Here is a 52,921-nt window from a genome sequence, read left to right on the forward strand (position 1 = left end):
CGCCGCTCCCCGGGGAGCGGCGCTTCTGCTTTTTGGAGGTAACAAAAAGGCCGGAACCGTGTTATGGATTGACTATAAAATGTATCAAAAACAGTACTTAATTATCTACAAACGATGCTGACAAGTCCCCGATTTGTGCTATGGTTTGTGACGATTTATCTGCTGGTCTGTCTATACAGTAGGAGCGTCGGCTGGAATGCCGTCTGCGGTGGTCACACTTATGTTTCTGCTTTTGCCGTTTCTGGTGCTGTTGCAAGTCCAATTCGGTGCTTAGGTACAGAGGACCCTCCGGCCGCACCTTTGATGAGTACTTCTACTACGACGCTGACCTCCAGGCCGACAAGCTGCGGGAGTAGAGGGTGTCTATTTTAACTACAATTCAAAAAGATTAGTAAGTTTTTGATTGATGATTTCTTGAAAAGAAACGGGAAGAGTACCTAGCTGTTTTTGGATTAACCTGATGGGAATAGTTACAAGATGGTGAAGCCGTATAGCTGAGTCAACTTTCAAGCCTGTTTCAGAGAAACCATCATCTGTCCGCAGTACCGGTGTTTCACTGCTTTCAGTAGCTTTACTGACTTGTGATAAAAGCAATTATTATAACGTGCTCATAGGTACCTATTCTCTCAGTAAGGGACAGAGCAGGACGAACTTTTGCCGACGAAAGATCATTAAAAGGGAAAGGAACTAAAACAATTTTATTCTTCATCGGTAAGCTTCCTGCCGTCCTCTATTGAATAAATGTCTTCGGCTTCTTCGTGAAAAAAATCAAAAGCTGAATTACCTGACAGGGCTTTCAGCCACTCAGTATCTTCATTCTCCTCTTCAAGTAATGCCAGTACGCGTACCTTCTGATTGCGAAGGGCAATGGGTTGTTTACTACTCACAAAGCCTTCGCTATCCACCTCACCTTTTATTTCGAATGCAATCATGTTTAATGCCTTTTTAACAAATTCACCTACTACCAACTTCTTAATCAATACTTTTGGTAACGATACTGTCGGGCCGATAAATTGCGCAGGTAGTAAGTACCAACCTGATTTGGTTGCAAATTAGTTATTCAACCCTTATCACGACCCGGCGAAAGGAAGTCAGGGCCGGTACGCCCGTGTCGGTTACTTCTAAAATAACGTGCAGCGTGGTTCCCTGAGCATCCGCGGGAATAGCCAGCGTAGCGTTTTGGCTTTCAGAATTTAGTAAAAAGATCCGGCCGGGGTAGGTACCGGCTTCCCAGTAGTTCCACCACCGATAATTTAATGCATTTCCGTCGGGGTCCGACGAGCCCTCCGCCGAAAGTGCTACTTTGTCACCCGCTTTGGCCTTTATTTCCAGTACGTCCAGTCCTTTTTGTTTATTCACAACTGCCTTTGGAGCATGATTAGCTTCCGAAACTTCTTTTACGCACCAGTCCATACGGGCGGCGAAGTCATTCTGAAAGTAAGGGCGCCACCTCGATACGCTCAGCCTTTCGTTCCACACTCCTTCCCGGAAGTCAGCAGCATCGGTGTAGAGGTGTTGTCGCAGCAGCCGGAATCGTCCCCCAAAGCCACCCCACTCGGGACGCTCGGGTACGTTGAGTCCATTGGCTGTCAGGCCCAGAAAAGCTGGGGAATCACCTTCCTTCATACCGGGCACTCCGCCACCGCCGGGCGGATACAAAGCGCCCAAAGGCCCGTTATTTTCAATAATATGGTCACGCACCCACTCCCGCGAGGTCAGGCTTTCGTCACCGGTCATGTACATACCCCGATAGGCAGAGGTCTCCCGCACTTTTGGGACGTACGGATAGCCGTAGTTAACGAACCCGCTGCTCACAAAGAACAACTGAGGGAAGTTTTCCATAATCCACCGCTGGTGCCCGTCCTGATTTCCGATAGCGTGCACGCGAAGTTTGCGGACGAATGTTTCCGTATCGGCTTTGGAGCGGGTTTGTTGGACTTTCCAGAGTGCCTGCGCCAGTTCTCGCTGCCCACCCCAGACTGTCACCCACACGGGCCGGGCATCAGTCTTGTCCACTACCTCTATGAGCCGTTCGGATGATGGTGTGTTATGGCCTTCACCCAAAGCCTGCTGGTCACCGCTTCCGGCCCGTACCAGCGAGCGCAGGTAGTCAGGAGCAGGAAAATGGCGCGCGTGTTTACGTAGATTTTCAAACACCAGCGCGTAGGCATCTATCTGCTGGTGTATCAGCTCAGGCCGGGTGTCCTGTCCGTGTTCCAGGCGGCTGGATGTCAGCAGGCCTTCCAGCTCAAACTGGTCGGCATGGATCAGCAGCCGGACCAGGCTCTGCTGGTCGTCGGGGTCACCGCCAATGTCGGTCATTACGACGAGCCTTACCGGCTGCGAATAAGAAAGGTGGGAAGTACCTGCGAGCAGCAGGCAGCCTATCAGGAGGCAGAGGCAATAGTTGTTCATGGGGCGCTTCCGGCGGTAATGTTCCGGGTTACCAGAATAAGCACAGCGGTGATGGACTATACCGTTTTCAGGTACCTTATTTTTACTTTTTCAATCTCCTCCAAAGCCGGTACTACCTGGTTGAGCGCGGTTTTGCGTACAAGTACCAATAGTCGGCAATCCATCTCAAACAGCTGCTCCGTTACTTCCAGATTATTGCTTTTTACAACCCGCATCACGTCGTTCATGGCCTCGTACGGAAACAGGATTTCGTACTCATCGCATATATACTTTGTGACAACTACCGCCTGCGCGAGAGCCTCTTCGGTGGCCGACTTGTACGCATTAATCAGCCCCGGTACGCCCAGCAGGGTACCCCCGAAGTACCTGACAACTACCACCAATATATTAGTGAGGTCTTGCGAGTACAGGGTGTTCAGAATAGGCCGACCCGCCGAGCCCGACGGCTCGCCGTCTTCGTTGGCGCGGTAGTGGTTGCGGCTACCAGCTGGGTCCAGCCCCAGGCGGTAGGCGTAGCAGTGGTGGTTGGCTTTGGGGTGCAGGTCGCGTAGCTGGGCCAGGTAGTCCTTAGCCTCCTGCTCCGACCGGATAGGGTACACAAAGGCCAGAAACTTGCTGCCTCGGTCTTTGAATAAACCTTCGGTAGCTTCCTGAATAGTACGGTACGAATCATCGAATAACATGGGTCGAAGATTTTTTCAGATAAAAAAGAACAACCGAATAGATAAGAGCCGCCCCTGCCAGTGCCGCCGACAGCAGGAAGGCGGTCGTCAGATTTTCGTAGCGGTTGGCAAAGATTTCGGCCGATATATAGGCTCCTATTCCAATGCCCGCTTCCATAGAAATATACATGGTACCAAAGGCCCGCCCCCGGTTTTGGTCGTGGCTGAGGTCGGCCGTCCAGGCTGATAATATAGGGGAAAGAATACCCGTAGCGATTCCGAAAAAAACCGCTCCGCCCAGAAAGATAAATGAACTACTGGCGTAGGCGGTAAGTACCAGCGCCACAATAAGATTGACACAACCCACAATGACGACGGGTACCCGCCCGTGCCGGTCGGATACCTTACCGGCCGCCAGCCGGATAAGCAGTGACGTAAGGGTATAAACCAGGAAGTAGAGGCCGTGGTTGCTCAGGCCCAGGTAGTCGCTGTAATCAGGTACCAGGGTTAGTACCGCGCCATAGCTGAAATAGGTCAGAAATATAACCAGCGACGGACTGAATACTACAGGATCGAATACATCGCGGGTGGTAATCCGGAAGGCCTCCGTCGATAATTGCGAACGTTCCGGCAGCGTCTCTTTCATATTGAACAGGATACCGATGGAGAGCAGCGCAAACAGCGAAGACGTATAGAACAGAGCATCAATAGAGAACAACTGGGCAATGTAACTACCCAGCGCCGGCCCCAGGGCGGTGCCCAGGCTGGCGCACATCCCATGAATGCCCAGGGCTTCGCCTCGCCGGGTAGCCGGTATAATATCAGCAATGTAGGCGGCCGTGCCCGTAGGCTTGAAGCCCGTAGAGAAGCCATGTACGAGCCGAAGCAGCAGGAAAGGCATGACGGACGTAAATATCGGATACAGAAATCCGCATATAAAACAGACAATGGAGCCGAACGCCATCACAGGTACCCGGCCAATGCGGTCGGTGAGGCGGCCGCTGAACGGGCGCGACAGCCCGGCAGTAAGGGTAAACAGACTGATGATAAACCCTTTGTACTCGGCTCCGCCCAGGCTGGTGAGGTAGCTGGGCAGCTCAGGGATGAGCATATTGAAGCTGGCAAAAAACAAGAACGAACTCAGACTCAATAACCAGAACTGAAGCGTAAAAATGCTGGGCGATGCGGTGGTTTGCATCGCGCAAAGGTAAGCAGTTTCGGAGGAGAAAAAGTAGTACTTTGCGGACGGAATATCAGGTTACTTACTACCTCACTGCCGCACCTCCGGCTTTACCACAAAAGTAAACTGCCGGCTACCCGCAGTACCGGACACAGTCAGCCCCTGCACTACTACCTGGTAGGTACCGGTCTGGTCGGAGGTGAAGAAGTCAAGTACCTGTTTTCCCTGGGCGTCGGTGGTGAGCGTGGGTGCCCAGTGCAGCAGGTTCCGGAAATCGGGCAGGCGGCTCTCCCGGCTGGTGGCGCTGTCGTAGCGGGGGACGTAAAATTCTCTTTGAGACTGGGCAAAGGAGTAGGAGAGTACCAACGCGCGCGGGTCGAGCTGAAAACCGGCCATATCGCCTTTGTAAGTCGTATAGCTGACAATGCCGGGGAAAGACAGCGTCCCCAGGTAGTACTGCCCGTTCATTACTTCCAGTTTTTTTATCTGCAAAGGGTCTATTGCCATCATTTTGTCCGTGTCGAACACCGGCACACCATCCAGCAGAATAAGCGGGTCTTCGTTGAAAGTACCTCCCTGCGGGAGCAATTTGTTTACCACGTAAAAATGGAATTTTCCCCGTTGTTTCCTTACAAATACCCCTGGTACGTACTCCCGCATGACTTCTTCCAGGGTAGGAAAGCGGGTGAAGGCATCCAGAAAATACTTCTCGTTGGGCTTACCGTAAAAAGCCAGACTATCGGTTCCTTCGGTTGCGGACCGGGCAGCCGGTGCCGGGTAGTAAGCGTTCTGGGTTTGCATGTTAATACTGCGCGTCAGCAGTTGCGGGGTTTTATTATCCAAAAAGTGAGGCAAGCGCCGAGAAGAAATCTGGTCGGAATAGGGGCTGAATAGTTCAATGCGATAGGTACTGTCGCGGCGGGTGTTGGTCTGTACAATCACGTCCTGAGTATCGTAAAGCTTTTTTACCTCAAAACGGATAGTACCCTGCGGGTCGCTCAGGCCCACAAACAGCCGGGGCTGCGGAGCGGGAGCAGCCAGGTAGGTCCTGACCAGTTCGGCCGGTTGTCCGGTAAGGGTACTATATACTTTTCCCTCCATAAAATGACCTCCGTGCTCGGGCAGGTACTTGTAAATAGGTGGGGTGTCGGCAAGTACTTTGTCCCAGCTAAACCGGCTCCAGCCGTGGGTCAGCATCAGGTTGTCCAGCGCCTGATCTACCTCCGGGCCCGATTCCTGAAAATAGTACGCAGGCGACTCTACCGTTCCTTTCAGGTCCGAGGTAAGCAACAGGTAGCTGTCCAGGGTGGGGAGGTCGGGATGCGGAAGGGAATCCAGCAAATAAACCGACACCGAAAGTTGAGCAGGCTCTATGAGTGGCGCATCCGTACGGGCCGACAGGTTCAGGTACACCCGCTCGCGGGTGGTAAACTCAGCCTTATTCAGACTCTCCCGGATAACCAGCGACTGGGCCGGGCGTGTGAAGTACAGGCGTTCGCACACGGGCCGGGTACTCTGGTCAAAAAGGGTGATGTGGGTAATTCCGCCCTTCGACGAGGCATCGCCCATAGTATTTTTATTCAGTACAAACACCACCTTTCCGTTCTTCAAAGTACCCGTCTGGGACTGCACGGCGCCCTGCCGGGTATGCACCAGCAGGTACACCTCGGGTGATGGTACCTCCCGGGCCAGCACCGTAACCCGTAGCAGTCCATCCGTCGAATCCCTCACCTGCATCACATACCCTCGCGGCTGTACCTCCGGTAGCGGGTAAGTAAGGGTATTCCCCTGGGTATCCTGTACAATGGCGCGGTACTTAGTATCAGTACCAGGGGTAAAGGTGAACTGGCCCATGCCAAAGCGGAGCGGCTGAAAGCGCAGCAGCGTGTCGTTGTTTTGGTTGACAATGACGCCCCGGCAGGCTATGCCTTTCCCATCTTTACCAACAGCCCGAAAAGCGACCTTACTTTCCTGCTGACCGACCAGATGCCCGCCCTCCGGGAAAAACTGCACATCGTAGGCCGGTACCTCCCGACCCGCCAGGGGCTCAGCTTCCGGCCGCTCAAAAGGATTCAGGATGGTAATGGCAGTTTCGAAGAAAAAATCCGGACTAAAATTTTTCATCCAGTTGGTATAGCTGCGTACGGTATAGGTACCGGCAGAAAGGGTGGCGGGTATCCGTACGGAGCCTTCTCCCTGTCCCTTGTCCAGCGCTATTTTGATTTGTACTACCGGATTGGATTCCTTATCAAGTACTTCCAGATAAGCGATTTTGCTTACATCCAGCGGGCGGTGGGAGCTTCCGTCAACGCAGTAGGTTTTGAACCACAGGGTTTCGCCCACGACGTACAACGGCCGGTCCAGGTGGACAAAGAGTTTTTCCTGTAAAGTTTTGCTGGTATACCTGGCAAGCTGGCTCTGTGGTTGCCCCGACTGCCCGCTTGCCAGCGCAGGTAACAGCAGGAGTAGTATCCACAGGAGAATTCCGGGCTTGTACGTAACAGTAAGTTGCATGCTTCCTATATCAGATCAGGGTAGTAAGGTACTTTTCTTTTTATGGGGGAGAGCGGTGCCACGGTTTTGAACCGTGGAACCGCTGGTTTAACTCCATTTACCGCCAGAAATCCGGCCTTTTATTAGTACCTCCCAGCAGGCGGCAATCCGTACAGTCGGCGGTGCCGATAACGTAAAGAGGATTGGAGGCACCGGGCGGAGCGTATTCGTTCAGAATCAAATCATTCGTCTGTAGTGCTTCCCCCAGGGCCAACGTATCAATTGGTTCGCAGGGACTGATAAACCTACCGAGTCTTTCGGTAATAAACAGGCGTTTTTCCTGCTGCGAAGAAGCACCGAAAAACCCAAAAACCAGTTCGCGCGGGTCGCTGACGCAGGTAATGTTACCCGTTACCTGCGCCGGCTGCGGGTCAAAAAGGCTGCCGGTCCCTTCGGTGGTTTTGGACAGGCTGGTCCAGTACTCGTATTCTTCCTGCGACAGCCCATACTGCTTCACCAGAATACTGTACTTCATCCGTAACTTACCGCTGCCCGCCGGTATAAAAGTGACCAGCGCATCCTGAATAATGTCTTTGCTGAGCTTAATAGAAGAGCCTACTATAATCCGGGACGCTTTCGCGCTGGTCCAGCAGGTACCAATGTCTTCGGTACGATATACCATTTCTTTATTGACTACTTCAAAAGCCGAGTACAGTGGCATCTGGTACTGCCAGGTTTCATCAAAACTCCAGCGGTAAAAGCGGGTTTTGTCCAGCGGATCGTGGGTACTGACGTAAATCTGTACCCCACTTTCGTCCGGCCCTACCTGGTAGGTGACACTGTCGATGGGGGGCGTTTTGATGGCCGGTACATAGGCCGAAAGATACTCCTTCCCATCGCTGGTCCGGATACGCAGCCGGTACTTTTCTCCTTCGCGGTACGTGGCAGCGTTCAGCTGGTAGGTACCCGGCTGGGTTTCGGTAAAGGCAAATCGGCTGCCCTTGTCGCCCTCTACGCTGATTTTGGCGCGCTGCTCCACGCGCGGCTTGCTGGTTTCGGATATATTCTGAGTACGGCTTAGCCGGATCTGACTACTGGTCGAAGGAGTTGTATTTAAAAAACCATCTACCACCAGGTAGCTGCTGGCCGAGGTGATTTCCGGCGGAGAGAACGATTCAATGCAGCCATGCAGCAGGAGCGACATCAACAGCAGGCCCGGTACGTATAGGAGTTTTGGTAGTTTTTTCACGGCTTTTTACAATCTGAAATTGTAGGTAATGGTAGGAATGGGCTGACCAAATATCGACAGCTTATAGCCACTGACTACGCCGTTCTGGGTCTGGAAATAAACCGACGACGGATTTTTACGGCCCAGCAGGTTATACACCGCCAGCGTCCACGAGCTATGGGCCAGCTTCCTGATTTTATGATTCCCTTCAATATTCATGGACAGGTCTACGCGGTAGTAGTCAGGAATACGGTACTGGTTGCGGGAAGCGTAGTATACCCGTTGCGCTCCGTCCAGTATGTACTTGCCAATGGGAGGCGTGTAGGGGCGGCCTGTGCTGTAAGTAAAGTTAAAAGAAACACTGAACCGGTGGCTCAGCCGGTAGTTGCTGATGGCGATGAAGTCGTGCGGCTTGTCGTAGTTGCTGGGATAGTAGTCGCCCCCATTGGGAGCATCGGGCGAGTCGCGGTCAATGGCCCGTAGCAGCGAGCGGGAGTAAGTGTAGCCTACCCAGCCGTTGAGCTTGCCCGCCCCCTTTTTAATCATCAACTCAACTCCGTAGGCTTTGCCGGTAGTCGTAATCACCGCCGTTTCGATCTGGTGATTCATAATGAGCGAGTCGCCGCCTTTGTAGTCCAAAAAGTTCCGGATGTTTTTGTAGTACCCTTCCACCGACAGCTCAATCTGGTTGCCGCGCAGGTTCCGGTACAGCCCAATGGCCAGCTGATCGCCCAGTTGCGGCTTTATGTAGGTATCACTTAGTTTCCAGATGTCGGTGGGTGAAGCCACCATGGTATTGGAAAGCAGGTGAATGTACTGCCGCAGGGTATTGTAGCCCACTTTCAGCGACAGGTCGCCGGTGAGCATGTAACGGGCCGAAAGGCGGTACTCGGGGCCACCGTAGTTTTTGATCCTTTTTCCGGGGGCGTAGGTGTCGGTACCGAGGGTGTAAATGCTTTCAATGGGCAGGCCCGGTACGTACGTATAGACTGTTTTGGGGCCTAAGTAGTTGAATACCGAAAAGCGGAGGCCGGCCGTAACGAGCAGTTTGGGATTCACCTCAAACCGGTCTTCGATGTACAGGGCGCTTTCCAGTCCCTGCTCCGGCTCCAAGGCGTCCGGGAGAATAAGTGACTCGCTGCTGCGGGGCTGAAAGGTACCCGGCGAGAGGGTGTAGTAAATGGAGCTGAGGCCAAAATCGAGGGTATGCCTGGGGTGAATCTGGTAGTTAAATTCGGCCTTGAAGCTGGACTGCCGAACCCCAAAACGCAGGTCGAATGAATGTATAGGTACCCGCTCGCTGGCTACCGCGTAGTTGTAGCTGCTGTGCGCGGCGGTAAAGGTACTGTATAGTTTGGCATTGAAGGTGTGTTTCCATTTCAGCGAAGCAAACTGGTTCTGGTAGGCGTAGGTGGTGTCGGCCAGAAGCCGGAAATAGTCGTTGCTCAGGTACCCGGTCGCGTAGACACTGTTTTTTTCGTTGATTTCGTGGCTGATGTGGGCGTTGACGTCGTAAAAGGAAGCGGTACTGTTGTTATAGGTTTCGTTTTTCAGGCTTTTCAGGAGCCAGTTGGAATAAGTAGAGCGGCCGCCAATCAGGAACGAAGACTTGTCTTTGACAATTGGGCCTTCCAGAGTCAGGCGGCCCGTAATAAGACCAATCCCCCCGGAAGCAACCAGCTTTTTCTTGTTGCCATCGCGGCTGCTGATATCCAGCACCGACGACAGCCGACCGCCAAACCGCGCCGGAATGGTACTTTTGTACAGCTCCACGTCTTTCAGCATATCCGGATTGAAAGCCGAGAAAAAGCCAAAGAGGTGGGAAGGGTTGTAGATGGTGGCATCGTTAAAAAGAATCAGGTTCTGGTCAGCCGAGCCGCCGCGTACATTTAGTCCCACGCTACTTTCCCCCACCGACTTGATACCCGGCAGCGTAAGTACCGTCCGTAGCAAATCGGTTTCGCCCATGACCGTAGGTATTTGTTTCAGGGTTTTGATGGACAGCTTTATCTGCCCCATCTTCGTCTCGCTGACGTTGGCGTCCTGACCCGCTTTGATATTGATTTCTTTGAGAGCCGTCACACTTTCCAGTACTTCTACGTCCAGCTTACCGTCCGCGTACAGCATAATCTGCCGGTAGGTTTCCCGCATACCGATACTCTTGATCCGGACGCGCTGGCGGCCCCGTGGGAGCGTGAGGGTGTAGTACCCGAGGGCATCGGTAGTAGTACCTATCGGCGGAGATTCAATGTACACCGCCGCCCCAATCACCGGCTCACCCGTGACGGCATTGCGTACATAGCCTGACATAGTAGAGTTGCCGGGCGTAATGCGGAGCCTTTTGGGACCTACCTCGTGTAGTTTACTCTCGGTGGTGGAGAGTAGTTTTTCCTGTTCGTCGGTACCGGGGGGCGCGTACACCACCCGCTCCTGCGTGGGGGCGTCGGAGGGAAGTTCGGTAATGATGGGCGTTCCTTTGGTAATATACACCCGCCTTCGCTGATCAATAGCGTAGGTAAATTCCGTGTCTTTGAACACCTGCCCCAGCACTACCCGCAGGGGTTCGTCTCTGACCTGTAGGTTTACAGGCAGGCTGTCCAGCCGGGAAGCGTCGTAGTAGAAGTAGTAGTCGGACTGGGCTTCAATTAATCGTACAAATTCCTGAAACCGAATGTCGTTAAAGGAGCCGCTGATCCGTTTTTCGGTGGTTGTCTGAGCCCATAGCCCGTGCGCAGTCAGCATACTTACGACGGCCAGTAAAATTCCCCGGTAGGCTCTCATGGATTGGTTAGTTGATCGTAGTAGGTAGCCAGGGTTATAATGGCCGCTTCCCGGTTTTCTTTGAAGCTGATGTTATGCTGCTTCAGGTACTGCTTTACCGGTTTTTTCTGATCCTGCATCAGGGCCAGTACCGACTTTTTTGAATGTACTGGTTGGTACTTACCATTTTTTTTGAGGTAAAATATATCCTTATAGGGAAATTCAACAGTCACCTTGCTGGTACCTACCTGTTCCAGCCGCTCTTTTATTCGTCGGGCCAGTACTGTTGATGTACCGTTGTAGAGCACGTCATAAAAGCCGGTGCGAAGACCGTGCCCCGCGCGGGCTTCGCACCGGATAAAGTGATGGGGAGCGCCGCCCGGAAAAATTTGGAAATAATGGACTTTCTCACTTTGCAGAATCACGTTTCCGACGCCTTTTACGTACTTAATTACTACCTGATCTCTGACAATGTCGTACAGTAGGGGTACCTGGTTGAATAGTTGCCCGTCGTAATATACAGAACCGGTTTGCCATTCTTCTGAAGAATAAAACTGATGTTCCGGAGCCTGACTATCGTAGATAAAGTACTGCGGTCCGTTGTATAGATGCTGCGATTCGGTAGTAGCCGAATCATAGAGGGCGAGCGCGTACTGAGCACCAGGCACAGCATGTACACTCGTGTCGGGTACCTGGCCCGGGGATGCCGTAACCAGACCAAAAGTGGCGCAAAAAACGGCAAGTAAAGTTTTCAGCATAAGGACAGGTTAATAGATAAAGGCAGCTATTCCAGGAAAAGGGGAAAACAAAACATATATACGGGTACTTCTTCTATTTAATTTTTGTGGCAGGTCAGAGACAATTAATCAGACGAAACCAGGGGAAGCCATCCGACATTTTCGGGAAGTAAAGTTTCTCCCTATCTTTGAAACCATGGTACGCATTTTTTATAAAGAAGGCCGGGCGTTAAAGCGTGAAAACGATGTACGTGAGCTGGGAAACCTGTCTAATCTGCTTTGGGTAGACCTGCAGTCGCCCTCGCAGGAGGAGGAAGAGTGGATAGAAACCAAATGTGAGGTAAGTTTTCAGACGCCCCAGGAGATAGTGGAGATTGAAAGCAGCTCGCGTTTTTTCGAGCAGAACAATACCATCAACGCCAACTCCAATTTCCTCCGGATTCATAAAGAAGGCTACGAAACCTACCCCGTATCCTTTATTCTGCACCAGGATATCCTATTTACCTACCGGCAGGGCGACTCCAAAACCTTTGCCGATACGGTCAAGAAAATGAAGGTAAGTCAGGATACCTTTCAGTCGGGCGTGGATATCATGCTGCTGATTCTGGAAACCCGCATTGAAACCGACGCTGATTCGCTGGAAAATATCTCGCGTGATATTTCGGCCATCAGTAAAGACCTGAGCCAACAGCAGAATGCCCGGCAGGAAGTACTGATCCGCATAAGTGAATTGCAGGAGGTGACCATGATGCTGCGCGAAACCAGTATCGATAAGCAGCGGGTACTTTCGGGTATCCTGCGCAGCCAGAACTTTCCCGAAGACCGCAAAGAGCACCTGCGCATTATCCTGAAAGACATCAATTCGCTGCTTGAATATACCACCTTTAATTTTGAGCGGCTCGAGTACCTGCAGAACACCTTCATGGGTTTGATTAACCTTGAGCAGAGCCAGGTCATCAAGATCTTCACCGTCGTGACCATCATTTTCATGCCGCCGACGCTGATTGCCGGTATCTTCGGGATGAACTTTGTATCGCTGCCTACGTCGGGCTGGTCGTGGGGATTCTGGGCATCGCTGGTGCTGATGCTCCTTTCTTCCCTGATTGTACTATGGTTTTTCCGAAGAAAGCGGTGGATATAGCTCCCCACTTCACCCACGCCCATACCGACCAGGACCTGCGTCAGATCCTGGACTTGCAGCGGCGCAACCTGAAAACCCAGATCTCAGAACAGACCAAACGGGAGCAGGGATTCGTGACGGTCAGCCACGAGTGGGCGCAGCTGCAGCTTATGCAGTCGCTGACGCCGCAAATTGTGGCAAAGGCCGGGGGTAGGGTAGTTGCCTACGCACTGGCGATGCTGCCCCCGATGGGCGGGCTCATTCCGGACCTGCAGCCTATGTTTGAGATTATTGACGAGGTAGAGTGGAACGGAAAGTACCTCCGGGACTACCGCTACTACGTAATGGGGCAGATATGCGTGGACGAAAAGTACCGGGGGCAGGGTATTTTTGACGGACTGTACCAGAAGCATAAGGAACTGTATAGCGCCGGTTATGAATTACTCGTTACCGAAATCTCCACCTCCAATCCCCGTTCCCAGCGGGCGCACGAGCGGGTAGGCTTTTGCACTATTCATACCCACCTCGACCACGTGGATGAGTGGAACATTGTAGCCTGGGAGCTGTGATAGATAATCTTGGTTAGTTGGACCGGAGGAGGGATTCCAAACGGCGGAATAGGTTTTTCAGTTGAATGCTGGCGGGTATAGGTACTTGTTCTAAAACACCATCAAAATTATTACCCTGGCGTAAATAATACCTGGATAGTGTACTGGATGTCATACGCCATTTGCGTATGAAGGTATAGTACCCTTTATTTCTCTTTACTCGCTTTAGGGACACAGAGCCAAAATGGTAGGCGCGGCTTCGGCTAACTCCTTTAAAAAGCCGTACCCCAGCCAGCCAAAGCTTCATTGAAAAGTCGGGATCTGAGTACATACCTGGCGAGAACTCTATGCTGTATCCTCCAACCAGATGCCACAAATCTTTGTGGACAACGTTGGGAGGCCAGGTAGCCCCCTGCCAGTCCTGCATAGGAAGGGTTGAATACTCCTTTAAAAGCCGTTCTTCATCGAACTCGTCGGGGCTGCTTCCATAGTCACCGTAGAGGGAGCAGACACTTTGGGGCGTACGCTCAATAGCGGTCGCAGAAAGGAAAAAGTAAGGATGGCCGATCTTCTGAATTTCCTGAAGTAGAGCCTCATCCCAGCCCGGGCAAACGTACATATCGTCGTTGATATAGACAATATAGCTAGTGGTAGCCAGTAAGGCGCTACTATTGAGTGCATAGCACACGCCTACGTTCATGGAGCTGTGGGTGTAGCTAAGATCGTGCTGCTGCTGTACCCAGTCCAGGGTGCCATCTTTACCTTCATTAATGTGGATGATGAGCTGGTGTTGAAACGTGGAGTTCCGGCGGATGCTTTCAACGCAAAGTTTAAGATAGGGTAAATTATTCCAGGTAGGTATTAGGATAGAGAACTTAGCCTCTGCAACTTCGCGTTGTTTTTGAATTTTAGTGATCATTTATCATTGCTGCCAATTTTGTACAAAGGAGACTCCAGGCTCTTTGGTTTTAATCTGGCTTTGTTGGGTGAATAAGCTCAATAAATAAGATATAATAGCCGACAAATTTCAGGATATTTTTTAAAAAATGAAGTTTACGTCAGAAAGAAGTAAAGTTTCACTCGTAGTAGCCTACTACAAGAACATCCCGGTTCTGGATTTGATCTTTAAGGCTTTGACAACTCAGAGCTGTGGCGATTTTGAAGTGATCGTAGCTGAGGATGACTGCTCTCCCGAAACTAAGGAATTTATTCAGGAAAAAATTAGTCAGGTTCCTTTTTCCATCAAACATCTCTATCAGGTGAAGGATGACGGGTTCAGAAAGAATCAAATGCTCAACCGGGCTATCTCTGTGGCCGAGGCTGATCTGATGGTTTTTCTGGATGGTGATTGCATACCTCACCAACACTTCATAAAACAGTACCTGAAAAATGCCGGGGAAGGGGTAGCTTTATTTGGGCGCCGGGTCATGCTTAGCCAGCCCTTGACACAAAAGCTTATCCAATCCCGGGATCTTCGCTTCCTGTCGATGTCGAACCTGCTGTTCAGTAATACGGGCCGTCTCAGAGATGCCCTTTATCTTCCGTTCATTAACCGTGAGAAGAAGGAGGGAATCTGGGGATGTAACTGGGGCATTTTACGGCAACATCTAATGGAAGTTAATGGCTTTGACGAGGATTATATACGTGCCGGAGTAGGCGAAGACGTGGATATAGAGTGGAGGTTGCTGAGCAAAGGATTGAAATGTAAGTCAATGAAGCACAAAGCCATTGTATACCATACCTACCATAAGCCCAACTATTCTCAGGATGAGGTGAACATCAACTACCGGCTTATGGCGGAAAAGCAACTTGCCGGAAACCTGTTCTGCCTGAACGGCTTGCAGAAGCAGTAATGGTTTGGAATAGAGTTGTCGTGGACTAGCTCTTTTGGCTATGCGCCTGCGCCCACGGCGGGCCGCACAGACCGGACAGCCTCTACAATCGGGTAGTCGTTTAGAAGGGCATTTCGCATGATGGTAAATCCGGCTATTTTTACGTAATGGTCAGGTACTTAGCCCTCTGGAAGCGAAAGTATACGCAGCTTTTCACTTTCAGAAGTTTTTATTTTATGAATAGGTTGACTGCGACAAAGTTATAGTTTCTGAAATAGAATTATTCTACATAACTAAAAGAAGTGCTCAGGAGCGTAGTTGAATTTCCCGACATTCCGACGTAGATTTGTTAGCTATAACGGTACCGCTGACTCATCTGGCCAGCACTCCCGTATTCATTTACACAGTCTTTTAAAACCAATAGTAAATCTTTATGTCACAGGTAGATACCCAACAAGAACCCCTGCTGGTTGAGGACCCGCTACGTTTTGTATTGTTTCCTATTAAGCATTCGGATATATGGGCGATGTATAAACAGCACGAAGCGTCTTTTTGGACGGCGGAAGAGATAGATTTGTCGCAGGATCAGAAAGATTGGGAGAACCTTAATGATGGTGAGCGTCACTTTGTATCCCATATCCTGGCTTTCTTTGCGGCATCAGATGGTATCGTCAACGAGAACCTGGCTATCAACTTCCTGAGTGAAGTACAGTACGCGGAGGCCAAGTGCTTCTACGGTTTTCAGATTGCGATGGAAAACATCCACTCTGAAACCTACTCGCTCCTGATTGATACCTACATCAAGGACCCTAACGAAAAAGACCGCCTGCTGCGCGCTATTGACACGGTACCCTGCGTCCAGAAGAAAGCCGAGTGGGCTCTTAAATGGATTAACAGCGCCAACTTTACTGAGCGGATCATTGCCTTCGCGGCCGTAGAAGGTATCTTTTTCTCCGGGTCATTCTGTTCTATATTCTGGCTGAAGAAGCGGGGCCTAATGCCCGGTCTGTCGTTCTCCAACGAGCTTATCTCGCGCGACGAAGGACTACACTGTGAGTTTGCCTGCCTGCTGTACACGCAGCACATCAAGAACAAACTCTCCGAAGCGCGGGTAAAGGAAATTATCCTGGATGCCGTTGAAATTGAAAAAGAGTTTATCTCGGAAGCCCTGCCGGTATCGCTGATTGGCATGAACGCCGACCTGATGAAGCAATACATTGAGTTTGTAGCCGACTTCTGGCTGGAGCGCCTGGGTTGCTCCAAGCACTTTGGCTCGGCCAATCCGTTTGACTTCATGGAGCTGATTTCACTGCCGGGGAAGACCAACTTCTTCGAAAAGCGCGTAGGCGAGTACCAGAAAGCCGGTGTAATGTCCGGTATGAACGACAAGGAATCGGGCCATAAAATCGCTTTCGACGAAGATTTTTAAGGAGCTTTAGGCTCCTCTGTCCTTACAGGCTAGCCCTATAAATTAGAAAAGTAGCCCCGCCAGCGTCGGGGCTACTTTTGTTTTTCGAGGAGCTTCTCTATGGTTCGCCACACCAGTTCACTTTCGTAGCCCTTGCCCAACGCAAACCGTATCAGTTTCTGTTTTAGCTTCAGCGGATCGGTCTCGGTGCGTTTTAGGGCGGTGAGTTTTTTGGTAAGTAGCTCTTTGAGGGTAGCTTCGTAGGTACTATCCTTGATTTCGGCCATACCCTGCCGGATGTTGTAGTCGGTCAGGCCGCGGCGGCTGAGTTCCTGCTTTATTTTTAACCTACCCCAGTTCTTAACCCTGAACTTACCGCCCGCATAGGTACGGGCAAAGCGCTCCTCGCTGAGGTAGTTCATGGAAATCAGCTCCGCAATGATCTCGTCGGCTTCCTCGCTCCATACGCCCCATTTCTGCAGGCGCTTGCGCACTTCGTCCTGGGTACGTTCCTGGTAAGCGCAGTAGCTGGCTGCTTTTTGTAAAATCAGTCGGTCCATACCGTAGCGCTGGTAGTAACCCCCTGGGTTATTTCACGAAGCGGTTGCCGAAGGTATAGGATATACCCAGGTGTATCGTCGGAAAGCGGGAGGTATTTTCCAGATAAAACTGGGTACTTCCGGCCAGGTTTTTGGCGAAGCTCACGTTATAAAGCACTTCGGCCGTGAGGGCCAGTCCCTGGGTAATATCATAGCCAATCCCCATTTTGGGAGCGAATCCGAAGCCATTATCAACTAACGTTTCGTCAAATATTTTTCGTTCGTTGTAAAGAATCTGTGCATTAACCACCGTCCGGATCAACCCCGCTTCCAGCCCCAGGTAAGGGTGCAGGTCCCAGTCGGTAGGGTGGTACTGGACAGAGGCCATGATCGGGACGGTAGAAGCCGTAAGCTTGCTGCTACCCAATGCGGCTGACTCCCGGATCGTTTCGGTGTAAGCGCGAACACGGCCACCCACGGCCCATTTGGGTGAAAGGTAATGTTTGATGCCCAGGCCTCCACCCCACACTCCTCCACTTCCCGACTCCGTCGGAATTCCATACCCTGCGGTGGCATCAATACTGAGCTGGGCCTGAGCCGGTAGCTGAGCAGCTATCCCTAACAAAAGTCCCAGAAGTAAGGTATGCAGTGTTTGTTTCATGCGTGTATAAGTACAGTTTATATAAATACGATTTATGTTCTTATACGGCCCAATAAAGAAATAATTGCTTCCTAAAGCAAAAAGTAAGCGTAGCATTTAGTATTAGGCCAAATAAGGTTAGGACGAATTTTACAGAAATCCAGGCTTTATTAAAAGGCGGGGTAGAGTATAAAACAAGAGATTACGTAATTTTGATTAAAAGTATATTTCATTTCTGCAGACCAACCACCTGCTTTACCAGATACCCCTCTATGCGATTTGCCCGACGTGATATTCTGAAACTTTTTCCGGTGCTGTCCCTCTTCTCCCTGACCGCCCAAAAACCGCTGGCTCCAAGGATGACCCTGCGGTTTGCGGTAGCCTCGGATGGCCATTACGGACAGCCCGACACCAACTTTGAAGGCGCGCATAACGATATAATTCGCTGGCTCAATCAGGAGAAACTGCAGAAGGGACTTGATTTTGTCATTTTTAACGGGGACCTCATCCACAACGAGCCCACGCTGCTCTACGACCTGAAGACTACTTTGAAACGCCTCACCTTTCCTTTCTTCGTGACGCGCGGCAACCACGACCGCGTCGGCAACGATGTATGGCGCGACACCTGGGGGTACCCTACCAACCACAGCTTCGCCCGCGGCGAGTACGTGTTCCTGCTGGGCGACACCTCCAACGAAAAAGGCGAGTACCTGTGCCCCGATGTAGCCTGGTTACGTGGTGAACTGGCAAAGTACAGCGCCAAGAAAGGTATTTTTGTATTCCTGCACATTACACCTGCCCAATGGACTGCCCACGGGGTCGACTGCCCCGAAGTACGCCAGCTACTCGAAAAAACCCCCAATGTACTGGCTATTTTCCACGGACACGACCACGACCAGGACGGACATAAAACCAGCGGCGGAAAGCCTTACTTCTTTGACGGCCACTTTGGCGGAAGCTGGGGAACCACCTACAAAGGGTATCGCATCGTAGAGGTATACGACGATGGTACCTGGCAGTCGTACCAGTACAATCCGACGGCGGCTCCGGTACTTAATTCATACTCGGGTAAGGGAGCCTCCTGAAGGGAAAGATCCGTGGCACGGTTTCAAACCGTGCCACGGTTAGGGTAGTAGGCTTAGCCCTGAACACCTGTGGCACCGTTTGAAACGGTGCCACAGGTTAGCTTAGGAACACTGGCGATGGTTAGTTGACCCTCAGCAGGTGATTTTTCTTACCCTTGGACACCAGCACAAAACGCTCCTGCAAAAGCCCAAAGTCGGTCAGCGGTTGCTCCGGACCTGTAACTTTTACCTTATTAATGCTGACCGCATTTTGCTGGATGGCCCGGCGGGTTTCGCCTTTGGAAGCATATACTTCACCGCGGGTAGCGGTAGCCAGTAGTTCGGTTACATTGGGGCAGCCATCCCACTCCTCCCGGCTAATCTCCGTCTGGGGTACTCCTTCAAATACGGTTTCAAACTCATCAGCGGCAATACTGCGCAGGGTATCCAACGTAGCTTTTCCGTACAGTACCTCCGAGGCCTTCACGGCCAGGTTGTAGTCGCGGGCCGAGTGAACCCGTGTGGTGACGTCCTGGGCCAGGGCCTTCTGCATGCTGCGCAGGTGCGGCGCTTCGGCCTGTTGGCGCTCCAGTTCTTCAATCTCCTCCCTGGACAGCAGCGAGAACACCCGCAACAGCCTGTGACAATCTTCGTCGGACTGGTTGATCCAGAACTGGTAGAACTGGTAAGGGGTGGTGCGGGTAGGGTCCAGCCATATATTGCCGCCTTCACTTTTACCAAACTTGGTACCGTCTGCCTTCGTCACCAGCGGTGTGGTCAGGGCAAAAGCCTTGAAGAAATTTTCCTCGTCCCCTTCTTTCCGCCGGATTAGCTCCGTACCCGTTGTAATATTACCCCACTGATCGGAGCCACCCATCTGCAGCCGGATGTTGTGGTGCTTATAGAGGTAGTAAAAGTCATAGCCTTGTAGCAACTGGTAGGAAAACTCGGTAAAGGAAATACCCGTTTCCAGCCGCTTCTTTACCGAATCCTTGGCCATCATATAGTTAACGCTGATGAACTTACCGGCTTCGCGCAGGAACTGTAGAAAGCCGATTTCCCTGAACCAGTCGTAGTTGTTAACGATCTGGGCGGAATTGCCACCACTATTAAAATCCAGAAATTTTTCCAACTGACTCCTGATCCCTTCCTGATTAGCCCGCAGCGCTTCTTCCGACAGAAACTCCCGCTCAGCCGCTTTACCCGAAGGATCACCGATCATACCGGTAGCGCCACCCACCAGCGCGAACGGCTTGTGGCCCGCCCGCTGGAAGTGCACCAGCAGCATGATGGTGGCGAGGTTACCAATATGCAGCGAGGGGGCAGTAGGGTCAAAGCCGATATAGCCGGCCGTCATTTCTTTATTGAGTTGTTCTTCGGTACCAGGCATCATGTCGTGCAACATGCCCCGCCAGCGCAATTCTTCTATAAAGTTGGGTTTCATTCGTTAATCCGGTCTTTGTCAAAAAAATAGTGCGCAAAGTTACAGTGATTTTTTGGAAGTACCTGCCCTGAACGCAGGCAAGCCATCAGGTCTCTGGCGATAGAAGCAGGAACTTTTTATAGAATTTTAAAATAATTAAAATTTTTCTTTACAAGAATAGTACTATATAATTCCGAGAATTAGGAGGTATTTATTATTAAAGTACAAAAAAATGATTCGGGGAGATACAGGTTGTACCATAAATTTCAGGTTTAGCTGATCTGTAGTTGGAGCAAGTGCGTAGGTTTTATTCAGAAACCTCCCGACGTACGGGAGCCTACAAAACCTTTACTACTATGAACAGAATGAAAGACACATCAAACAATCAAGGGTATCCGGATAATCAGATGATTTCCCGGGTGGGCAGACGCTTTTTCTTACGATCAGCAGGTTTAACAGCAGTGACCGGGGCCTTTATACTTGGTGCTTGCCAAGATCATGACATGGAGCCCGATGCAACAGTAGACTTAGGATCTGGTGATATAGGAATATTGAACTTTGCTTATGCTTTGGAGCAGCTAGAAGCGGCTTTTTATACCCAGGCTCTTGAAATGCCATATTCAGGTATGACTGATGTAGAAAGAAGATATCTGACAGATGTCCGCGACCATGAAATTGTACACCGTGAGTTTTTCAAGGCGGCTCTGGGTAATAATGCTATTCCCGGACTTCAAGTGAATTTTTCTAAAATCAATTTCAACGACCGGGCTAGCGTACTGGGTACCGCCCGCGTACTGGAAGATACCGGTGTTGCTGCCTATAATGGCGCCGGAAAGTATTTGGAAAATGTAGATTTCTTGGTAGTAGCTGGTAAAATTGTATCGGTAGAGGCTCGCCATGCGGCTGCGATTCGTGATCTTTTGCAGCCCAGAACGAGATTTTTTGCTGGTGATGATGTAGTAAACGAGAATGGTCTTGACATCGTAATGGAGCCTGGAATGGTTCTGGCGGCTGCTCAACCTTTCATTGAGACCCGCATCACTGCCAATAACTTGCCGAAATAATTTTTTAAACTTTTAATATCTCGAAAGACATGAATTTATTTAAAATTATAGATGACATTCAGCAATTTGACGGTGAATATGTTGACCGTCTAGAATATGCTTCAAGACGTAGCTTTATGAGCAGCTTTAGCAGCAAGGTAGCTGCCGCTGCTACACCATTAGCCGTAGCTTCTATTTTAAATAAGGCTACTGCTCAGGCCACTCTGCCCCAACAGATAGTTGATGTTCTCAACTTTGCTCTTACTCTTGAGTATCTGGAAGCTGAATATTATATAAGGGGTTTGAACACTCCTGGACTGATTCCTGCCAATACGCGGGATGTGTTTGATCAGATCAGAAAACATGAGGTGGCTCACGTTGAATTCCTGAAATCAGCTCTTGGAAACAAAGCCGTTATGAAGCCAAATTTTGACTTTACGGCCAAAGGTATGTTTCCTAATGTATTCAGTGATTATCCTACATTTGTAACGGTAGCGAAGGCTTTTGAAGATACGGGTGTACGGGCCTATAAAGGGCAGGCTCCTAATCTGATGAGTGTTGATGCTATTCTGGAAGCTGCTCTTCGTATACACTCGGTTGAGGCACGCCATGCCGCTGAGGTACGCATAATCCTGAGCATTCTCACAAACAATCCAAGAATAGAGCCTTGGATCACTCTGAATGAAGGAGTACCTGCACCAGTCTATGCGGGTGAGGATAATACTACGCATGCAGGAGTAGACATCACGGGTATCGCCGGTAAGTCCAAGGAGATAATTACTGAGGCATTTGATGAGCCTCTGTCTAAGGAGGCGGTTCTTGCTATTGTTAGCCCTTTCATTATGATGTAGAAAAGTGGGGTTTTGGAATAGGTAGTGTTTAGAGCGGGCTTGCGGTAGCAAGTCCGCTCTTTTCTTTTGTACCCAGAGGCTTCTGCTGAGTAGTATGGGTAGCCGGGACGTTACTTTAGCAAGCAAATCAATTCTTAGTTTTTTCTGCTTGCTATACTACTATGAAGTCTGTTATAATTAAAGTAGTACTGCTTCTAACAGCGGTGTTCTTCAAAGCTCTTTTGGTTCAGGGGCAGTTGCCCGGGCAGCGTACCTACTGCAACCCCATGGACATTGACTACAAGTATAACTTTGAGCAGCTCAACGAGCGCATCTCCTACCGCTCCGCCGCCGACCCGGTCATAGTCAACCATCAGGGAGAGTATTACCTTTTTGCTACTATTTCGGGTGGATACTGGCACTCGATGGATATGGTCAGCTGGAAGTACATAGTACCCAGCCGCTGGCCCTTTGAAGATATGTGTGCGCCGGCGGCGCTGTCGGTGCGGGATACGTTGTTTCTGTTTCAGTCTACCTTTGAGCAGCGGCCTATTCTTTATTCGGTAGAGCCGGAAAAAGGACAGTTGGATTTCTATAACCGCTGGTTGCCCCGGCTGCCCAAAGACATCGGCCCCTGGGACCCGGCCATCTTCCACGATCCCGACACCGACCGCTGGTTTATGTACTGGGGTTCGTCTAACGTGTACCCCATCTTCGGGGCCGAACTGGACTATAGCAAGCGCCTGGCCTACAAAGGTGAGTATAAGCCCCTATTCTGGCTGGACCAGTATCAGCACGGCTGGGAGCGCTTCGGACCCAACCATTCGGACCCCATCAAACCCTTTATGGAGGGTGCCTGGATGACCAAGTATAACGGCAGGTACTACCTGCAGTACGGTGCCCCCGGTACCGAGTACAACGTCTACGCCAATGGTACCTACGTGGGCAAAGACCCACTCGGGCCTTTCGAGTACGCACCTTATAATCCTTTTTCGTACAAGCCCGGAGGATTCGTGCAGGGTACCGGCCACGGCAACACCTTTCAGGACAACTTTGGCAACTACTGGAATACCGGTACCCCCTGGATCGCCGTCAACTGGAACTTCGAGCGACGCATTGCCATGTTTCCGGCTGGTTTCGACAAGGACGACCAGCTCTACGCCACTACCCGTTTTGGGGATTTGCCGCACTACCTCCCCACCCGCAAGTGGCAGGACCCCAACGAGCCTTTTACGGGCTGGATGCTGCTGTCGTACCGCAAGCCCGTGACAGCCTCGTCGGTGCAGGATACGATGCGGGCCGGGAAGGTGACCGACGAAAACCCCCGGACTTTTTGGGTAGCCAAACACAATAAAGCCGGCGAAACCCTGACGCTGGACCTGCAGGCTGAGCAGGAGGTGCGGGCAGTACAGGTCAACTACACCGACTACAAATCTGATATTTTTGATAATAATCCGGAGAAAGTCTACACACAGTTTAAGCTCCATACCTCACGCGATGGCAAAAAGTGGGACCTCCTAGCTGACCTGACGCGGGAGCCCCGGCGCGACCGCGCCTGTGCCTACGTGGAGCTGCCCGAGGCGGTACGGGCCCGCTACGTCCGGTACCAACACGTTTATGTGGGAGCGCCGCAGCTGGCCATCAGCGATTTCAGGGTATTCGGTAAGGGTACCGGCCAAGCCCCGGCCACGCCCGGTGGGTTGCAGGTAGTCCGGCAAAAGGACCAGCGCAACGCGGACATCAGCTGGGAACGGGTACCGGGCGCGGTCGGGTACAATATACTGTGGGGAATAGGGCCGGATAAGCTGTACCAGGCGTACCAGATCTGGGACGACCAGCCCAACAAACTCGAGCTGCGGGCGCTGAATGCGGGGGTACCTTATTACTTCGCCATAGAAGCATTTAACGAAAATGGGGTCTCAAAAGTAAGTGAGGTAACAGGGAAAAGGTAACAGTGATAGCAGATGGCACGTTATTTTAATACTACCTGCATGCCGCTTTTCCGGTAGCTACCGGATAGGAAAAGTCGGCAAAGGAGTAGGGAGTAACCACGACACAACCGCTATATGATTGTAACCGAAGAGCAAAGAGAAGAAGCTCATGCCTTTTACCGCGAGGCCTTAACCATGCTGAATGAGTGCAGCACCCGGTATATGCTGGGGGGCGCCTTCGCCATGTTTCACTACACCGGTATTTACCGCGACACCAAGGATCTGGATATATTCTGTAAGCCCAGCGAGTACCCGGCTATCTTGAAGTATTTTGCTGAAAAAGGCTACGAAACCCAGCTTACTGATGTGCGCTGGCTGGCCAAGGTATTCAGCGGTGAGTACTTCATTGACATAATTTTTGATACCGTCAATAACATCTGTACTGTAGATGATACCTGGTACGAACATGCTCACAAAGCCCAGTTTGCAGGAGTGGACGTACTTTTTCTACCCCCCGAAGAGCTGATCTGGTGTAAAATATATGTTCAGAACCGCGAGCGTTTTGACGGAGCTGACGTTAACCATATTATACTTAAGTACGGAAAAAACCTGGATTGGAAACGAATCCTGTTCCGGCTGGACCCCCACTGGCACCTGTTGCTGGCCCAGCTCCTGTTGTTTCAGTTTGTGTACCCCTCCGATTTTCACGACATCATACCCCGGTGGCTCTTTGAAGAATTGATGGCCCGTGCCCACGAGCAGTATGATTTGCCTCCGTCCCTGGAGAAAGTATGCCGTGGCCCCGTCATTGACCAGACCCAGTACATGATTGACATTAAAGAATGGAATTACAAAGTGTCCACCATTAAAACTACCTGATTATGGCAAAAACTCAGAAAGTACGAATAGCCGCCGTGGCTGATATACACATCCGCGAAACGGATAAAGGCAAATGGGCGGATTGTTTCAAAGAAATATCCGAAAAAGCTGATGTACTTCTCCTCTGCGGCGACCTGACCGACACCGGTGATGAAATGGAGGCCGAAGTACTTGCCGAGGAACTGAAGCATTGTAAGATACCGGTGGTGGCCGTACTGGGCAATCACGACTACGAAAAAAATCGTCATAAGCTCATCCGGCAGGTGGTACAAAGCGAGAATGTACACGTGCTGGATGGAGAAGCGGTAGTAATAAAAGGAGTAGGCTTTGCCGGTGTAAAAGGTTTTGGGGGCGGGTTCGACAACCACATGCTTTCTATGTTCGGCGAAGGAGCCATGAAAGCTTTTGTGCAGGAGGCCGTGGACGAAGCCCTGCGCCTGGATCGTGCCCTCGCCCGCCTGGATGCCGACCACGAGGATATTAAGAAAATCGCCGTGTTGCACTACGCTCCCATCAAAGAAACCATTGTGGGCGAACCCGAAGCTATTTTTCCCTTTTTGGGATCATCGCGTCTGGCCGATCCGCTCCGACGGCGCAATGTACTGGCTGCTTTTCACGGGCATGCCCACGTAGGTACCCTCGAAGGGGAGACTTCCGGTGGGGTGAAAGTATTTAACGTAGCGAAGCCTATTCTTACAAAGGCAGGCTTTACACCCCCTGTTTTTATATTGGAAGTGTGATAGGCCCTAGGTCTGGTATTGCCCGGCTCCTTTAAAGAGGTATCCTATGCCTTTCAGCGTGACTATCTCCACCGTAGGGTCTTCGCGGAAGTAGTCGCGGAGGCGGGTAATGTACACGTCCAGATTTCGTGAATTAAAGAACGAATCATCCCCCCACACCCGCATCAGGATGTCGCGGCGCTGTACTTTAAAGTTACGGTTTTCGACCAGGATGTGGAGTAGTTCGGCTTCGCGGTGCGACAGCTTACGTATCTGCCCGTCCAGATGGAGCTCGTACTTTTGAGGAAAAAAAGTGTAACGGCCCAGGCGGATGAAATCTGACGGAGCCGGAGCATTGGCTCCTGGTTGAGCCCTCTCCGGCCCGGCCAAACGATACAGATTTTGTATCCTGACAATCAGCTCTTCCATACTGAACGGCTTCCGGATGTACTCGTTTCCCCCCGACTGAAATCCTTTCAATACATCGTCGGTCTGCGTTTTGGCGGTCAGGAACAGGATGGGCATTCTTGGATTCAGGTTCCGGATTTCCCGCGCCAGCTCGTAGCCATCGCGCTGCGGCAGCATCACGTCCAGCACGCACAGGTCCGGCCCGAAGGCCAGGTACTGCGCCATTACTTCACCCCCATCCGCCACCATACATACCTCAAAGTCGCGGCTTTCGAGACTTTCCTTCACAATTTTGCCCAGAAATGGCTCGTCTTCAACGTACAGCAGTTTGATGCGTGTCATGGGTACTTAATAAAGTTGTGGAGGTACTTGATGGGCCTGAATTGCGGGGCAGAAGTACCGTAAAGGAGCTGCCCTTACCGGGCGCACTTTCTACCTCAATACGACCCTGATGACTCCTGACCACGCTGGCTACGTAGCTCAGCCCCAGGCCGTAGCCTTTTACATTATGTATGTCTCCCGAAGGTACCCGGAAGAATTTTTCAAATATTTTGCGGCGGTACTGCTCGGGTATCCCTATGCCTTTATCAAGTACCTCCAGGCGTAGGTACTCCTGGTCAGTTTCCAGTTTTATGGTTATGTCGGGGGTACCTCCGCTGTACTTCAGGGCGTTGTCGAGTAGGTTGTACAGTACATTGGTCAGGTGTACGCGGTCGGCTAGCAGGGTAAAGTCCCTTCCCTCACGCAGCAGGGTACTGGTAGCGCCGCATTTTTCAAACTGGGGTCTCATAGTACCCAATACCTGCTGTACCAGCTCGTCGGCATTCAGCCGTTCGGGGGTGAGCGACAGGCTTTGCTGCTCAAAGAGCGCCATTTTAAGTACCTTGTCAACCAGCAGGGCGAGGCGGTCCAGCTCTTTACGAGAAATGTCGAGGTACTCGCGGGTTTTCTCCGGATTATGGGCTACGCCAAAACTCTGCAGGGCTTCCAGCGCTACGCCTACGGTGGCAATGGGCGTCTTGAGCTCGTGGGTGACGTTGCTGATAAAGTCGTTTTTGATCTGGATCAGCCGCTGCTGCCGCTGCAGGTTCAGCTGAATTACGGCAAAAGCCAACCCGGTCATGGCCAGCAGGAACACCGAAAACAGGAGCTGAGGAATGATTTTCCGGAAAAGAAAAGACTGGTGCCCGGTAAAAATCGCAGAGTACCTGGTATCCATAGGCATACTACTAGGTATCGGCAACGTACGCAGGGCCGAGGTAAAGACCGCAGAGTACCTTGAAATAATGGACCTACTGTCGTGTACCGGCAAAGCGGGCGGAGGCCCGGGAGCCTTGTTGTCGCGGGCCTCTGGAGTACGTCTGACGGTAAAGGACAGGTTGATACCTGCTTTCTGAAGGCGTTGTGCAAAGGCTGCTTCCAGATTCTTAATAGGTAAGGTATCGTTACCCAGACGGATAAGAAACCGGTCATGCTGGAGCGGTGGGGGGCCGGGGACACCACCATTAACATCTGGATCCTTTTTGTGAAGATTAATTCGACGTTGCACCGGCCTGAGTACGCGACTGATCATCTGTTTCAGGGAATCGCCTTCGGCCGATGTACCCATGATCCGGATTTCTATGTTGGATACCTGACCGGAATCCCGTACTGGGTTTCCTTCCACGTCCTGACCTGATCCGGTCTGCCTCTGGATGAACACCAGTGTATCGGTCTGCAAGGTACCTTGCTTAGTAGGCCTCTTCCATACAACCTTTTCTGTTTTTTGACCTCGCAAAGATACCGTTACTTTTTCCTGAATTACGGAGTCTTCCAGCGCCTGTACAGTATTTGCAAACAGCAGGTTTGCTTCCCTCAGCAGCAAGTCTCTTTGTTCAGCGTACTCCTGGCGCAGCCAGAACGCCTGAAAAGCCGCCAGCAGTAGTAAGCTGGCGACCATCAGTGTGGCGGGTAGTATATTTCGATTCAAGCGTTGCATGAGCTGCCTGCTGTCAGGCTATTTCTGTCTATCAATTCTAAAATCTGATGTGTTCGTTTCTGCCCTTTTTGCACTGATGCGGGTACTTAGGTACATAAACCCAAAAGCTTGCAGCATATTGCCTACAGCCTAAAGCTCAGCCTACTACCCACCAATACGCATTACGCCACCTCTTTCTTTCATAAAGTCATCGCGGATTTTGTTAAACCCGGCCTCGGTGGTTTTCTTTCCACCCGAAGGTACTCTCAGATCGGCATTGGTTAGTTTTTTAAAATCCAGTTTGGTAGCCGTATAAACCCTTTCTCCATCGTTCACGTCCAGTTCCAGAATCAGCCCCGGCAGACCACCGTACCCGGCCGGCCCAGTGGGTACGGGAATGGCCTCTGTAAACCAGGCTACCACCGGCTGGTTGCGCTCAGGCTGGGTATAGGTAGCCTGCATGCAGTCATAGCCGTTGATCTTCTTCGTTTCGCCCGTTAGTTTCCAGGGCGTCTGCCGCAGCTCGTCCCGGATCAGGAATTTTTGTCCCGCCAGCTCGCGCAGCTCCACGCCCTTTTTCTCCTCAAAGTTACGATAGATTTCGTTCTGCGGTACCCGCCTTACCATCCGCATGGCGTTGCCATTCTGATCGGTTGTTTCCTCATCGGTGTCATTGACCTCCACATTCTTGTACAAAGACTCCACCCCCCGCACAGCCAGTTGCATTTTATCGGTATGGAACTCCGGCATCACTGCTTTCATGGACTCGTCGGGCAGGTGGCGGTGCATGTTAATCTTCTCGTCGTAGAGGACAATGCCTTCGTTGGTCTGTGCGGTGGCGTTCCAGCCGTAGCACAAGGCTATTAGTACTCCTAAAATCTTTTTTTTCATGGATGTAGTAAATTAAGTAGTGAATGAATACGATGAATTAAAACTGCCACATCATCCGCCGAACCCTCTCATTTGAGGTCTGGGCTTGATCCCCAGCGAGTAGGTAAAGCTGAGCAGGAAGTACCGCTGCAGGGAGCGGATCTGCTCGTCCTGCACGAAGTTGGCCTGGGCTACGCGGTTAATGACCACGTTGCGGTTGAGCAGGTCCACGGCCGATAGCTTCAGCTCGCCCCGCTTGTTTTTGAGGAAGGAGTGGGCCACCGACGCATTCCAGATAGGTACCCGCTGACTAAAATCCGAATCGGGGAAATTATAAATAGCATAGTCGAGGGTAGAGCTCAGGTTAAGTACCTTGCCTACGCGCCAGTTGGCTTCCAAATCGTAGTTCTGGTTGGAGAAGCGCTGGTTCAGCGACGTATTCAACGAGTAGGCGGTCTGGTTGTAGGTCAGGCGGGCGCTGGCCGAAAGGTCAAACACCTCCTTGTAGCGGTACTCCAGGCGCAGGGAGTTGCGGCTCACCAGGCGGCGGGTCTGGTTGTCGATGTTATTGACGGGTGTAATAGCCCGGTTGTACAGCAGATTGGTACTTATGCTCACGCGGGTATTGATGGGCTTTATGCGGAAACCTTTTGAAATATCCCCCGTAAAAGTATAGTCGTTGCGAACGTTGACGGGGCGGTAAGTACGTACCAGTTGCGCGTCAATCTGCTGGCTTTCGGTAATGCGATTGGCCGTGTAAATAAAGTTTAGGAAGCCAAACAAATTACTGAAGCGCAACGCGTTGAAGTTGAAGTACTGCAGCGTAAGGCGGTGGTTGTACTCGGGCCGCAGGCTAGGGTTACCCTCGTAGATGTTGAGCGGGTCGGTATTGTCCACCACGGGCGACAGCTGCTGAATATTTGGCTCGCGTACGTCGGTGTCGTAGGTCAGGTTGAGGTGGCGGGTGTCGGTAAAGAGGTACTGGAAGCGGGCGTTGGGCAGAGCGTTCACAAAGCTGCGGTTGATTTCCACATCCCGCAGCAGCAATTCCCCCCGCAGCGACGACTGCTGCACACTTAGCCCTATGGACCCATTGTACATTTTTTGGTTGGTACGTAGGTTAAAGCCGCCGCGCTGGTACGTAAACCTATTGTGGAACTGGTTGCTGAGCTGCGTGTTCAGGCGCCGGCCGGGCCCTTCGCCGCCGAGGTCGTACACGCGGCGGTCCACGTCGTTCAAGGTTGTCTGCCAGGCGTAGTTCAGCTCGAGGTACTTGCGTTTGGCAATGGGTTCGGTGTAAGAGAGCGTCAGGCCATAGTTATGGCGGTCGTTGGTTTGCTCGTTCACCTGGCGCAGGGTATCAACCCTTGTCGGTATAGTACTTCCGGCTGTAAAGAAACGGTTGGTGGCGTTGAGGGTACCATCGCGGTCGTTCTGGTCGAGGCCAAAGGTCAGGGTGCTGCTCAGGGTACGTCCCTTCTTGCGGAAGCGGTGGCGGAACAGCAGTTCGGAGTTCAGTCGGGTACCATCGCCCTGCGAAGATGTACTACGGATGCCCTCATTTTCGAGCTGCCCATCAGCGCCGAAGGCGCGGCTTTCTCCAGTAACAGCTGCGCTGTTCTGGCGGTAGTCGAAGCGGTTGGTCCAGCGGAAGGAGTTGGACGAATCTATTTTCTGGTCCAGTACCAGATTACCCCGGTGGGTAGTGTTGCCGGTATGTTGGGCGGTATTCTGAGTACTGGTAAAGGTACGATTGGGCAGGAAGGTCTGGCGGTTAACCAGCTGGTCAATATCCTGCCCGAGCTGGTTATAGAAGTAGCTGCCGTTGACCTCGGTTTTGGGTGTAATCTGGTTGTTGAAGTTTACGCCCCCGGCCCAGTTGGTCAGGTAGCCGTTGGTACGGCCACCAAAGTTGAGCGGGATTTCGGTTTCCTCGTCGCCATTGATCTGGATAAGCACCCTCTGTCCTGACATCATCCGTTGCGAAGCACCGGTGAAGTTGAGGTAGTCATCCATCGAAAACCCCTGCTGATTCACATTATTCCCCATCCCCAGAAAGGAGAGCTGCTTCGTCTTGGAAAATCGGTTGATATTCCCCTTTAATGCGTAGCGGCTGTCGGGTCCGGCACCACCCGTGAAGTTGCCAAAGGTCATGTTCTTTTTCTCCTCTTTCAGCGTAAGGTTAATGGTCTTCTCGCGCTGCCCGTCGTCAATGCCCGTAAACTGCGCCTGGTCCGACTTCCGGTCCAGTACCTGTACCTTATCAATGGCGTCGGCGGGCAGGTTTCGGGTCGCTATCTTGGGGTCACGACCGAAGAACTCCTTGCCGTCTACCGTCACCCGCTGTACCTGCTGCCCCTGCGCCCGCACGGTCCCGTCGCGCTCCACCTCCACGCCCGGCAGGCGTTTGAGCAGGTCTTCGACCACGGCATTGGGTTGTACCTTAAAAGAACCGGCGTTGTACTCAATGGTATCCTGCTTCATCTGCACCGGCGCCCGCTCGCCCCGGATGAGTACCTCACTCAGGTCTTTCGGAACGGGCAGCAGGTGCAGGGTACCCAGGTCCAGCGTCGCTGTAGGCTGCACGTCCAGTGGTTGGGTGTACTGCTGCAGGCCCACGTAGGTAATCTGGAGCAGGTACTTCTCGTTGGCAATATTCTTGAATTCAAAACTACCGTTGCTTTGCGAGCGGCCAAAAGAAACCAGCGACGAGTCGCGGCCGCTCAGGAGCATGACGGTACCTCCTTCGAGCGGATGGCTGGCGGAGTCTACTACCACGCCCCGGATGCTGACCTTGGTGGGCGTCTGAGCCAGGACCGGAGCACACAGCCAGTACAGGAGCAGAGGTAAGAGAAAGGAAATTTTTTTCATGGCTAACAGGTACTTTAGTTAAATCAAATTTCTGATGCAACAAAAGTACCTCAGCCCCCGGAGGAACCAGGTTAATTGACCTTGCAATAAGGTTAAATAAGGTTAATGGGGAGGAGAGGGGGAAAGGAATAAAGGAGGAAGGGAGGAAAGGGCTGAATATCGACTGCGGATTAGATCAATAAATGTTAATCCGCAATCGATATTGCTAAATTCATTCTATTACCGTAGCGGCGGCCGCTAATTCACTCAACCACCGCGCGGCGTCCGCTCATTCACCATTCACTCAATGACCCTCTCGCCACAGCAGCGAGGAGTCGCCGTAGCTCAGGAAGCGGTAGCCTTTGTCGAAGGCTTCGCGGTAGATTTTTTTCCAATCGTCACCCACAAAGGCGGCTACTAATAATATAAGCGTCGAGCCGGGCTGGTGGTAGTTGGTGATAAGGCCCCGGCAAAGTTGAAAATTGTAGCCGGGGAATATAAAGATTTCCGTTTCGCCCACGAGTTGAGTAAGCTTTTTTTCGTCCATATAATCCAGAATGGCCCCTAAGGCTTCCTGCGCCGAAGGAAGGTCGGCGGGGGCGAAAGGATAGGGGTAAAGCTTTTCAATCCAGAAATCCGTCGTTTCCCGGCGCAGTAGTTTGACCCCATACCAGTATAGGCTTTCCAGCGAGCGTAGTGACGTAGTACCTACGGCTACAATGGTACTTGTGCGTTGGAGCAGCTGCTCAATCAGCTCGCGCGTGTAGACTACCTGTTCGGCGTGCATGTGGTGCTCCACTACGGTACCGGCTTTAATGGGCTGGAAAGTACCCGCACCCACGTGTAGCGTCAGAAAGCTGCGCCGGATACCCTTGGCATCCAGTTGTTCAAATACCTTTTCGGTAAAATGCAAACCGGCGGTAGGAGCGGCTACGGCTCCTTCCTGCCTGGCGTATACTGTCTGGTAGGTTTGCTTGTCGCTTTCTTCGGTGTCGCGCTTGAGGTAAGGGGGCAGGGGTATTTCGCCCAGCGCCTGCACTACCTCCAGAAACGTCAGGTCGGCGTTCCATTGCAACCGTACCCGGTTTTGCTCGTAGTCGGCGTAGGAGGCTTTTAGTAGTACTTCCTGTCCGGCTATGGTAAGGGTAGTGGTCAGGGTTTCGCCCCATTTCCACCTTTTCTTGTTGCCAATCATGCACTCCCACACGCATTCGTGCCGTACCAGCATAGACTCATTGATAATGCGGGTAGGCTCTTCGGGGTGCAGCAGGAGTACCTCAATGGTAGCGCCGGTCAGCTTCTGAAAATACGCCCGCGCGGGTATCACCCGGGTATCGTTAAATACCAGAAGCGCGTCGGCGGGCAGGTATTCGGGAAGATTGTAAAAATGGTGGTGTGCTAAGTTACCCTGCCGGTACACCAGCAGCCGGGAGCTATCCCGCGGGCTCAGTGGGTAGCGGGCGATGGAGGCGTCGGGTAGTTGGTACTCGTAGTCTTCGAGCCGGATGCTTTCGGCCCATTGCAGCCATTCGTTATTCATCGTCCTATACTTCTTCTTCCTCGGGAACGGGAGGCCGCATCAGGCGAAGCGGCAGGGATAGCAGTACAATCATTAGCATACCAATGCCCAGGTAAAACAGCCAGGCAAAATCAAAAACATCCCACTTGAACTCGCTGCTGTTGACAGTCGACAGCGAGAAAAAACTCAGTGCCATAATGGTATTGATAGCCGCCACCAGGCAGTAGAGCCAGTTAGTCAGGTGTTCGTTCAACTCCTCGCGGTGCAGGTGCCATTGGTCGCGTTTCGGAATGGGAAGCAGCTGGGAAGGTACTTTGGGAATCTGACGGACTATGGCCATAATCACCACATTATTGAACAGAATAAGGCCCATGGCAATATAAAAAACGGCTTCCTTGCCGAGGTAGTTTTTGGGCAGACCCGACTTGTCGAAATCAACCGCTACTTCGTCGGGAAACGTGGAGTAAGTCCATATCAGCGCTCCCACGACCAGTAGTACGGAAAAAACGCGCCAGACCTTAATCCCGAATGTTGTTACTTTCATGTATACTAAAATAGAAAAGGGGTAAACAGTAGGTAGTAAATAATGCCGCAAAATTAGGTCGGGCGCTTTCCAAAACCTAATCCTGATAAAGAAGGTTGAATAGTACCGCAGTATAGGCCGTTATTACTTACCTTTCGGCGTCTGATTCCCCTTTTTTCCTATGAAGATATACACCAAAACCGGAGACAATGGTACCACCTCGCTGGTGGGAGGTACCCGCCTGAGCAAAGCCCACATCCGCATCGAAGCCTACGGTACCGTCGACGAGCTGAACGCCTCTATCGGCCTGCTGCGCGACCAGCCCGTCAACGCGGCCCGCCGCGAGCTGCTGAAGGAGGTTCAGGACCGGCTTTTTACCATCGGCTCCCACCTGGCCTCCGAACCCGACCAGACCCGCAAACGCCTGCCCGACCTGCACGAGGAAGATATTCAACTGCTGGAAAAAGAAATGGACGCGCTCGACGCGCAGCTTCCACCCCTGCGGGCCTTTGTACTACCGGGCGGGCATCCCTCTGTATCGTTCGGGCACGTGGCGCGGACCGTGTGCCGGCGGGCCGAGCGGGCGGTCATTCACCTGCACGAGCACGAACCGGTCGAGGACATCATCATCAGGTACCTTAACCGGCTGTCGGACTACCTCTTCATGCTCTGCCGCATCATGACCCAGGAACTGGGCGCCGAGGAAGTAACCTGGAAGCCGCGGGTGTAGGGGAGTAGTGAGCAAAAGCGGAATCTGCCTGGTAAACAAATAGGAAAAAGAACATCCCCTAAACCCTAGGCTGGTGTCTCCACAGCCCTGGCACCAAACCTACCCGTGCCACGGTTTGAAACCGTGGCACGGGTACCACAACTGTCAACAAAAGGCCAGGGTGAAAAGCTAAAACCCAATCGTCAGCCTCACCCCCGGACTCAGGTTTTTAAAGGCTCCATTGAAGTATACTTCGGGTTCTATTTTGAAGAGGGGAGTGAGGTTAATACCGCCGGAAACGCGCCAGGTGTTGGGTTCGTAGTAGTTGCCGGTGCGGTGAACCAGGTACCCTACCATGAGTTGCCCCGTTTGCTTTACTTCCTTGTTTCCAACCCGGACGGGTCCCCTTTTTTCGAAGAAGGAAAGCCCGGCCATGACAAAGCCATTTTGATAAATGCGGGTCTGCCCCTCCGGACTTTGGTCAAAGAAATACTGCTGATGGTACCCCACGCGAGGTTTCAGGGGTGATTTTTCCATAAAAAGCGTCACCTCGGCGTTGAGCGAGGTCATCCAGTTGCCACGGATGTACCCCAGGCTGGCGGCGGGCGAAAAAATGAGCATATCGGAGCCGAAGTTAGCCACCTGTACCTGCCGGTCGCCCAGGTACCGGCCGTATACTTCGGGCGAGCGTTCGAGTATAATCGGGTCCGTTTTCTTTTCCAGGCTCTGGATCAGGTACCCGGTTTTCTCGCGTATCTCGTCAAACATCTGCGGCAGTTCGCGCAGGTCATTGACCAGCAGGTACAGGTCGGCCTGCTGGTTGTTTGGTTTATTTACCGAAATATGCAGCGTATCCTGAACCGACTTCACCTGTACCAGCTCATTGTTCATAACCGAAAACTCGGAGGTACTTTGCGGGTACTTTTTCCACCGGAGCTGCGGCGCCTCCCCGTCCCGGAGTACATAGTGTACCGAGGTACCCTCTGTGTCGTCGGGTAGTTGGGTAATGAAGCGGCTGTACTCGTTCCAGAACCTGCGCAGTAGTGAGTCGGGGCGCTGCACGAGCCGCGAGCCGGAGTACTTCTTACTCATCAGCAGCAACCGGTTTCCCTTCGAAAGCTGTACTTCAAAAGCGGTGGGTTCCAGGAAGTCGGGGTAGTCTCTTTTGAAAGCGTGGGCGTCGAGCCGTGAGTCGAAGGCGTAGTTGATTTCGCCGATTTGAGCCAATAGGGGGTCAGTGACGCTCCCCATCAGGAGAGCGATCCATAGGACTATTTTTTTCATGGAAATAGATTTGAAAAGTGAGTGGGTAAAAACGGGTTAATTGGAAATAGATATGGCTAATGGATTTCTGATTTCGGTGGAGGCCGGGCCGGAGCCGGGCAGACCAATCCGGAACACTACCTGCGCGCGGGCTCTGGTTTCGGTTTCCTGCTGTCGGTCCAGGTCATTCCGATGAACGATGCGGTACTGAGGCCCGGCAGGCTGGGCCGTAGGCTTTTGGAGAGAATCAGCGTTTCTGTTTTGAATAATTGGTACTTCCTCAGTGGACACTACCGCCAGGGTTTGCTCTGCCACCGACCCAGCGGGGCTCAGGACGGGCGCAGGTACTTCCGGCACCTCCTTTTCTGGTGCTTTCTTCGGGTTTTCTCTTTTAGGCAAATCAGTTTTCGCAAGCGGATGATAGTTTTCTGGTTTTTCTTCGGCGGGTACCGGCAGGTCAGGCCGTAGCGGGTCAGCGGGCGGTATTACTTTCTCCACCATAGTTTTCTCCCCCACCGATTCACCTGCCTTCATCCACCAGCTTAGCCCCAGCCAGGTCGCCAGCACTACCGTTGCTGCTGTAGTCCAACCCCACCACGCCCCTTTCTTCTTTCGGGTAGTTTGCCGGGGGAGTTCGGGCTGAAGTTGCTGCCAAAAGGCCTCCGGATTAAAATCGCGGTGAGGCTGGTCGGCCAGGTAGTCCGAGTTAGACCGGAATAGGTCGTCGGTTTCATTTCCTTTCATAGCTGTATCCGTTTTTGACCAGCAGCGCCTGCAGCGCCACCCGTGCCTTACTAAGTTGTGACTTGGAGGTATTCTCGCTGATGTTCAGCAAAGTACCTATTTCCTTGTGCGTATAGCCTTCCAGGGCGTAGAGGCAGAAAACCGTCCGGTACCCGTCGGGCAAGCCCAGGATCAGGTCGTGAATGGCCTCCGCGTGCAAGTCGGCTTCCGCGCTGGGACCGGTATAGTGATGAGGTAGACTGTCCTCCTGCGGTGTATCATCCCAGAGCCACTCGTCTTTCCTGACTTTTCGTAGGTGCATGAGGGCTTCATTCACCACGATCCGTTTCATCCATACTTCCAGTTCGTCGTCGCTGCGGTACTCAAAGGTGCCGATGGCCCGGAATATTTTCAGAAAGCCATTCATCAGTACCTCCTCGGTTTCCAGCGGGTTTTTTACGTAGCGTCGGCAAAGGCGGTACAGGCGATTGGCAAAATGGTCGTACAGACGCCGCTGAGCGAAGGGGTTTTCCCGCTGGCACTGTCGGACTATCTCCTGGAGCATGGTACGCTGGGTTGGGGTTTTAGTAGTAGAAATGCAGGTTGGGGCGGTGGGGTTGCCTGGGGTACTTGTTTTTTTTAACGGGCGAGTAAATGAAACAATCTATGATAGTCAAATGTATACAAAAATAGCAACAGCACCGGGAGCTAAGTACCTGTCCTTCGTGCTTTGAATTTAGAATCCAAGTACAAAAAAGGGTGGGTATAGAGACCAGTCAGGTAAAGGGGCACCCGCCAGAGAAAATATTTCGATACTTGTTGTACTAAACAATTTCATTCTATTAATAAAAAATAACTAAATTGCGGCACTACACTTCATTGACAAACTTCGTTTTAGTAATTCGGGACAAGTAATCATTCTAAATCTTATGACAGCCGATACCTTACCCATCGAAATCCAGCAGACCACCAGCCCGCGACTGAGTGAAGTTGACTTTACCAATCTTGTCTTTGGACGGAATATATCTGATCACATGTTCGTGGCTGAGTACCGCGAGGGGCAGTGGCAAAGCCTTCGTATAGTACCCTACGGCGATATGGCCCTAAGCCCGGCTACGGCCGCTCTGCACTACGGTCAGGCGATCTTTGAAGGAATGAAAGCCTACAAAAACGAAGAAGGTGAAGTACTTACCTTCCGGGCCCGCGACAACTGGGCGCGTTTTAATCGTTCGGCGGAGCGCATGTGTATGCCTACGGTACCCGAAGAGGTATTCATGGGCGGACTTACCGAACTACTGCGGCTGGATGCCGGCTGGGTACCTTCGCAGCCGGGTAGTTCTCTCTATGTTCGTCCGTATATGTTTGCTTCGGATGCTTACCTGGGCGTTCGTCCTTCCGATACCTATATCTTCATCATATTTACCGGACCGGTAGGTACTTACTACGCCAACCCGCCCAAAGTAAAGATAGAGACCACCTATATCCGCGCTGCGGAAGGAGGGGTAGGAGCCGCCAAGTGTGCCGGTAACTACGCGGCCTCGCTGTACCCCACGCGCCTGGCGCAGAAGGAAGGCTACGATCAACTCATCTGGACCGACGCCCGCGACCATGCATTTATAGAGGAGTCAGGTACCATGAACGTGATGTTCGTGATTGACGGTACGCTGGTAACACCGGCCGTGTCCGATACAATTCTGGATGGTATTACCCGCCGGTCTATTGTAGAGATAGCCCGCCACTGGGGGGTGCCCGTCGAGGAGCGTCTTATCGCTATTACCGAAGTGATAGAAGCCATTAAAAAAGGCAGACTGGAAACGGCTTTCGGAGCCGGTACGGCTGTGGTAGTGTCACCCTTCGCGGTGATTGGCTACGAAGGTACCAACTATGAGCTGCCCGCCATCAAGGAAGATTCGTTTGTAAATAAGGTAAAGGAGTACCTGACCGACATCCGGACCGGCAAAGCCGAGGATGTATTTGGCTGGATGCAGAAAGTTTAGTTTAGATACGTATAGAGGTTACAGTAAAAATGGAGGTAGATCCGTGCAATCGGTGGCACGGAGGACGGAAATGCCAAAGAGCCGGAGGTCGGGAGACTTCCGGCTTTTTTAGTAGGTATTTAAATTTTACTTTTGGCCTTCATCTTTTTCTAAACTACTTCCTGAACAATACACTATGCTCAATTCAGTATCCGCTTCCTCTGATAAAACCGAAGTATTTGAACAGGTACAACAGTACCTGGATACCCTGGGTATTTCCGTAGTTGATAAAGACCACAATCGCCCGTGGGGGGGCTTCTTTGTATTGGATGAGGCGCAGGCTCCCGAGTTTATAAAGGAATTTTTCCCCCACCTCTCGGTAGCCGATTTCGCTGGTTTTGATAAACTAAGTCCTAAGATACTGGTAGTAGCTCCGGGCAAGCGTTTGTCGTGGCAGTACCACCACCGCCGGGCCGAGATCTGGAAGGTAATTGGGGGCAAAGCGGGCGTAGTGACCAGTGATACTGACGAACAAACCGAGCTTCTGGAGCTTCCGCTAAACGCCGTTGTCAGCCTCGAGCAGGGACAACGCCACCGCCTGGTAGGCGTAGATCAGTACGGGATCATTGCCGAGATCTGGCAGCATACCGATATTTCGAATCCCTCCGACGAAGACGACATAGTACGGGTGCAGGATGATTTTGGGAGGTAATAAATTCATAGAATTACGCAAAAGGAGGAGTGGCCAGGACCAGCTCCTCCTTTTGTGTACTAGCGCCTCATGTACCCGTCTTTTTCTTCTTTCTTGAATTGGCCTCCTTGGCTAACGCTCATTTTTTCCCGCCTGCCTATACCTCCAGCACCCGGTGGAGAGTAGTTTTCATACTACAATTTTTTCTTTAAATAAATCAATTCTCTGTCCGTAGTATTAAATTATTTATTTTAACTTTATTAAATTATTAAGATATTTTAAAAGGCTCGCCAGTGCTGTTTAATGTATCTTTCTTTGTGCATCCTTCAAGTCCCAATCAAACCCATCTGTACGTATGAAACAAATCTATTCCTCTCCACCGCCACTACTTCGTATTGGCGCTTTGTTGTTAGCACTGCTCTGGCTCAGTCCTCCTCAGGTGTACGGCCAAAGAGCCGAATTGGCCTCGGCCCGGGACTCAGATACCCGGAGCCATACTACCAGTAGTTCAAAGAAAGCGGTTGATATTTCGGTGAGCGGTCGGGTGACCGATGCCGGTACCAACGATCCGCTGGTAGGCTGTACGGTAGTTGTAAAAGGTACCCAACGGGGTACTAACACCGACGCCAGCGGCAACTATACCATTACAGTACCTAATGAAAGCTCTGTTCTGGTATTTGGCTATATCGGCTACGAAAAGCAGGAAGTGGCCGTAGGGTCAAGAAGTACGATCAATATCTCCCTGAAAACGGAAGCATCCAACCTGTCGCAGGTGGTGGTAATCGGTTACGGTAGCACTACCAAAAAAGACATGACCGGTGCGGTGAAGTCGCTGAAAAGTACTGACTTTAACCAGGGTATCATCAACTCGCCGGAGCAGCTCTTACAGGGTAAAGTGGCGGGTGTAAATGTAGTATCAGCCAGCGGAGAGCCGGGCGCTAACCAGAACATTTCCATCCGGGGACCGGGGGGAGTGCGTACGGGAAGTACCCCACTCTTTGTACTGGATGGAATGGCGCTGGACAACTCAAGTACCGGGGGCGCTATTAACCCGCTTAACTTTCTTAACCCGCAGGATATTGAGTCTATTGATGTCTTGAAAGATGCCTCTGCTACGGCTATTTACGGTTCGCGGGGTGCCAACGGGGTTATACTTATTACAACCAAGAAAGGAAAGGCCGGCGTGTCTACCTTCAACTACAACGGTAGCCTCGGCATTTCTAACCTTGCCCGGGCTTTGCCGGTTTTCACGGCGGATGAATTCCGTAAGCAGGTAACCGCCGTAGGAGGGGTACTGGAAGACAGAGGGGCGTCGACCGACTGGCAAAAAGAAATTACCCGTACCGCCTACACCCAAAACCACAACCTGTCCTTTGGCGGAGGTGCCGATAAATTGTCGTACTACGCCTCGGTAGGGGTACAGAAGCAGCAGGGAATCTTAAAAAACAGCGACCTGAACCGGTACTCGGGCCGGATTAACGTGACGCAGCGGTTTCTGGAAGACCGGCTCACGCTGGATGTAAACCTGAATGCTACCTATACCCAAAACCAGCGCCCACCCATCGTGAGCTTGCTGGGTGGGGCTATCTCGGCCAACCCAACCTTCCCGGCTTATGACGATAAAGGAGAGCCTTTCCAGTACCAGGGAGGTACCAACCCACTCATTCCGTTGAAGCTCGAAAAAGACATCACAACCATCAATCGGGTTATTGCCAATATTTCTCCTTCGTTCAAAATCACCAAAGACCTGGTGTATAAGCTGAACATAGGCGTAGATAACTCCAGCTCAGTTCGTGATATACAGTTGCTTTCTAATGCGGTACCTCAGGTAGACGGACGGCTTGAGACCTATCACACCTACAACCGCAATACTCTGGTCGAGAACTATTTTACCTATACCCTGACCAGGAGCAAGAGCAACCTGACGGCTCTGCTGGGACACTCGTACCAAAAGATATTTGTACAGGGGCGTAACACTAGTATTAACAAGTTTCCGCTTGGTAGTATCGAGCCTATCTATAATCCAGGGATAGGTCAGGAACTGACCCTGGTTAACAACCGCCCCGGTGGTTTTGCGCTGGAAAATGAGCTGCAGTCGTTCTTTTCCCGTGTTAACTACCAATACAATGACAAGTACCTGCTGACGGCTACTGTACGCGCGGATGGTTCGTCCAAATTCGGAGCTAACAATAAGTACGGTATTTTTCCTTCTATCTCGGCCGGATGGCGGCTTAGCGAAGAGGAGTTCCTGAAGAGCGGCCCCTTTACGGACTTGAAGCTACGGGCGGGCTGGGGAAAAACGGGTAACCAGGAGATTCCTTCCAAAATCACCCAGGCTCTGTTCACTTCGCAGGTGTCGTCATCCACCAGTTATCCACTGTTGCCTACGGGTCCCTATCCGGCGGGTACTTCCTACTCGCGTTTAGCCAACCCCGATATTCAGTGGGAGGTGTCAACGCAGACGGACATCGGACTTGACTTCTCGCTGTTCAACGGCGCTTTGTCAGGTACCCTGGATTACTTCAACAAGGTATCCAATAACATACTGCTGGAAGTAATTCCGGCGGATCCCGTTCAGCCGGCGGGTACCTTCTGGACCAACGTGCCGGATATGACTATTGTGAACAAAGGGGTAGAGCTGGAATTGAACTACCGTTATACTGCGGCCAATGGACTCCGGTTTGACCTGGGAGGAAACGTGACCTTTATCAATAACCTGGTTAGCAATTCTCCTTATTCGGTAATTCCTTCGGGTTCCGCTTCGGGCTCAGGTCTGACTTCGGCTACTATTAACGGCTATATCAACGAGCAGCCCATTGGTACATTCTTCCTGAAAGAATTTACCGGATTTAACGATAAGGGAATCAACACGTTCCGCGACGTGGACGGTGACGGTATAATTACGGACAAAGACCGGGTACCCATGGGTACCGCGCTGCCTACCCGCCAGTACAACCTCAACACCAGCCTGGCCTACAAAGGATTTGACCTGATCGTGAATTTTAACGGGGTGGCCGGTAATAAGGTATACGACAACACGGCTAACGCTAACTTTTACAAACTCAGACTATCGAAAGGCCTTAACACGACGGCGGAAGCCATTGCTTTCCCTGATGAATCCATCAATAACTCGGCTCCGGTTTCCTCGAGGTACCTGAAGGATGGCGCATTTTTCCGACTCAATAACCTGTCGCTGGGCTACAACCTCAATACCAAAGCCCTGGGTGTGGACCGCTGGATATCGGGTATTCGCCTGTCAGCTACCGGACAAAACCTGTTCGTGATTACCAACTACGACGGCTATGATCCCGAAGTAAATACCGATCGCACGATCAATGGTATTTCTTCCTATGGTATTGATTACCTCAGCTACCCCAAAGCCAGAACCCTGGTACTTGGTTTGAATCTTACTTTTTAATGTTAGAACCCATGAAGAAAAAATATATTGCCATAGCCCTGAGCGGCATGCTGGTACTTAACGGTTGTACCAATCTGATGGAAAATGTACTGGACGAAACCTCGGTAACGGGGCTGTCGGACCGGCAGGCGGCCGATGGTATCATCGCTCCGGTGTACGCGCTGCTGCCGAATATCTTTCAGCATACCAACTACTTTGCCCTTCAGGAGATTTCTACCGACGAGGCTATTCTGCCGTACCGGGGAGGTACCGACTGGGGTGACAACGGTATTTATCTGGCCATGCACACGCACACCAATACCAGTACCGACCCCAACGTACGTAATACCTGGAACCTGATTCTGCAGGGCATGTCCCGGTCCATTACGGCTATCAACACGTTGCCTACGCTCAATGATCCCGTTGCTAAAACTTACCTGGCCGAAGCCCGGGGCATGCGGGCGTACTACTCCATGCTTACGCTGGACCTGTACGGCCTGATATTCGTAAAAGATAACCTGAATACGAATTCCAAAATCCTGCGGGGCGAGCAGGCGGTTGAGTACATCAAAAATGAGCTACTGGCCGTAGAACCTAACCTGGAAACCAACGTGGGGCCGGGGCGACTGACCAAGGGAGCAGTGTGGGGACTGCTGGCGCGGCTTCACCTCAACGCTGCCGTATACCGCGACCGCTTCGCCTCCAGCTTTACGTTTAAGCCCGAGGATATGGATAAGGTCATTGAGTACACCGACAAGATTATCTCGTCGGGACAGTACCAGTTGGCTAAGGAGTACTTCTCTGTTTTTAACGATAACAACCATGACAACAAGGAGCTTATCTTTGCCGTAGACCAGCGGGCCGACCTGAACGGGCACAACCGGATGGCTTACTTCTCGCTGTCGGGTGACCAGTTTCCGTTGCCGGCCTTCCCGGCGGCCAACGGTACCGACGGGCCCGGCATCACTCCTGACTACTACCAGACCTGGGTGAAGGCCTACGCTCCCCAGGACCCATCGGTTGATCCCCGTTTCCACAAGCAGAACTTAGAGATTTATACCAATCCTGATGCCACCTGTGTGGCGGCGGATAATTTCCACATCAACCGCGGTATTCTGCGCGGTCAGCAGTTTGGACTAATCCGGAAGAACGGTGCTTTCCTGAAGTGTGCCGACGGGCGTATGCTGGTAGGACCGCTCTTTAACGACTCGCGCAACCGACCTACGCTACCCGTTAACTTCACCGAAAAGATTGACTTTACCGTAGCAGGAAGTGACTACAACACCGGCTACCGGGTAGAAAAGTACGAGTTTAGCCGGAAGTCGGTCAGTGGCCGTAACTTTGGTGAGGCCGACATTATCATACTACGCCTGGCCGACGTGTACCTGATGCGCGCCGAAGCTAAACTTCGTAAAGGTGGTGGTGAAGCCAGTGCCCTGGCCGATGTTAATACCGTGCGGGCTTCCCGTACCGCTACTACCCCGCCGCCACCGCTGAGCAGCATGTCGCTGGACCTGCTGTACCGCGAGCGTGGGTTTGAGCTATACTGGGAAATGGTACGCCGGACCGACATGATTCGTTTTGGCAAGTACGAAGATACCTGGACCGAAAAAACCAATACCGATAAGCAGAAGCGGGTTTTCCCGATTCCCCAAACCGCTATTGACGGAGCCTCTAACCTGCCCGGGTACCTGCAGCAGAATGCGGGCTACTAAGGAAGAAGCAGTACGCATTGTTTTAAACAGCACGAGCACGCCGGAAGGCGTGCTCGTGCTGTTTAAAATGGTTTCCCCGGCTACGACTGTTGTATCTGCTGGGCTTTTATTTCGGTTAATATTTCGCCGGCTCCGGCGGCTATCAGTTCTTTCGCCAGGGTAGTACCTAGTTGTTCGGCCTCGCTTTCCGGACCGGTTTGGGTACGCCTGAGTAGCTCGCTCCCGTTCAGGCGGATAATCCCTCCCGTTACACTGAGCTGTCCGTCGGTGGAGGTAGCCAGGCCGAATACCGGTACGCTACAGCCTCCCTGCAGGTACTTAAGGAAAGCCCGCTCGGCCCGCAGACACACCTCACTGGGGGGGTGGTTGAGCAGGGTACGCAGGGTCTTTTTCTTTTCCTCATCCAGGGTTACTATGCACTCAATGGCTACACTTCCCTGTCCCACGGCGGGCGTAAACTCATCCAGCGAAAGGTACTCAGCGATCATTTCGTCGTAGTGCATGCGGTGTACCCCGGCGTAAGCCAGCAGCAGCGCGTCACACTGTCCCTCTTCCAGCTTTCGCAGGCGCGTCTGCAGATTACCCCGCATATCCACGGTTTTGATGTGGGGATAAAAATGCTTCAGTACTGCCACCCGGCGCGTAGAGGAAGTACCTACTACAAAAGGTTTTCCGCTTTTTAAGGAGAGGGTTTTGTCGTGGCTGACAAGTACATCATTAGCCAGTTCCCTTTCCGTAAAAGCCAATATTTCAAACTCAGCGGCCAGTGACGACTGCAGATCCTTGGCGCTATGAACGGCTATATCAATACTGCCAAAGCGCAGCTGATCTTCCAGTTCTTCCGTAAAAACTCCCTTTGAACCAATCTTAGACAGGGAGCGGTCCAGAATCTTATCACCTTTGGTTTCGATAATAACAATCTCGGTTGTGAGGCCTCCTTTTTGTAAAAGCTCCTCGACGTAGTACGCCTGCCAAAGGGCCAGTTTGCTACCTCGTGTTCCTATTTTTATATGCATTTTTGGTTGCTTTAGGCCGTATGCTTTAGGCTTTATGCCCAAAACAATAAGCACTATGGAAACAAAATTAGTACGAATCTTATTTCTAAACCCTGGCCGATGTCATACGGAAGAAGCTTACAGCCTACAGCTGCTACACCCCCACCGTATCTCCTTCGTCGGCCTTGATTTTATCTTCAATGTAGCTGATAATCTCGGCCGCCACGTCAATTCCTGACGTGTTTTCAATGCCGCGCAGTCCGGGTGAAGAGTTGACTTCCATCACCAGCGGTCCCCGGTTTGACTGTAACATGTCTACCCCGGCTACCCGTACTCCCAGGGCTTTGGCTGCCGCAATGGCCGTTTCTTCTTCCTGGGGGCTGAGTTCAATCCGCTGGCCTTCGCCGCCCTGGTGCAGGTTAGACCGAAACTCGCCCTCCATACCTTGTCGCTTCATGGCCGCTACTACCCGGTTGCCAATTACGAAAGCCCGGATATCGGCCCCGCCGGATTCCGCAATAAACTCCTGAATCAGAAAATTTGCTTTTAATCCGTAAAAAGCCTCAATCGTTGACTTGGCGGCCTGGGCACTTTCGGCCAGTACTACGCCCACGCCCTGGGTACCTTCCAGTAGTTTTATAACGACCGGCGGGCCACCTACCAGCTTAATAAGTTCTTTGACCTGCGAGGGAGTCTTGGCAAATACGGTTTTGGGAATATCCACTCCGGCCTTCGTCAGGATCTGCATACTCCGCAGCTTATCGCGGGAACGGGTAATGGCCTGAGACTTGACCGTCGAGAATACCTTCATCAGCTCAAACTGGCGTACCACCGAGCAGCCAAAGGCCGTCACGGAGCTGCCAATACGCGGTATAATGGCATCAATATCCGTTACTAATTCATTCTTATAAATAACAGAAGGCTTTCCACCTTCTACAATCAGAAAGCATTTCAAGTGGTCAATAACCAGTGCCTGATGACCTTTATGGGTGATAGCCTCCACCAACCTTCTTGTTGAGTAAAGGTCGGGATTGGTGGATAAAACGGCAATTTTCATAGTAAGTTTTAAGCGGTTGATGAAGCAGAGGCTTCCGAAGAACCGGATACCTTGATTTTTTTTGTTAATGATGAAAGATTTTTCCGGGACACATCAACAAGGAATTTTCCTTTCAGAAGTTTTCTCCCCAGTAGTACCGGATAGCTCATGGTACGGCGGTCTGCCAGCGAAAATTCCGTCCGGATTTTCCGCCCGAACAGCATAATTTGTGTCTTGATTACATACCGGCGCTCTTCCTGTCCAAACGAATTTTTAATGGTTTTTTCTTTAAAATCACTTACCGAAAAGCGCTGTTTGGGAGCCCCTTTCTGTACATCAAGATAAAAACTAAGCCGAAGCTGCTCTCCCTGCTTTACCAGACGTACCCGCGAACAATGAATGGAAGAGGTAGCAGCTCCCGTATCTACACGGGCCTGTACCTGATGCCAGCCCAACTCCGGAAAATCTACTATTTCCGTGGCGCCCAGGGTATCCTTGCGCCGCTTCGGAGAAGATTTCTTTGGCTTCGTAATCATGACTTTTTAAAAAGCTGTGCCACTGTAAGAGACAGGTCGAGGAACACCATCTTGGGACGAACGTTACGCTCTACGTGGTAGTAGGCTTCGTTGACCTCACTCACCATGCGTTCGAGTGCTTCCATGGGTACGGCCCTGGAGAAGTTCTGGACAAAGGCTAGTTCATCGCCGGGTACCCGCAGTAGTTCGCCCGCTCCCTGCGTCCAGACGAGCATATCCCGGAAGAGCCGGAGTGCGTACTCAAAAAGCCCTTTCTGGGTTTCCTTATTCATGGCATCGAAAGTATCAGCCAGTTTTACCAGGTGTACCACGTCCTGCTTATAGCACGAGCGCATCCAGTCGGCAAACCAGCTTTGGCGGTCATCAGGATTCTCCTGCGCCATCCGCTTCGCTTCCGACAGGTTACCGTCGCAAAGGTAGGCAATCTGGCGGGCGCGGCTTTCCTCAATAGTGTGATGTTTTTGTAAAAAATCACTAACCTCTTCATCGCTGAATGTGGGCACCGCTATGCGCTGCGTCCGCGATAGAATGGTAGTCAGCAGGCGGTCAGACTGGTCGCTTACCAGCAGGAAAAGCGTTTTGACGGGCGGCTCTTCGAGTATCTTAAGCAGCGCATTGGCCGAGGAAGGGTTCATTAGCTCGGGCTTCCAGATAATCAGGATCTTGTACTCGCCTTCGTAGGATTTAAGCGAAAGCTTGCGCAGTATGTTACGGGCTTCTTCTACCGGAATATTCCCCTGTTTGTTATCGGCCCCGATATAGTCCAGCCACTCGGGCAGTACCCGGTAGGGACTTTCCAGTACAAATTCCCGCCAAAGGGGTAGAAACGCCTCACTGCCCGTACCATTTACTTTTTTAGAAGTAGCGGTGGGGTAAATGACGTGCAGGTCGGGATGGATGAGCTTGTGCATTTTGACGCAGGAGGCACAATGGCCGCAGGCGTCGTCGTCGAGCCGCTCTTCGCAGTTGATATAGGTAGCAAAGGCCAGCGCCAGGGCCAGCGCACCTCCGCCGACCGCTCCGTCGAAGAGCTGCGCGTGTGCAACGTGACTCTGGTGAACCGAGCGCCTAAGCGCCTGCTTTACGTAGTCCTGGCCGGGTATCTGGTTGAATAGCACGGTTAAAATGAGCGTATATCCTGTTTCATACGGAGCGCCTGCGTACGCTCAAATACTTCCCACAGCAAGGTTTCTTCGTCTTCTCCGAAAGCCACGTCCCGGCGGTGTACGGTTTCACGGGCCACGGCCATGGCTTTTTCGAAGCGGTAGGTAGTGAAGCCTTCGGCGTTACCTCCCCAGGTAAACGAGGGAATAAATTTGGGCTGAAAACCGGCACCGAATACATTGACGTTGACCCCCACCACGGTACCCGTATTAAACATGGTACTGATACCCGCCTTGGTGTAGTCGCCCATGAAGAGCCCACAAAACAGCCGACCCGTATCTACCAGCTCTTCCGCCGCGTAGTTGTACAGCTTAACGGGTTTATAGTCATTTTTAAGATTGGAATTGTTGGTATTAGCGCCCAGGTTACACCACTCACCCAGTACCGAGTTGCCCAGGTACCCGGCATGCGCCTTGTTACTATACCCGAACAGCACCGAGTTGTTTACTTCGCCGCCCACCTTGCAGTAAGGCCCAACGGTAGTATTGGGACGAATGATAGCTCCCTGGCTCAACACGGCTCCCTCACCCAGAGCAAAAGGCCCCTGTACTATAGATCCTTCCCCCACCACGGTGTTTTTGCCAATATAGATGGGGCCTTTCTCCGCATTCAGAACAGCCGCTTTTATGGTAGCCCCTTCCTCAATAAAGATAGCCTCGGGCCGGTAGCAGCGCGTGAAGGGGTCGGTTAGCTCCTGCGAAATGCGGTTTTTGGTTATCCGGTCAAAATCGGCTTTTATCTGCGCGCCGTTCTCACCGAATATATCCCACAACTGCCGGATCATCACGAACGGCCGGGGGTAGGTACTCCTACTAAAGGAATCAAGGCCGGAACCGGGTTGCCAGCGGTGGGCGGTCCGTAGGGCCAGCAGCTCATTCTGCTCCGATACCAGCGCCGATTCGGCCGTCAGCTCCAGCAGGGCAGTAGCCAGGTTTTCGTCCGGGCAAAGGGCCCCGTTTATATATAGGTTATCTCCGGCGGTTAGCAGCGGGTAGCGGGTCTGCAGGTAAGGTTCGGTCAGGTAGGAGGGAGGGGTACCCAGCGCATTCGACCATTTTTCAGCCAGCGTCAGTATACCACAACGTATTCCCGCCACCGGACGCGTAAATGTAAAGGGAAGCAACTGAACCCGTATTACCGGATCATCGAACAGAATAAGGTTAATCATGCCACTTAGTATATGGTATGGTACGTCCAAAGTTCGCCTAATTTATTGGATCGGGCAAAAAATAAGGCAGTCTCTCTGCTTGCGCAATGGGAGACTGCCTCATTATACTAGTATGCAGCAACGAATTGTTACTTGCCGTAGCGCTTTCTGAACTTATCAACCCGACCGGCTGTGTCAACCAGTACGTTCTTACCTGTATAGAAAGGGTGTGACTTGGACGAAACTTCTACTTTGTACACAGGGTACTCTTTGCCATCTTCCCACTGAATAGTTTCGTTGGTTTGTATAGTCGAACGGGTAATAAACTTGTCATCGCTCGACAGATCCCAGAATACGATGTCCCGGTAATTTGGATGAATATCTTTTTTCATCGTTATGTATTGTTAATGTGTTATTTACGTTTCTGCGAAAAGGACTGCAAAAATAGGAACTTATTCTTATCTCCCCAAATACTGTCTGCTATATTTTTTATTTTCAGCCATTCACGAAGTTTTAGCCCTAAATCCAAATCATTTTCTTGTTTCACGTAGTTATAATAATTAGTTTATAAACCCTAAGTAAGACAAGAGTAACTGATTGATTATTAAGTCACTACTAGCAGTTTTCGGGTTTAAAATATTTTCTGGTATTATTTTGATAGCTGTCTTTAGGTAGGCGATTCTATAAAGCTCTTGAAATAAGATTCTTAACAAATCATTAACATTAGATAGCGATTAGATTTTTTAAAGTAAGGTTCGGAAGGTAAAAAAAACCGGGTTGTTTTTTAGGAGTCTTTGCCGTTACTTCAAGGAAAAATTCTTCCCGCCGAATCTTAAATAATAGTAATAATCATATCTATAACCTGTTGAAAAACAACTACATACCATGCCAATGTACGTAATCAAACGCGACGGTCGAAGAGAGTCGGTGAAATTTGACAAGATCACGGCTCGAATTGAAAAGCTCTGCTATGGTCTCGATGGAAACTATATTCAGCCCATTGAGGTAGCCAAGAAAGTGGTAGCCGGTATCTATGACGGTGTCACTACCGCTGAGCTGGACAATCTGGCTGCCGAGACCGCCGCTTCCATGACTACTAAGCATCCTGATTACGCTATTCTGGCAGCACGTATAGCTATTTCCAATCTGCATAAGAATACGCTCAAGTCGTTTTCGGCTACCATGAAGCGTCTGTATACTTATGTAGATCCCAAAACCGGAGAAAATGCTTCCCTCCTCTCGAAGGAAGTATACGATGTAATCCGTCGCAATGCTGCCGTACTGGATTCTACTATTATATATGACCGTGACTACGCTTATGACTATTTTGGGTATAAGACGCTCGAAAAGTCGTACCTGCTGAAGGTAGATGGTAAGATAGCCGAGCGCCCGCAGCACATGCTCATGCGCGTAGCCATTGGTATTCACCAGCAGGATATTCAGGCGGCCGTAGAAACCTACAATCTGTTGTCGGAGAAATGGTTTACGCACGCCACTCCTACCTTGTTCAACGCAGGTACACCCAAACCACAGATGTCGTCCTGCTTCCTGCTTACCATGAAGGAAGACAGCATCAATGGTATATATGATACGCTCAAGCAGTGTGCGCTTATTTCGCAGTCGGCGGGAGGTATTGGTCTTAGCATCCACGACGTTCGCGCTACGGGTTCCTATATTAAAGGTACCAATGGTACTTCCAACGGTATAGTACCTATGTTGCGCGTGTTTAACGACACCGCCCGCTACGTAGATCAGGGAGGTGGAAAGCGCAAAGGGTCCTTTGCTATATACATGGAACCCTGGCATGCCGATATTTTCGACTTTCTGGATCTGAAGAAGAACCACGGTAAGGAAGAGCGCCGCGCCCGTGACCTGTTCTACGCCATGTGGATTCCGGATCTATTCATGAAGCGCGTAGAAGCCAATGATACCTGGTCGCTTTTCTGCCCGCACGAGTGCCCCGGCCTGTCCGATACGCACAGCGATGCGTTCGAGAAACTATATGAACAATATGAACTGGAAGGAAAAGCCCGTAAGGTAATCAAGGCACAGGACCTGTGGTTTGCTATTCTTGAGTCTCAGATTGAAACCGGTACTCCTTATATGCTGTATAAGGATCACGCCAACGGCAAATCCAACCAGAAAAACCTGGGTACTATTAAGTCGTCGAACCTCTGTACTGAGATCATGGAGTACACGGCTCCCGATGAAGTAGCCGTTTGTAACCTGGCTTCTATTGCGCTGCCTAAATTCGTAACGCTGGCAAGCGACGGCTTTATGCGCTTCGACCACCAGAAACTCTACGAGATCACTAAGGTAGTTACGCGTAACCTTAACAAGATCATTGACCTGAACTACTATCCCGTACCCGAGGCCGAGCGCAGCAACAAGCGTCACCGTCCTATCGGTATCGGTATTCAGGGATTGGCCGATGCTTTCTGTCTCATGCGTATGCCGTTTGACTCCGACGAAGCCCGGCAGCTCAACAAGGATATTTTCGAGACCATTTACTTCGGTTCCATGGAAGCGTCTATGGAGCTGGCCCGCAAGGAAGGTCCTTACGAAACCTGGGCTGGCAGCCCGGTATCACAGGGTATCTTCCAGTTTGATATGTGGGGGGTAACACCAGAGAGCAACCGCTGGAACTGGGAAAAGATGCGCAAAGATGTCATGAAGTACGGCGTACGCAACTCATTGCTGCTGGCCCCCATGCCTACCGCCTCTACCAGTCAGATTTTGGGCAATAACGAGTGCTTCGAACCCTTTACTTCCAATATCTACGTTCGTCGGGTGCTGTCCGGTGAGTTTGTAGTAGTGAATAAATTCCTCCTGAAAGACCTGGTAAAGCTGGGCCTCTGGAACGAAGACATGAAGAATAAGCTGATTACAGCCAATGGTTCGGTCCAGCCTATTCCTGAGATTCCTCAGAACATCAAAGACCTGTACAAAACGGCCTGGGAAATAAAGCAGCGGTCTATCCTGGATATGGCCGCCGACCGGGGAGCTTACATCTGTCAGTCGCAGTCGCTTAATATTTTCATGGAGGACCCCAATTTTGGTAAGCTGACCTCCATGCATTTCTATTCGTGGAAGAAAGGTCTTAAGACAGGTATGTATTACTTGCGTACCCGTGCCGCCGCTGATCCGGTTAAGTTCACCGTACAGAAGCAGGCCGAAGCTCAGATTGAGCCTGCCGTGGCCGCTGTTGCGGAGAAAGAACTTAACTACGAACAGTATGCACAGGAACACAAGAAGCCGGTAAATCGCGACAGCCGTTCGGATATGCAATGTTCCCTGGATGATCCCGAAGGCTGCGAAGCGTGTGGTTCGTAAGCTTTAAAAAGCCTACTAATCAAAGAACCAAACTAGAAGTCGTTTAAGTTTAAAGAATAACCAAGTGAAAGGCCCCGGTTCCACAAGGATCGGGGCCTTTCTTCGGCCAAAGAACTCCCCTAAAAATAACCAGAGATTAAGGAACCAAGGTCAAGTACCTCCGTGTTATCTTCCCGTGCTCTGGTGAAGTAGAAGCCTTGTCCGGAAAAAAGCCCAAGCTCCTTGAAAATATTCTTATGGAGGTGGCACTCCGGAATAGCCTGTGCATGTTGTTTATCAGGATCAGGCTTGGCAGAGTAAGTAGAAGCAGATCAGCCGCTTAGACGACAGTTAAAAAAATAGTTGTCCAAACCCTTGCAGAAAGGGTAGCTCCTATACTACTTTTGCCCTCCCAACCAACGGGAACAAGGCACAGCAGACGGCCGGGCAGGGTCCACAAAAGAAGGCCTATGTAGTGAAGCTAAAAGTTCTTCCTAATCAGGAACTAATAAGAGCAGCCCCGGCGTTAAGACTAAGGGCCCGATCAGGTAAAGCGACCTTTCTTAGGTCCCACTTCCCCCCAAAGAGAGAGCAGGAGGCGTCTGAAAAAATCCAAACAGCAGAAAGGATACCGCCCCGGCAGCGGAGAGGAAAAGCTCCGAAAATATTTTGGGCTGCT

Annotated in this window: 43 protein-coding genes; 16 read left to right on the forward strand and 27 right to left on the reverse strand. The window is 51.4% G+C overall.

Annotated features, from left to right (window positions below; translation table 11 throughout):
- Nucleotides 1-698 precede the first annotated feature (698 nt).
- From VGN67_RS04665 to VGN67_RS04700, 8 genes are all read right to left on the reverse strand, one after another.
- Nucleotides 699-932 (reverse strand): hypothetical protein, encoded by a 234-nt coding sequence (locus VGN67_RS04665; protein WP_327485611.1) that lies wholly within the window; start codon nucleotides 930-932, stop codon nucleotides 699-701.
- A gap of 124 nt (nucleotides 933-1,056) precedes the next feature.
- Nucleotides 1,057-2,415: a DUF1593 domain-containing protein gene (locus VGN67_RS04670; RefSeq protein ID WP_327485612.1), complete on the reverse strand. Its 1,359-nt coding sequence runs from the start codon at nucleotides 2,413-2,415 to the stop codon at nucleotides 1,057-1,059.
- A gap of 56 nt (nucleotides 2,416-2,471) precedes the next feature.
- Entirely contained in the window at nucleotides 2,472-3,098 is a 627-nt protein-coding gene (locus VGN67_RS04675; protein ID WP_327485613.1) for a YigZ family protein, read from the reverse strand.
- Nucleotides 3,085-4,275 (reverse strand): MFS transporter, encoded by a 1,191-nt coding sequence (locus VGN67_RS04680; protein WP_327485614.1) that lies wholly within the window; start codon nucleotides 4,273-4,275, stop codon nucleotides 3,085-3,087. The genes VGN67_RS04675 and VGN67_RS04680 overlap by 14 nt, the downstream gene beginning before the upstream one ends.
- Before the next feature lie 72 nt (nucleotides 4,276-4,347).
- Nucleotides 4,348-6,771: a hypothetical protein gene (locus tag VGN67_RS04685; protein WP_327485615.1), complete on the reverse strand. Its 2,424-nt coding sequence runs from the start codon at nucleotides 6,769-6,771 to the stop codon at nucleotides 4,348-4,350.
- 97 nt (nucleotides 6,772-6,868) lie between these two features.
- The gene (locus VGN67_RS04690) at nucleotides 6,869-7,999 is read right to left on the reverse strand and encodes a DUF4249 domain-containing protein (RefSeq protein ID WP_327485616.1); all 1,131 of its coding nucleotides are present in this window, start codon (nucleotides 7,997-7,999) and stop codon (nucleotides 6,869-6,871) included.
- A 6-nt stretch (nucleotides 8,000-8,005) separates the two neighbouring features.
- A complete protein-coding gene (locus tag VGN67_RS04695; protein WP_327485617.1) occupies nucleotides 8,006-10,759 on the reverse strand; it encodes a TonB-dependent receptor in 2,754 nt (917 codons plus the stop codon).
- Nucleotides 10,756-11,496, reverse strand: a complete 741-nt coding sequence (locus VGN67_RS04700) for a hypothetical protein (RefSeq protein ID WP_327485618.1) — start codon at nucleotides 11,494-11,496, stop codon at nucleotides 10,756-10,758. Before VGN67_RS04700 ends, VGN67_RS04695 begins: the two co-directional genes overlap by 4 nt.
- A gap of 175 nt (nucleotides 11,497-11,671) precedes the next feature.
- Here VGN67_RS04700 and corA point away from each other — a divergent pair, with 175 nt between their 5' ends.
- Both corA and VGN67_RS04710 read left to right on the forward strand, forming a co-directional pair.
- On the forward strand, nucleotides 11,672-12,616 hold the full coding sequence (gene corA / locus VGN67_RS04705; protein ID WP_327485619.1) for a magnesium/cobalt transporter CorA: 945 nt from the start codon (nucleotides 11,672-11,674) through the stop codon (nucleotides 12,614-12,616).
- Nucleotides 12,586-13,164, forward strand: a complete 579-nt coding sequence (locus tag VGN67_RS04710; RefSeq protein ID WP_327485620.1) for a GNAT family N-acetyltransferase — start codon at nucleotides 12,586-12,588, stop codon at nucleotides 13,162-13,164. The genes corA and VGN67_RS04710 overlap by 31 nt, the downstream gene beginning before the upstream one ends.
- A 13-nt stretch (nucleotides 13,165-13,177) precedes the next feature.
- Here VGN67_RS04710 and VGN67_RS04715 read toward each other — a convergent pair whose 3' ends face one another.
- Complete coding sequence (locus tag VGN67_RS04715) at nucleotides 13,178-14,062, reverse strand: glycosyltransferase family 2 protein (RefSeq protein WP_327485621.1); 885 nt, start codon at nucleotides 14,060-14,062, stop codon at nucleotides 13,178-13,180.
- Nucleotides 14,063-14,189: 127 nt separating this feature from the next.
- Here VGN67_RS04715 and VGN67_RS04720 point away from each other — a divergent pair, with 127 nt between their 5' ends.
- Both VGN67_RS04720 and VGN67_RS04725 read left to right on the forward strand, forming a co-directional pair.
- Nucleotides 14,190-14,996: a glycosyltransferase gene (locus VGN67_RS04720; protein ID WP_327485622.1), complete on the forward strand. Its 807-nt coding sequence runs from the start codon at nucleotides 14,190-14,192 to the stop codon at nucleotides 14,994-14,996.
- Between the two features lie 412 nt (nucleotides 14,997-15,408).
- A complete protein-coding gene (locus VGN67_RS04725; RefSeq protein ID WP_327485623.1) occupies nucleotides 15,409-16,404 on the forward strand; it encodes a ribonucleoside-diphosphate reductase small subunit in 996 nt (331 codons plus the stop codon).
- Nucleotides 16,405-16,475: 71 nt separating this feature from the next.
- On the opposite strand, the gene VGN67_RS04730 is transcribed toward VGN67_RS04725, so the two are convergent.
- Nucleotides 16,476-16,943, reverse strand: coding sequence for a regulatory protein RecX (locus tag VGN67_RS04730; protein WP_327485624.1), 468 nt, complete (start codon nucleotides 16,941-16,943; stop codon nucleotides 16,476-16,478).
- 28 nt (nucleotides 16,944-16,971) lie between these two features.
- On the reverse strand, nucleotides 16,972-17,583 hold the full coding sequence (locus tag VGN67_RS04735) for an outer membrane beta-barrel protein (protein WP_327485625.1): 612 nt from the start codon (nucleotides 17,581-17,583) through the stop codon (nucleotides 16,972-16,974).
- A gap of 251 nt (nucleotides 17,584-17,834) precedes the next feature.
- Between VGN67_RS04735 and VGN67_RS04740 the strand changes: the two genes are divergently transcribed.
- A complete protein-coding gene (locus VGN67_RS04740) occupies nucleotides 17,835-18,647 on the forward strand; it encodes a metallophosphoesterase family protein (protein ID WP_327485626.1) in 813 nt (270 codons plus the stop codon).
- 121 nt (nucleotides 18,648-18,768) lie between these two features.
- On the opposite strand, the gene tyrS is transcribed toward VGN67_RS04740, so the two are convergent.
- Nucleotides 18,769-20,070, reverse strand: coding sequence for a tyrosine--tRNA ligase (tyrS, locus tag VGN67_RS04745; RefSeq protein ID WP_327485627.1), 1,302 nt, complete (start codon nucleotides 20,068-20,070; stop codon nucleotides 18,769-18,771).
- Nucleotides 20,071-20,414: 344 nt separating this feature from the next.
- Here tyrS and VGN67_RS04750 point away from each other — a divergent pair, with 344 nt between their 5' ends.
- From VGN67_RS04750 to VGN67_RS04770, 5 genes are all read left to right on the forward strand, one after another.
- Nucleotides 20,415-21,113 carry a ferritin-like domain-containing protein gene (locus tag VGN67_RS04750; protein WP_327485652.1) on the forward strand — a complete coding sequence of 233 codons (699 nt, stop codon included), beginning with the start codon at nucleotides 20,415-20,417 and terminating at the stop codon, nucleotides 21,111-21,113.
- A 29-nt stretch (nucleotides 21,114-21,142) separates the two neighbouring features.
- Nucleotides 21,143-21,943 carry a ferritin-like domain-containing protein gene (locus VGN67_RS04755; RefSeq protein WP_327485628.1) on the forward strand — a complete coding sequence of 267 codons (801 nt, stop codon included), beginning with the start codon at nucleotides 21,143-21,145 and terminating at the stop codon, nucleotides 21,941-21,943.
- 161 nt (nucleotides 21,944-22,104) lie between these two features.
- The gene (locus VGN67_RS04760) at nucleotides 22,105-23,874 is read left to right on the forward strand and encodes a family 43 glycosylhydrolase (protein ID WP_327485629.1); all 1,770 of its coding nucleotides are present in this window, start codon (nucleotides 22,105-22,107) and stop codon (nucleotides 23,872-23,874) included.
- A 114-nt stretch (nucleotides 23,875-23,988) separates the two neighbouring features.
- Complete coding sequence (locus tag VGN67_RS04765) at nucleotides 23,989-24,732, forward strand: nucleotidyltransferase (RefSeq protein WP_327485630.1); 744 nt, start codon at nucleotides 23,989-23,991, stop codon at nucleotides 24,730-24,732.
- Between the two features lie 2 nt (nucleotides 24,733-24,734).
- On the forward strand, nucleotides 24,735-25,472 hold the full coding sequence (locus tag VGN67_RS04770) for a metallophosphoesterase family protein (RefSeq protein ID WP_327485631.1): 738 nt from the start codon (nucleotides 24,735-24,737) through the stop codon (nucleotides 25,470-25,472).
- Between the two features lie 6 nt (nucleotides 25,473-25,478).
- Here VGN67_RS04770 and VGN67_RS04775 read toward each other — a convergent pair whose 3' ends face one another.
- The 6 genes from VGN67_RS04775 to VGN67_RS04800 all read right to left on the reverse strand — a co-directional run bounded on the left by VGN67_RS04775 (nucleotide 25,479) and on the right by VGN67_RS04800 (nucleotide 33,599).
- Nucleotides 25,479-26,201 carry a response regulator transcription factor gene (locus VGN67_RS04775; RefSeq protein ID WP_327485632.1) on the reverse strand — a complete coding sequence of 241 codons (723 nt, stop codon included), beginning with the start codon at nucleotides 26,199-26,201 and terminating at the stop codon, nucleotides 25,479-25,481.
- Nucleotides 26,173-27,837, reverse strand: a complete 1,665-nt coding sequence (locus VGN67_RS04780) for a HAMP domain-containing sensor histidine kinase (RefSeq protein WP_327485633.1) — start codon at nucleotides 27,835-27,837, stop codon at nucleotides 26,173-26,175. Before VGN67_RS04780 ends, VGN67_RS04775 begins: the two co-directional genes overlap by 29 nt.
- 144 nt (nucleotides 27,838-27,981) lie before the next feature.
- The gene (locus VGN67_RS04785; protein WP_327485634.1) at nucleotides 27,982-28,707 is read right to left on the reverse strand and encodes a GLPGLI family protein; all 726 of its coding nucleotides are present in this window, start codon (nucleotides 28,705-28,707) and stop codon (nucleotides 27,982-27,984) included.
- A gap of 51 nt (nucleotides 28,708-28,758) precedes the next feature.
- Nucleotides 28,759-31,557 carry an outer membrane beta-barrel family protein gene (locus tag VGN67_RS04790; protein WP_327485635.1) on the reverse strand — a complete coding sequence of 933 codons (2,799 nt, stop codon included), beginning with the start codon at nucleotides 31,555-31,557 and terminating at the stop codon, nucleotides 28,759-28,761.
- 283 nt (nucleotides 31,558-31,840) lie between these two features.
- Nucleotides 31,841-33,076 carry an S-adenosylmethionine:tRNA ribosyltransferase-isomerase gene (locus VGN67_RS04795; RefSeq protein ID WP_327485636.1) on the reverse strand — a complete coding sequence of 412 codons (1,236 nt, stop codon included), beginning with the start codon at nucleotides 33,074-33,076 and terminating at the stop codon, nucleotides 31,841-31,843.
- 4 nt (nucleotides 33,077-33,080) lie between these two features.
- On the reverse strand, nucleotides 33,081-33,599 hold the full coding sequence (locus VGN67_RS04800) for a hypothetical protein (protein ID WP_327485637.1): 519 nt from the start codon (nucleotides 33,597-33,599) through the stop codon (nucleotides 33,081-33,083).
- A 160-nt stretch (nucleotides 33,600-33,759) separates the two neighbouring features.
- On the opposite strand from VGN67_RS04800, the gene VGN67_RS04805 reads away from it, so the two are divergent.
- The gene (locus VGN67_RS04805) at nucleotides 33,760-34,308 is read left to right on the forward strand and encodes a cob(I)yrinic acid a,c-diamide adenosyltransferase (protein ID WP_327485638.1); all 549 of its coding nucleotides are present in this window, start codon (nucleotides 33,760-33,762) and stop codon (nucleotides 34,306-34,308) included.
- A 168-nt stretch (nucleotides 34,309-34,476) separates the two neighbouring features.
- Here the strand turns inward: VGN67_RS04805 and VGN67_RS04810 are convergent, their stop codons facing one another.
- Genes VGN67_RS04810 through VGN67_RS04820 form a run of 3 tightly spaced genes read right to left on the reverse strand, consistent with a single transcriptional unit; the run spans nucleotide 34,477 to nucleotide 36,838 of the window.
- Nucleotides 34,477-35,571 (reverse strand): hypothetical protein, encoded by a 1,095-nt coding sequence (locus VGN67_RS04810; RefSeq protein ID WP_327485639.1) that lies wholly within the window; start codon nucleotides 35,569-35,571, stop codon nucleotides 34,477-34,479.
- Between the two features lie 36 nt (nucleotides 35,572-35,607).
- A complete protein-coding gene (locus VGN67_RS04815; protein WP_327485640.1) occupies nucleotides 35,608-36,294 on the reverse strand; it encodes a hypothetical protein in 687 nt (228 codons plus the stop codon).
- Nucleotides 36,281-36,838: an RNA polymerase sigma factor gene (locus VGN67_RS04820; protein ID WP_327485641.1), complete on the reverse strand. Its 558-nt coding sequence runs from the start codon at nucleotides 36,836-36,838 to the stop codon at nucleotides 36,281-36,283. The genes VGN67_RS04815 and VGN67_RS04820 overlap by 14 nt, the downstream gene beginning before the upstream one ends.
- A 364-nt stretch (nucleotides 36,839-37,202) precedes the next feature.
- Between VGN67_RS04820 and VGN67_RS04825 the strand changes: the two genes are divergently transcribed.
- The 4 genes from VGN67_RS04825 (at nucleotide 37,203) to VGN67_RS04840 (ending at nucleotide 44,052) form a co-directional block, all read left to right on the forward strand.
- Nucleotides 37,203-38,270 carry a branched-chain amino acid aminotransferase gene (locus VGN67_RS04825; protein ID WP_327485642.1) on the forward strand — a complete coding sequence of 356 codons (1,068 nt, stop codon included), beginning with the start codon at nucleotides 37,203-37,205 and terminating at the stop codon, nucleotides 38,268-38,270.
- 175 nt (nucleotides 38,271-38,445) lie between these two features.
- On the forward strand, nucleotides 38,446-38,961 hold the full coding sequence (locus tag VGN67_RS04830; RefSeq protein WP_327485643.1) for a phosphoheptose isomerase: 516 nt from the start codon (nucleotides 38,446-38,448) through the stop codon (nucleotides 38,959-38,961).
- Between the two features lie 334 nt (nucleotides 38,962-39,295).
- Nucleotides 39,296-42,358 carry a TonB-dependent receptor gene (locus VGN67_RS04835; protein WP_327485644.1) on the forward strand — a complete coding sequence of 1,021 codons (3,063 nt, stop codon included), beginning with the start codon at nucleotides 39,296-39,298 and terminating at the stop codon, nucleotides 42,356-42,358.
- Nucleotides 42,359-42,369: 11 nt separating this feature from the next.
- Entirely contained in the window at nucleotides 42,370-44,052 is a 1,683-nt protein-coding gene (locus tag VGN67_RS04840; RefSeq protein ID WP_327485645.1) for a RagB/SusD family nutrient uptake outer membrane protein, read from the forward strand.
- Between the two features lie 80 nt (nucleotides 44,053-44,132).
- On the opposite strand, the gene hemC is transcribed toward VGN67_RS04840, so the two are convergent.
- The 6 genes from hemC to VGN67_RS04870 all read right to left on the reverse strand — a co-directional run bounded on the left by hemC (nucleotide 44,133) and on the right by VGN67_RS04870 (nucleotide 49,322).
- A complete protein-coding gene (hemC, locus tag VGN67_RS04845) occupies nucleotides 44,133-45,068 on the reverse strand; it encodes a hydroxymethylbilane synthase (protein WP_327485646.1) in 936 nt (311 codons plus the stop codon).
- Nucleotides 45,069-45,201: 133 nt separating this feature from the next.
- Nucleotides 45,202-46,104 carry a 30S ribosomal protein S6--L-glutamate ligase gene (rimK, locus tag VGN67_RS04850; RefSeq protein WP_327485647.1) on the reverse strand — a complete coding sequence of 301 codons (903 nt, stop codon included), beginning with the start codon at nucleotides 46,102-46,104 and terminating at the stop codon, nucleotides 45,202-45,204.
- An 8-nt stretch (nucleotides 46,105-46,112) separates the two neighbouring features.
- Nucleotides 46,113-46,619: an ATP-dependent zinc protease gene (locus VGN67_RS04855; protein ID WP_327485648.1), complete on the reverse strand. Its 507-nt coding sequence runs from the start codon at nucleotides 46,617-46,619 to the stop codon at nucleotides 46,113-46,115.
- Complete coding sequence (gene holB / locus VGN67_RS04860; protein ID WP_327485649.1) at nucleotides 46,616-47,737, reverse strand: DNA polymerase III subunit delta'; 1,122 nt, start codon at nucleotides 47,735-47,737, stop codon at nucleotides 46,616-46,618. Before holB ends, VGN67_RS04855 begins: the two co-directional genes overlap by 4 nt.
- 2 nt (nucleotides 47,738-47,739) lie before the next feature.
- On the reverse strand, nucleotides 47,740-48,951 hold the full coding sequence (locus tag VGN67_RS04865) for a putative sugar nucleotidyl transferase (RefSeq protein ID WP_327485650.1): 1,212 nt from the start codon (nucleotides 48,949-48,951) through the stop codon (nucleotides 47,740-47,742).
- 128 nt (nucleotides 48,952-49,079) lie between these two features.
- A complete protein-coding gene (locus VGN67_RS04870) occupies nucleotides 49,080-49,322 on the reverse strand; it encodes a type B 50S ribosomal protein L31 (RefSeq protein ID WP_327485651.1) in 243 nt (80 codons plus the stop codon).
- A gap of 499 nt (nucleotides 49,323-49,821) precedes the next feature.
- On the opposite strand from VGN67_RS04870, the gene VGN67_RS04875 reads away from it, so the two are divergent.
- Nucleotides 49,822-52,263, forward strand: coding sequence for a ribonucleoside-diphosphate reductase subunit alpha (locus VGN67_RS04875; RefSeq protein ID WP_327485653.1), 2,442 nt, complete (start codon nucleotides 49,822-49,824; stop codon nucleotides 52,261-52,263).
- Nucleotides 52,264-52,921 lie beyond the last annotated feature (658 nt).

It is taken from the genome of Telluribacter sp., from assembly GCF_035998675.1.
In the GTDB taxonomy this organism is placed as follows: domain Bacteria; phylum Bacteroidota; class Bacteroidia; order Cytophagales; family Spirosomataceae; genus Telluribacter.

Bases quoted from the DNA above. Each gene is read 5' to 3' on its own strand.
- VGN67_RS04665 (WP_327485611.1), bottom strand. From the start codon at position 932: ATGATTGCATTCGAAATAAAAGGTGAGGTGGATAGCGAAGGCTTTGTG.
- VGN67_RS04670 (WP_327485612.1), bottom strand. From the start codon at position 2,415: ATGAACAACTATTGCCTCTGCCTCCTGATAGGCTGCCTGCTGCTCGCA.
- VGN67_RS04675 (WP_327485613.1), bottom strand. From the start codon at position 3,098: ATGTTATTCGATGATTCGTACCGTACTATTCAGGAAGCTACCGAAGGT.
- VGN67_RS04680 (WP_327485614.1), bottom strand. From the start codon at position 4,275: ATGCAAACCACCGCATCGCCCAGCATTTTTACGCTTCAGTTCTGGTTA.
- VGN67_RS04685 (WP_327485615.1), bottom strand. From the start codon at position 6,771: ATGCAACTTACTGTTACGTACAAGCCCGGAATTCTCCTGTGGATACTA.
- VGN67_RS04695 (WP_327485617.1), bottom strand. From the start codon at position 10,759: ATGAGAGCCTACCGGGGAATTTTACTGGCCGTCGTAAGTATGCTGACT.
- VGN67_RS04700 (WP_327485618.1), bottom strand. From the start codon at position 11,496: ATGCTGAAAACTTTACTTGCCGTTTTTTGCGCCACTTTTGGTCTGGTT.
- corA (WP_327485619.1), top strand. From the start codon at position 11,672: ATGGTACGCATTTTTTATAAAGAAGGCCGGGCGTTAAAGCGTGAAAAC.
- VGN67_RS04710 (WP_327485620.1), top strand. From the start codon at position 12,586: ATGGTTTTTCCGAAGAAAGCGGTGGATATAGCTCCCCACTTCACCCAC.
- VGN67_RS04715 (WP_327485621.1), bottom strand. From the start codon at position 14,062: ATGATCACTAAAATTCAAAAACAACGCGAAGTTGCAGAGGCTAAGTTC.
- VGN67_RS04720 (WP_327485622.1), top strand. From the start codon at position 14,190: ATGAAGTTTACGTCAGAAAGAAGTAAAGTTTCACTCGTAGTAGCCTAC.
- VGN67_RS04725 (WP_327485623.1), top strand. From the start codon at position 15,409: ATGTCACAGGTAGATACCCAACAAGAACCCCTGCTGGTTGAGGACCCG.
- VGN67_RS04730 (WP_327485624.1), bottom strand. From the start codon at position 16,943: ATGGACCGACTGATTTTACAAAAAGCAGCCAGCTACTGCGCTTACCAG.
- VGN67_RS04735 (WP_327485625.1), bottom strand. From the start codon at position 17,583: ATGAAACAAACACTGCATACCTTACTTCTGGGACTTTTGTTAGGGATA.
- VGN67_RS04740 (WP_327485626.1), top strand. From the start codon at position 17,835: ATGCGATTTGCCCGACGTGATATTCTGAAACTTTTTCCGGTGCTGTCC.
- tyrS (WP_327485627.1), bottom strand. From the start codon at position 20,070: ATGAAACCCAACTTTATAGAAGAATTGCGCTGGCGGGGCATGTTGCAC.
- VGN67_RS04750 (WP_327485652.1), top strand. From the start codon at position 20,415: ATGAAAGACACATCAAACAATCAAGGGTATCCGGATAATCAGATGATT.
- VGN67_RS04755 (WP_327485628.1), top strand. From the start codon at position 21,143: ATGAATTTATTTAAAATTATAGATGACATTCAGCAATTTGACGGTGAA.
- VGN67_RS04760 (WP_327485629.1), top strand. From the start codon at position 22,105: ATGAAGTCTGTTATAATTAAAGTAGTACTGCTTCTAACAGCGGTGTTC.
- VGN67_RS04765 (WP_327485630.1), top strand. From the start codon at position 23,989: ATGATTGTAACCGAAGAGCAAAGAGAAGAAGCTCATGCCTTTTACCGC.
- VGN67_RS04770 (WP_327485631.1), top strand. From the start codon at position 24,735: ATGGCAAAAACTCAGAAAGTACGAATAGCCGCCGTGGCTGATATACAC.
- VGN67_RS04775 (WP_327485632.1), bottom strand. From the start codon at position 26,201: ATGACACGCATCAAACTGCTGTACGTTGAAGACGAGCCATTTCTGGGC.
- VGN67_RS04780 (WP_327485633.1), bottom strand. From the start codon at position 27,837: ATGCAACGCTTGAATCGAAATATACTACCCGCCACACTGATGGTCGCC.
- VGN67_RS04785 (WP_327485634.1), bottom strand. From the start codon at position 28,707: ATGAAAAAAAAGATTTTAGGAGTACTAATAGCCTTGTGCTACGGCTGG.
- VGN67_RS04790 (WP_327485635.1), bottom strand. From the start codon at position 31,557: ATGAAAAAAATTTCCTTTCTCTTACCTCTGCTCCTGTACTGGCTGTGT.
- VGN67_RS04795 (WP_327485636.1), bottom strand. From the start codon at position 33,076: ATGAATAACGAATGGCTGCAATGGGCCGAAAGCATCCGGCTCGAAGAC.
- VGN67_RS04800 (WP_327485637.1), bottom strand. From the start codon at position 33,599: ATGAAAGTAACAACATTCGGGATTAAGGTCTGGCGCGTTTTTTCCGTA.
- VGN67_RS04805 (WP_327485638.1), top strand. From the start codon at position 33,760: ATGAAGATATACACCAAAACCGGAGACAATGGTACCACCTCGCTGGTG.
- VGN67_RS04810 (WP_327485639.1), bottom strand. From the start codon at position 35,571: ATGAAAAAAATAGTCCTATGGATCGCTCTCCTGATGGGGAGCGTCACT.
- VGN67_RS04815 (WP_327485640.1), bottom strand. From the start codon at position 36,294: ATGAAAGGAAATGAAACCGACGACCTATTCCGGTCTAACTCGGACTAC.
- VGN67_RS04820 (WP_327485641.1), bottom strand. From the start codon at position 36,838: ATGCTCCAGGAGATAGTCCGACAGTGCCAGCGGGAAAACCCCTTCGCT.
- VGN67_RS04825 (WP_327485642.1), top strand. From the start codon at position 37,203: ATGACAGCCGATACCTTACCCATCGAAATCCAGCAGACCACCAGCCCG.
- VGN67_RS04830 (WP_327485643.1), top strand. From the start codon at position 38,446: ATGCTCAATTCAGTATCCGCTTCCTCTGATAAAACCGAAGTATTTGAA.
- VGN67_RS04835 (WP_327485644.1), top strand. From the start codon at position 39,296: ATGAAACAAATCTATTCCTCTCCACCGCCACTACTTCGTATTGGCGCT.
- VGN67_RS04840 (WP_327485645.1), top strand. From the start codon at position 42,370: ATGAAGAAAAAATATATTGCCATAGCCCTGAGCGGCATGCTGGTACTT.
- hemC (WP_327485646.1), bottom strand. From the start codon at position 45,068: ATGCATATAAAAATAGGAACACGAGGTAGCAAACTGGCCCTTTGGCAG.
- rimK (WP_327485647.1), bottom strand. From the start codon at position 46,104: ATGAAAATTGCCGTTTTATCCACCAATCCCGACCTTTACTCAACAAGA.
- VGN67_RS04855 (WP_327485648.1), bottom strand. From the start codon at position 46,619: ATGATTACGAAGCCAAAGAAATCTTCTCCGAAGCGGCGCAAGGATACC.
- VGN67_RS04865 (WP_327485650.1), bottom strand. From the start codon at position 48,951: ATGATTAACCTTATTCTGTTCGATGATCCGGTAATACGGGTTCAGTTG.
- VGN67_RS04870 (WP_327485651.1), bottom strand. From the start codon at position 49,322: ATGAAAAAAGATATTCATCCAAATTACCGGGACATCGTATTCTGGGAT.
- VGN67_RS04875 (WP_327485653.1), top strand. From the start codon at position 49,822: ATGTACGTAATCAAACGCGACGGTCGAAGAGAGTCGGTGAAATTTGAC.